Raw genomic sequence first — 56,318 nt, 5'->3', positions numbered from 1 at the left:
AGCTGGTCGCCAAGGCAGTCAACGCCGCCACCACGGCGCCGATGCCGGCGAGGATTCCGAAGTGGTGGGTGTGCTTGGTCGGCGTGGCCGCGAGCACCACGAAGCACAGCGCGGCGACCGCGAGCACCCGGCGGCTCGGACCGAGCGCCGCACCCCGGATCCGGCCGCGGCGCAGCAGCAGCATCCCGCAGGCCAACACGCACAGGACCACCAGCAGCACCGGGAACCGCCGCGTCAGCGAACCGTCCGGCCACGGCCCGAACAGCTTGTCGTAGCGGACGAGCTCCTGGTACCAGGACTCGTTCGGCCCGAACTTGGTCTTCAGCGCCACCGAGTCCAGCACGGACTGCAGCGTCTGGTCGAAGAACACCCAGACCAGGATCACCAGGCCCGACGCCGCGATCGGCGCCAGCAGCGGCAGCGCCCCGCGTTCGCGCATGCGCTGCCAGAGCAGCTGCAGCAGCGGTTTGGCGGCCACCACGAACGGCAGCACCGCGACCATGCCGTGCGGGTTCGCGCCCACGCCCAGCGCCGCAGCCACCAGCCCCAGCGCGGCCGGCGTCAGCCGCCGGGCCGCCACCGCGCGCTCGACCGCGCACAGCGCGAGCAGGAAGAACGCCACGACGACCGGTTCGGGGCGCAGACCGTTGTTGTACGGCAGCCAGAAGGCCAGGAACACCGCCGCCGCGGCCCAGCCCGCGGATTCGCTGCGCCGGACCTGCTGCCCCAGCCGCGGCAGCACCCCGCGGCTGAGCAGCAGCCAGCTGAGCACGCCGAAGAACAGCGCGGGCAGCCGCACCCACGGCGTGGCGGGCGAGACCTGCACCCACAGCGCGTACAGCTCGTAGAACCAGCCGAACGGCGACTCGGGATTGCCGAACCACCGGAAGTAGTTGGTGACGTACCCGGCGTCCCCGGCGGCCCGCAGCATGGTCAGGATGTAGCCGTCGTCGGCGGTCATCGCGCCGATCAGCCACCACACGCCGAGCGCACCGATGACCACGACGTCGCGGAACTTCAGCCGCCACCAGCCCGGTCGGAGCAGCCGCGGCGCCCGGCGGACCTCGAGCTTGCTCAGCGCCAGCACGGAACCGGCGAAGGCGACCACGGCCACCGTCATCGCCGCGACCTTCAGCGGGGTGGGTGTGCTGGCGAACCGGTTGTCCACCCGGGCCTGGAACGACAGGCCGCGCACGTCGTCGACCGCCGCGTCCAGCTGGGAGAAGATCCCGGTCAGCTGCGGGCGCCGGTCGCCGTCGACGGAGGCCAGCACCGCGCCGCCGATCTCGGCCCGGGTTCCGGTCTCGTCCGCGCGCAGCGCGATCGCGCAGTCGCCGGCGGGTAACGCGGTCGAGCCGATCTGCTGCCCCCGCGACCACAGCGCGACTTTGCCGTCGTCGACCTGCAGGCTCAAGCCGGTCACACCGCCGTACTCCGAGGACGGCGGGTTGGTGGCGACCAGCACGGCGGGGCCGTTGCTGCGCGCGTCCAGGCTGCGCGCGGACGCGCACGGAACGTCAGCGGTGATCCACAGCGGCGCGTGGGTGACCAGCGGCGCGGACACCGGGGCGGTGCCCTGCGCGGTCGGCCACTTCAAGGTCGTGATGTCGTGGTCGACCGGCAGGAGCGGAACCGCGAGCGCCGCCAGCGCCGAGAGCAGGCCGAGCACCACGGCCCAGCGCCGAGCAGCCTTCGAAGCGGGATCGCGTCGCGTGATCTCCCCCGACCGCTGAGCCACGCGATCGCCACCTCATCCTTGCCGACAACAGCCAATCCCACTGAGCTTAGAGGCCCTTTCGAAGCCCAGCGGACCCGCATGCCGCCCAGTCCCCCGGCTCCCCTCCGATGAGAACAGCCCGAACGTGGCGCGCAGCACCCGTTCCGACGCAAATTCAATGGAAATCAGACGTCCGATTTCCATTGAATTTGCGGCAGCAGTCCCGGAACGTCGGAATTGTCCGCAACTGCGGGTGCGCGCTGGGCTTTCCGGGTGAGAACCACCGATCGGTGGGGCTCGCGTCACTAGCGTCGGTGACATGACCTTCACCTTGATCAAGGGCGCCTTCCGGATCGCGGGCAGCTCACCCGACGGCGACTCGATCCGCTTCTACCCCGCCGACCCGAAGACGTTCCGCAAGGCCGGGCTGTCCGTGCGGCTGAACTCCCGCGGCGGCGTCCAGCTGCGATTAGAGGGCATCGACGCGCTGGAAACCCACTACCGGCCGCAGGCGCGCGGTGCCGAGCTCTGGCACCAGCCGAGCAAGCTCGCCAACGCAGCCGGTGAGGCACTGCTGGACCACCTCGGCTTCACCAGCGTCGAACGCGACGAGAACGGCCGGGTCACCGCCAGCACGCCGGAGGAGGTGCCCGGTCACGTCCTGACCCGGTTCGCGGACAAGTACGGCCGCGCCGTCGCGTTCGCCTTCCCAGGTCAGCGGCCCGGACGCTCCACCGACGGCGCCGACGTCCGCCTCGAACCCGACGGCCTGGTCAACTCGGCCAACCACGCGCTGCTCGCAGCCGGCCTGGTGTACCCGACGTTCTACTCGAAGCTCTTCCCCGATCTGCGCCAGGCGATGGCCGAGGTCGCGGTCGCGGCGCGCGAAGCCCGCACCGGCCTGTGGGCCGAAGACGTCACCCTCGAAGGCGTGCGGGTGCGCTCCCGCGAGCAGCTGCGCGACGAGGTGGTGCTGCTGCCGAAGCTGTTCCGCCGGCTGGCCGACTACCTCGAGCTGGAGGAGTCCGGCGGGGTGTCGCTGGGCGGTTTCGCGCACTACCTCGACACCCGGGACGACCGCCTGTTCACCGTGCCCGACGGGCACGCCACCGAGCTGGAGACCCTGGTCGAGGTCCGCAGGCAGACTCTGCGCCTGACCGTCGAACCGGAGCGCATCGTGTTCGTCGAGGCCTGACCTGCCCGAACCACCCGCCGCCGTGATGAGATGGGCCGGTCGAAGGTGCGTGGGGGTGCGATGAGCGACGATGCGGCTGCGCCGACGGTGGCGTCCCGGCTGTTCCGGATCCTGGAGACGTTCTCCCCGGAACGCCCGTCGCTGACGCTGTCGGAGATCAGCCGCCACAGCGGCCTGGCGCTGACCACCACGCACCGCCTGGTCGGCGAGCTCACCGGCTGGCGCGCGCTGGAACGCGCCGACGACGGCCGCTACCGGATCGGGCTGCGGATCTACGAGCTGGCGGCGCTGACCCCTCGCGGCACGCTCCTGCGCGAGGTCGCGATGCCCTTCCTCGGCGACCTCTACGAGGCCACCCACCAGAACGTCCAGCTCGGCGTCCGCGACGGCGACGAGGTGGTCTACGTCGAACGCATCTCAGGTCGTGAGGCAGTGCCGGTGGTGTCGCGGCCAGGTGGCCGGCTCCCGCTGCACGCCACCGGCGTCGGCCTGGTGCTGCTCGCGCACGCGGACCGCGAACTGCAGGAGGCGGTGCTCGACGCGCCGCTGAAGCGGTTCACCGAACGCACCATCGCCGATGCCCGGCAGCTGCGCAGCGTCCTCGCCGACGTCCGGCGGCAGGGCTTCGCGATCAGCGACCGCCAGATCGAGCTGTCGACGCTGTCGGTGGCCGCCCCGGTGCACGACGACTCGGACGCCGTCGTCGCAGCGCTGTCCATCGTCGTCCCCGCAGATCAAACGGACCCGATGACCCTGGTCCCGGCGGTCCGCGCCGCGGCCCGAGGCCTCTCCAGAACCCTCGGCTCCCCCAACGCCCAGGCCCTCCCGCCCACGGCGCACCTCGAACGCCGCAACCTCCCCTGATCCCCGGCCCGCAGCCTGGTACAGCACCACAGTTTCCATTGAAACTGTGAATCCCACCCACGGCGGATCACAGTTTCAATGGAAACTGCGGTTCTCGGCGCGAGATCCGGCCTTCCGGTGAACGGAAAGGGGCATTCCGCTTCGCCCGGCCCGCACCGATCGTGGACCGTGAGGCTGAGGTGGCGGTCACATCGGGGTGCACCGCCCGCAGCAGGTCCGAGGGAGGAATCGGTCGATGCAGATCCAGGTCGGGATCGTCGGAGCGGGGCCCGCGGGGCTCATGCTCTCGCACCTGCTGCACCAGCGCGGCGTGGAGTCGGTCGTGCTCGACACCCGGACCCGCGAGGAGATCGAGGGCACCATCCGGGCCGGTGTGCTGGAGCAGAGCTCGGTGGACCTGATGGTCGACACCGGGGTCGGCGCGCGCGTCAAGGAGCTCGGCATGGTGCACCACGGCATCGAGCTGCGCTTCGGCGGCAAGGGGCACCGGATCGACTTCGCCGACCTGACCGGCGGCCGCGGGGTGACCATCTACCCGCAGCACGAGGTGCTCAAGGACCTGATCGCCCAACGCCTGGCCGACGGCGGCGACATCCGCTTCGGCGTCTCGGACGTGCAGGTCGAGGACGTCACCGGTGACCGGCCCAGGATCCGGTTCACCCAGGACGGCACCGAGCATGAGCTCGACTGCGAGCTGGTGGCGGGCTGCGACGGTTCGCGGACCTCGACCCGCTTCCTGATCCCGGCGCCGAACCCCCGGCAGGACCACTTCCGCCAGTACCCGTTCGCCTGGTTCGGCATCCTGGCCGAGGCGCCGCCGTCCTCCGAGGAGCTGGTCTACGCCCACCACCGCAACGGGTTCGCGCTGATGAGCACCCGTTCGGCGACGGTCCAGCGGCACTACCTGCAGGTGGATCCCAACGACACCGTCGAGGACTGGTCCGACGACCGGATCTGGTCGGAGCTGCACACCCGGGTGGCGGGCGCGGACGTCAAGGAAGGCCCGATCTTCTCCAAATCGGTCCTGCACTTCCGCAGCTTCGTGTGCGAGCCGATGCAGCACGGCCGCCTGTTCCTGGCCGGCGACGCCGCGCACACCGTGCCGCCGACCGGCGCGAAGGGCATGAACCTCGCGATCGCCGACGTGCACGTGCTTTCCCGCGCGATGGCCGAGTTCTTCGCCAACAGCGACCGCACCGCGCTCGACGCCTACACCGCGACCGCCCTGCCCCGGATCTGGCGCGCGCAGCACTTCTCCTGGTGGATGACCTCGATGCTGCACCGCATGCCCGAGGCGACCGGTTTCGACCTGAACCGCCAGCTCGCCGAGCTGGACACGGTCACCCGCTCCCGCGCGGGCCGGACCCTCCTCGCCGAGAACTACGTCGGCACGCCGTTCGAGTAAACAACTCGGCCCTGAAGGACCGAGCTTTGAGACGGCTCAGTCCTGCTGGGCCGGGCTTGCGCTCCCGTCGCCACCGGGTGTGGCGGTGCGGGTCGCATCGCCCGCTTATGCGGGTTGGGGCATGTTTACGAATACCCACGCCGAGCGTGCGCGGTCACGCACGTTGACCCCGGCGACGACGTCGGCTGGTCCAGCGAGACCGCACCGACGACAACAGAAATCGTCCCGAGTGGGCCTGTTGGCCCGCTCAGTGTGACCACACAGCGGACAGTGCTGCGAGGTGTAGGCCGCGTCCACCGACAGCACCGGCACACCTACACGCTGCGCTTTGTAGGCGATGAACGTCCCGAGCTGGGCAAACGGCCAGGAGGATTGTGCGGCCCGCTGGTCGCGTCGAACCGTGACCCGCTCACGAATACCACCCAGCTCCTCCAGGGCGATACCGCGCTCGGTGCGTTGGGCGACGGCCACAACATCCTTAGCGATCGCGTGGTTGATGTGCTTAGCGTGCCGCGCTTCTTTCTTGGCACGCTTCTTGAGCAGGCGGACAGCGGAGCGGGTGCGCTTGGCCTGGATCTCGGCCTTCTTGCGTGCCTGCCAACGCCGATACCGGCTCAGGCGGCGCCCCGAGTAGTGGGTTGCGTCCGACGTGGTGGCCAGGTTGTTGATGCCCCGATCGACCCCGATCCAGTCCACCGGCTCAAACTGCGGTTTCTCGGGAACGTCGCAGGTGGCGATCAGGAACCACTTACCGTCCCGCAACACCAGATCCGACTCGCCCTGGCGGTGCTCGACCAGGGTTTTCAGATCCTGCGGTGAGGCCGTGAACTGCACGTTCTTCATGCGGCCGTGCATGGTCCAGATACTCACGGTGCGGGCATCGTAGTTCCACGACAAACACCGATCATCAAAGGTGTGCGCCGCATCAGGCCGGAACTCGACCGGCTTCGACTCGGCCTTAACCCGTCGCTTCGAGCCCGGCCTACCCAGGTTCCCGTGACGGATATTGCTGTGCAGGGTGGTGTAGGCGTCCACGACACGCTTGATGACGTGCTGCGCTGCCTGCGCACCCAAGCCGCACCCCTTGAGGTCGGCATAACACGCTGACCGCAGTCGCTTCACGTCACCGTGAAGGCCGTGTGCTTCGAACCCTGCCCGCGACACGTCGTTCACGGCCTGATTGACCGCGTGCAGGGTCGCCTCCAGTGCCGACGCCTGTTCCGGCGCCGGTAGAAGCTTCACCTGCACAACGATCTTCGCACCGCGCACCATAGCAGTGGTCTATGCCACCTCGATGGGAGCCAAATCCCGATATTCGCAGAGGTCGCAGCGTTGTCTACACGCCGCATGCTCATTTGGTCTTCACCCCTAAGTACCGGAGGGGTCCGTTCACCAGCGACATCCGTACCCGGTGTGAAGAGATCATGCGCGAAGTCTGCGCGGACTTCGACGTGGAGCTACGCGAGTTCAACGGCGAAACCGACCACGTCCACCTACTCGTGCACTACCCGCCGCAAGTAGCCCTCTCACGCCTGGTCAACAGCCTCAAAGGTGTCTCTTCCCGTCGTCTGCGCCGCGAATTCCCCGAACGCATCCGCAAATACCTCTGGGGAAGCCACTTCTGGTCTCCGTCTTACTTCGCAGGGTCCTGCGGCGGGGCGCCACTAGAGACAGTCAAGCAGTACATCACCAACCAGAAACGTCCAGGTTGGAGCGGTGCCGGTGGCGGAGCCCCGGAGTTGATCGATTCGCGTCCCGTTGATCGGAGTTGCGGGCATACTCTGATCTCCGGGATCCACGCTGCCGGGCGTGGCCGAGTCTGCGACGGGGTGGCCATGACGTTCCGGTACTACCTGTACGTCAGCGACAGCAAGGTGGACATGCTGCTGTCGCAGATCGACCCGAGGTTCGCCGCCAAGCGCAGCACCGAGGTCGGCGTGAACCTGCAGATGGTCTCGGCGAAGCGCAGCACCGCGCCGACCGACGACCGCTTCCTCCGGCTGGAGCGGGTCGTGCGCTACCTGCAGGACCACGGCGATGTCGGCACGGTCGACGAACCGGGCCAGTTCTTCGGCGGTCTGCTGCCGATGCGGTGGACGTCGATGCCTGGTGCGGCGGATCCGTCGCTGGTGTTCCTGGGCGGCTGCGACGGCCGGAACGTGGTGGGGCTCGGCGGATCCGCCCGGCACCTGCTGGGTTCGGTCCCGGGGGTGGACGACGCCCGCCCCTCGTCGTCGTTGCTGCCGGCCATCCTCGACCAGCTGGGCACGGCGTCCGAGCTGGAGGACGAGCTGGTCCTGGACTCGGTCGGCGACGATCTCGACCGTACCGACCACTCGGCGCTCGCCGCCGTGCACCGGGCGGTCCGCGAGCTCCGGACGCCCGCCCAGAACGTCGAGTTCATCGCCAAGCGGCTGCTGCACGGCACCGGTCCCGGCGGGGACGAGTCCGTGGTGCTCGGCTCACCGATCTACGTGGCCCAGGTCGACTAGCCGCCAGCACGTCCGACGGAGGTCGGCATGGATGCGCCGCAGGAGCACGCGGGGACACCGTCCGAGTGGCGGGTCGGTGACGTGATCGACGGCCTCTACGAGGTCGCGGAGGTGATCGGGCGCGGCGGCATGGGTGTGGTCCACCGGGCGCGGCACCTGGTGTGGGACGTCGACCTGGCGGTGAAGTGCCCGCGGCCGGCCCTGTTCCGGACCGAAGCCGCCCGCGAGCTGTTCATCACCGAGGCCGAGACGTGGGTGGCGCTGGGGTTGCACCCGCACGTGTGCGGCTGCCACTACGTCCGGACGCTCGGCGGTGTCCCCCGGGTGTTCGCCGAGTACGTCCCGGGCGGCAGCCTTCGCGAGTGGATCGACGACGGGCGGCTGTACCGGGGCGATGAGCGAGCGGTGCTGGCGCGGGTGATCGACACGGCCGTCCAGATGGCGTGGGGCATCGAGCACGCGCACAGCCGGCACCTGGTGCACCAGGACGTCAAGCCGGACAACGTGCTCTTGGACGGCTCCGGCACCGCGAAGATCACCGATTTCGGGCTGGCGCTGGCGCGCGAGGAGCTGGCCGCGCTCGATCCGGACGCCCCGCCCGGAACCAGCGTCCCGCTGCCGGGCGGTGGTGGCGGAACGCTGCGGTACGCCTCGCCCGAGCAGGTGGCGAACCGTCCGCTGGGGCGGCGCACCGATGTCTTCAGCTTCGCGGTGTCGGTGCTGGAGATGTTCACCGGTGGGCCTGCCTGGGACAGCGGCCCGGACGCGGGTGCGGCGCTGGACGGCTGCCGGACCGGTCACGCCGGTGGGCTGCCCGCCATGCCGTCCGCGCTGGCCGACCTGCTGGCGAGGTGCCTGCACCAGGATCCCGCCCGGCGGCCGGGTTCGATGGCCGAGGTCGCCGCCGCACTGGCCGACGTCTACCGAGCCGTGCTGGGCGAACCGCATCCTCGCCAGGTTCCCGCGGCAGCCGACCTGCGGGCCGACGAGTACAACAACCGAGCACTGTCCCTTGTGGACCTCGGTCGGCCGGGCGAAGCCGAGGAGGCGCTGCGGAAGGCGTTGGCCGCAGATCCGCAGAACGTGCCAGCCCGCTACAACGCGCGACTCGCGCAGTGGCGGGCCGGTGCCATCACCGACGGGGAACTCGTCACCGAGCTGGAAGCGCTCCGGGTGGACAGGGGCGACGCCCGGGAGGCCAGCTACCTGCTCGCCCAGGTGCACATGGAGCGGGGCGATCTCGTTTCGGCTCGCGCGCTCCTGGCGGACGTGGCGCGGGAATGGGGTGACGAGCCGGACGTCCAGGCGGCGCTGCGCGCGATCCGGTCCGGTGAGATCACCGATGCCCGGTGCGTCGACGAGTGGCACCTCCCGTGGCCCTCGTACCCGGAGCACGAGCTGGGCAGCCGAGGTGAGCCCGCCACGGCGGAACCAGCCGCGTTGGAGAGCTCGCGGGCGGCCGTCCTCTCCGCGCCTCCCGGCGCCAGCATCGCGCGCGTTCCCGCGTCGTTCCACGACGACGCCGCGATCGCGCTCACCCCCGACGGACAGCTGGCGCTGACCGGTACCTGGGACGGCAAGGTGCGGTTGTGGGACGTGGGCGCCGAGCGCTGCGTGGTGGTCCTCAACGGTCACAGCGAGCCGATCCAGTCCGTCGACCTCACCCCGGACGGGAGGTTCGCGGCTTCCGCGGACCGGGAGGGGACCGTCTGCTTCTGGGACCTCGCCGACGACCGCGCTTCGAGCCGGTGCGCGGTCGCCGGAGCGGACGTGGAGCGCTCCGGCATGCAACTGGCCCGGGTGAGCCTGAGCCAGGACGGGTCCGTCGCGTGCTGGCCCGGTTCGGACGGCGGATTCCGGTTCCTGGACACCGTCCGCGGGGAGCAGCGGTGGGTCGAGGCACCGGATTTCGGGCACGCGCGGCTGGTCCGGCTGAGTCCGCAGCGGCGCTGGCTGCTGGCCGGCGGCAGCAGCGGCGACGGGCCGACCAGCCTCTCGGAGTCGGTCGGCGTCTGGGACCTGGACACCGGCCGCCGCCACCACGTCCTGGCCGGGCACACGTCGTACGTCACCGCCATCTGCGTCACCGCCGACGAGCGCTTCGCGGCCACCGGGAGCCACGACCGGACCATCCGGATCTGGGATCTGGCCGACGGCAGCTGCGTCCGCGTCCTGACCGGGCACACGGCCGACGCCCTGTCGCTCAGCGCCGGTGCGAAGTCCCTGCTCTCCGGGGACGCCTTCGACGGCACCGTCCGGTTCTGGGACATCAGCACCGGCCGATGCTTGCGGACCTTCCAAGGCCACCGCAACAGGACGGCTGCCGTCACCCTGGACCCCGACGGCCGGTTCGGGTTCTCCGCTGGTCAGGACAGAGCAGTCCGCCGATGGCGGTTGCCCGCGAGCTACGACGCCGCGCCGAGCCTGACCCGCCCGCGCCCGGAGACCGAGCTGAGCAGGCTGGGCGCACGGGTGGACTCGCTGGTCGCCGAGGCGGAGCAGGCGATGTCGGACGGCAGCGTGCAGTCAGCGCTCGACCTGCTCACCCGGGCCAGGACGACGCCCGGCTACGAGCGGGAGCCGAAGGTCCTGTCCGCGTGGTGGGCGCTGAGCCGCCACGCCCGGAAGACCGGGCTGCGCGCAGCATGGTCGGCCCGGGTCCTCCGCGGGCACAGCGACCACGTGGGCGCCGTCGACGTGTCCGACGACGGGCGCCTCGCCGTATCGAGCAGCGGGGACGGCACGGTGCGGGTGTGGTCGGTCGACACGGGCGCCTGCACCCACGTGCTCGAAGGCCACGAGCACATGGTCGAGTCGGTCTGCTTGAGCCCCGATGGCCGGCAGGTCCTGTCCGGCAGCAGGGACGGCACGGTCCGCCTGTGGTCCCTCGAAACCGGTGAGTGCCAACGGGTTCTGGGCGCACCGACCGGGCGCGGTGAATCCGCCCCGGTCCGGTTCAGCGCCGACGGACGGCAGGCCGTGGTCGGCCATTGCGACGGCAGGGTCCGGATCTGGGACCTGGCCGGAGGTGAGCCTCGACCGCTGTTGCCGCACCGCGTCTACGACATCGCCTTGGCCCGGGACGGCCGTCTCGCCGCGTTGGCCAGGGGCAGCATGGTGCAGCTCTGGGACCTGGAGCGCGCTGCGCCCGCTCACTCCCTGCGCGGCGAGTTCCTGAGCACGATGCGAGCGGTGTGCCTCAGCGCGGACGGACGCCTCGCGCTGACCGGCGAAGCCGAGGGAATCCGGTTGTGGGACACCACGTCCGGAGAGGTCGTCCGGTCGTTCAGCACGGGCGACCCGCTGGGTGCGGGCCGGGATCGCAACACCTTCCTCCAGATGACCGCGCAGGGCGATTTCGCGGTCTCCGGTGGGTACTGGACACCACCTGTCGTCTGGGACGTCACCTCCGGGCGTCGCCTGCGTTCCCTGGACGGTCACGGCGAAGGCATCGGCTGCCTGGCGATGACGCCCGACGGCCGCTTCCTGCTCACCGGCAGCACGTCCGGGGAGGTCCGGGTCTGGGAACTCGACTGGGAACTGGCGGCCGACCGGTCGTGAGCGCGAGGACCGGCGTTCGCGCTCACGACCCGCACGGCCTCAGAACGGGTACTGCTGGATCGGGCCCTGGATCGTGACCCACTGGGTTTCGGTGAAGGCCTCGAGGTTCGCCTCCGCTCCCCCGACGCGGCCGCCGTTGCCGGAGGCCTTCACCCCGCCGAACGGGATGTGCGCGTGGTCGCCGACGGTCTGGTCGTTGACGTGCACCAGACCGCTCGGGATCTGCTTGGCGATCTCCCACGCCTGCATGGCGTCCCCGCCGAGCACGCTCAGCGACAGCCCGTACTCGGTGTCGCGGGCGATCGAGATCGCCTCCTGCACCGTGCTGAACCGCAGGACCGGCGCGACCGGGCCGAAGATCTCCTGGCTGAACGCGGGTGTATCGGGTTTGACGTGGTCGAGCACGGTCGGCCGGTAGAACAGCCCGTCGTACTCACCACCGGCGACCAGTTCCGCGCCGGCGGCCACGCTCTCGGTGACCAACCGGTGGATCCCGTCGCGCTGCTTGGCGTCGATGATCGGCCCCAGCGCCACCTCCGCGGTGTTCGGGTCCCCGACCGGCAGGGTGCGCGCCTTCTCCGCCAGCGCCGCGACGTATTCGTCCGCAATGGACTCGTGCACCAGGTGCCGCCCGGCGGCCATGCAGATCTGCCCCTGGTGCAGGAAGGAGCCCCACGCGCCGGCCGACGCGGCAGCGGCGATGTCGGCGTCGGGCAGCACGATGATCGCGTTGTTGCCGCCCAGCTCCAGGTGCGCGCGCTTGAGGTGCGCGGCAGCGGCCTCCCCGACCTTGCGACCGGCCGCGGTGGATCCGGTGAAGGCGATGACCCGGGTGTGCTCGTCGGCCACCAGCGCCGCTCCCGCGTCGGCCCCTCCCGGCAGCACCTGGAACACGCCCTCCGGCACCCCGGCAGCTTCGAAGATCGCCGCCAGTGCGAGGCCACCGCACACCGCGGTTCGCGTGTCGGGCTTGAGCACCACCGAGTTGCCCAGCGCCAACGCCGGTGCCACGGCGCGGATCGACAGGATCAGCGGGAAGTTGAACGGCGCGATCACCCCGACGACCCCGGCCGCGACCCGCCGGCTGAAGCTGAGCCGGCCGTCCGCCGACGGCAGCAGCGATCCCGCCGGGTGCGAGGTCAGCCCGGCGGCTTCGAAGCACTCGTTGGCCGCGGTCCGCACCTCGATGTCGGCCTTCGGCCGGATCGAACCGCCCTCGCGGATCAGCCAGCTGCGGACCTCTTCGGCGTGATCGAGGAACAGCTGCCCGGCCCGCCGCAGCACGGCCGCCCGCTCCTCGAACGGCTTGTCCTCCCAATCCCGCTGCGCCGCAGCCGCTTTCGAGCAGGCCGCGGCGATGTCGGCCGGGGTGGCGCAGCCGACGTGCCCGAGCTGCTGCCCGGTCGCGGGCTCGACCACCTCGGTCGGCGTGCCGCCGGCCGAGGTCCAACGCCCGGTGAACACCTGCTTGGACCAGCGTTCGGCGTCGAGGATCGTCATGCATCGACCTTTCTTCAGGGTTGTGCGGAGGTCCGCTGCGGTTCGGGGAGGCGGAACTCCTTCTTGGCCACGATCGCGACGGCGATCGCACCGATCACGCCGGGCACCGCGACGGCGATGAAGTTCTGCTGGAACGGTAGCTCCAGCGCCAGCAGCGCGCCGCCGAGCGCGGGTCCGCCGATGGCGCCGATGCGGCCGATCCCGGCCGCCCAGCCGACGCCGGTCGAGCGCACCGCTGCCGGGTAGTACTCCACCGCGAACGCGTGGATGATCGCCAGCACGCCGACGGTCGCCGCCCCTGCGATGAACAGCAAGGTGTTGAGCACCAACGAGTTCGGGTTGAACGACAGCCCGATCAGCGACAGCGAGGCGAGCGCGAAGTACAGCACCAGGGTGCCGCGGTAGGTCCAGCGGTCGGCCACCCAACCGCCGACGATCGCGCCCACCATGCCGCCCAGGTTCAGCACCACCAGGTTCCACAGCGCCGAGCCCAGGGGGTAGCCCGCGGTCTGCATCAGCTTCGGCAGCCAGGTGTTGAGCCCGTAGCTGAGCAGCATGCACATCGCGAAGAACACCCAGATCAGCACGTTGTTGAGCGCGTTCCCACCGGTGAACAGCTGCCGGAGCCCGACATCGGCCTGCCCGGAGCGGCGGTCCAGCGACACCTCGTCGAGGTCGTCGCGCTCCGGGGCGATCCGGCGCAGCACCACCAGCAACCGCTCCCGGTCACCGCGGGCGGCCAGGTAGTCCGGTGATTCCGGCAGGTGGCGAAGCAGGAACGGCACCAGCAGCAGCGGCAGGCCCGCCACGTAGAACACGCCGCGCCAGGTCCACACCGGTTCGATGTAGATGGCGAACACCGCCGCACCGATGCCGCCCACCGAGTAGAACGACGACACCAGCGTGACGAACAGGGCCTTCGCCCGGCGCGGTGCGATCTCCCCGGCCAGCGCGGTGAAGTTGGGCACCAGCGCGCCCAGCGCCACCCCGACGACGAACCGCAGCACCCCCAGCACCTCCGGGCCGGTGGCGAACGCGCAGCCGAACGAGGCGATGCTGGCGATGGTCACGCAGGTGATCATCAGCGGCCGCCGCCCGTGGCGGTCGGCCAGCGGCGAGATGAACAGCCCGCCGACGAGCATGCCGACCAGCGCGACGGACCCGAGCGTCCCGGCGGCGACCGGGTCCATGTGCCACTCGTCCATCAGCTGGGAGATGACGGTGCCGTAGCTGACCATGTCGTAGCCGTCGACGATCATCAGCAGCGAGCACAGGGTCAGGGCTTTGAGGTGGAAGCCGTTGAGCCGGGCAGCGCCGACCACGGCCCCCGCGGTGTGCTGGGGCAACTGGGTTCCTCCGGTTCCACTTCGTCGGGGAGGGCCGGTCAGGGTTCGGTGAGCTCGGTTTCCGCTTCGATCAGCACCGGCTTGCCCGCGCCGAGCGCGCTCTTCAGCGCAGCGGTGAACTCCGCACCGGTGCGCACCGACGTCGCGTCGACGCCGTACCCCCTGGCGATCTGCGCGAAGTCGATGCCGGGCACGTCCATGCCGGGCACCTCACCGGCGTCGAGGACCTTGGAGAACCAGCGCAACGCGCCGTAGGTGCCGTTCTTCAGGATGATGACGATCACCGGGATGCGGTACCGCGCAGCGGTCCACAGCGCGGTGATCCCGTAGTTGGCCGATCCGTCGCCGATGAGCCCGATCACCTGGCGCTCGTCGTGCGCCAGCTGCGCCCCGACGGCGGCGGGCAGCCCGAAGCCGAGCCCACCGGAGGCCGGGAAGAAGTAGCTGCCCTGCGTGGAGAGGTCCATCTGCGCCCAGAAAGCACCGGTGGTCGCGGTGGATTCCTTGACGTAGACGGCATCTTCCGGGGCGTGCTCGCGCAGCAGCGCGAACAGCTCCTCCGGGTGCAGTCGCTCGCCGGCGGTCCGCGCGGCCGGCCGTTCCGGCAGCGGCGGCAGCTCGGGCCGGAGGCCGGGGGTGACCGCACCGGCGAGCCGGGACAGCGCGTCCTTGACGTCGCCGACCAGCGCCTCCCCCATCGGTGCGCGCGCGGCTTCGCCGGGATCGCTGGTCAGCTGCACCAGCCGGGCACCTGCGGGCAGGTACTCGCCGGGCACGAACTGGTGGTAGCGGAACACCGGTGCTCCGACCACCAGGATCAGGTCGTGCTCGCGCAGCGCGTCGGTGATGCCCTGGACCGCGGCGGGCAGCACGCCGCGGAAGCTGCGGTGCCGGGTCGGGAACGGGCAGCGCGACGCGGAGGGCGCGATCCACACCGGCGCACCCAACCGGTCGGCCAGGCGCACGGCGTCGTCGTTGGCGTGTTCGGCGTCGACCTCTGGGCCCAGCACCAGCACCGGATGCTGCGCGCCGTCCAGCGCCTCGGCCAGCTCGGCCAGCTGCGCTTCGCTCAGCGCCCCCGCGCTGGCGGTCTTGCGCTCGAGCAGGTGCTGCGCCCCTTCCGGTGCTTCCTGCGCCCAGTCGTCGTAGGGCACCGAGACGTACACCGGTCCCTTGGCGGGCAGGTTCGCGATGTGGATGGCGTGGCTGATCGAGCGCGGCACGTCCTGCGCGCAGGACGGCTCGCAACTCCACTTGACCAGCGGTTTCGGCAGCTCCGCGGCGTCGACGTTGGCGAGCATGACCTCCTGGCCGATGGTCGAGCGCACCTGCTGCCCGGCGGTGATGATCAGCGGGCTGTGCGAGTAGACCGAGTTGGTCAGCGCCCCGAGCGCGTTGCCCGTTCCGGCCGCCGCGTGCAGGTTGACCAGCGCGGAGCTGCCGCGGGCCAGCGCGTAGCCGTCGGCCATCGCCAGCACCGCGCCCTCGTGCAGGCCCAGCACGTAGCGGAAGTCCTCCGGCATCCCGGCCAGGAACGGCAGCTCGTTGGAGCCCGGGTTGCCGAAGATCGTCGTCAAGTCGTGCGATCGCAGCAGGTCGTAGGTCACGTCGCGCACGTCGGCCATGGATGTTCGCTCCCCGTGTCGGTGATGTCCGCCACCATAGGGAGCGCAGCGCTCATAGGCCTAATGAATGTTGTTGATCCAGATATGGCCCAGATCTATTCTCGCTGCGTGGTCGACGTGGACCTGAACCTGATGAAGACGTTCGTGCTCCTTTACGAGACGCGCAGCGTCACCAAGACGGCCGAGGCGCTGTTCATCACGCAGCCGTCGGTGAGCCACGCGCTGCGGCGGCTGCGCCGCCAGTTCAACGACGAGCTGTTCGCCCGCTCCCCCGACGGACTCGCCCCGACCGAGATCGCCGAGCGCATGTACCCGCGGTTGCAGCAGGCGCTGGAGGTCATCGAGGACACGGTGTCGGGCGCGGGCCGGTTCGACCCGGCGACCTCGGAGCGCACGTTCCGGATCTGCGCGACCGACCTCGGCGAGATCAGCCTGCTGCCGCCGGTCCTGGCCCGCCTCGAGCGGAACGCACCGAACTGCGCGGTCGAGGTGCTGCCGCTCGACATGACCGCCGCCCCGCAGCACCTGCGCCAAGGTCGCGCCGACGCCGTGATCTGCACGCCCCGCATCGACGCCCCGGACCTGCGGCGCGACGCCCTCTTCCAAGAGCACTACGTCGGTCTGCGCGCCCGGGCGCACCCGCGCATCGGCGAGCGCCCGACGTTCGAGGACTACCTGCGGGAGCGGCACATCGTGGTCGACCCGGCGGCCGGGCACGTCGACGCCGACGTGGAGCTCACCCGCCTCGGGCACCGGCGCGCGGTCGCCGCCCGGGTACCGCACTTCACCGCGCTGCCCGAACTGCTGGCGCGGACGAACTACCTCTCGGCGGTGCCCGGCGGAGTGGCCGAGCTGTTCACCCGCTCATCGCAGGTGGCGACCTTCCAGCTGCCGTTCGACGTTCCGACGGTGGAGGTCTCGCTCTACACCTACCGGCGAGCGCTGCCCGCGCCCGGCACCGACTGGCTCCGCGAGCTCATCCGGCGCACCCTCCGGCGAGCGGAACCGTCCACTTGAGACGGAAAGGGGATCAGGCGGCGACCTGGTCGAGCTCGGCGCTGGTCGAGTGGCGGCGCACGTCGAACAAGTAGCCGACCCAGAAACCGACGACACCGGCACCGACGACGGCCAGCGTTCCAACAGCACGCACCATGGGAGTTCCCCTTCTCCGCGGCGCCGGATCACCAAACCCCGGCCTAACAGGTTCACCCCGATGCTCAACCCGCCGGATGGCAGCGCCGTTGCCAAGACGATAACGCCCGGTGAAACGGCCGACCACACCGCCCCGCACAAGACCGAACACGCAACGCAACCGTCCACAGAGGACTACCGCGCGGTAGGGCGACGCCAGTTCACCGGACGTCAGCGCAGTTCGACCCGACCGCCGCGGCCTTCGATTTCGGCGCGCAGCGCCGGGGCATCCGAACGAGTGAGGTCCAAGTGCGCACCAACGGCGCGCAGGTCCGCTCGAACGGTTTCCGGATCCGGGTGCTCGGCGCGCAGCGACAGCAACCGGACCTCCGGCAGCCCCGACTCCGCCGGGTGCGGCGCACTGCCCCAGTCGATCAGGAACGGCACGAGTCCGTCGCGCGGCCTCGGTTCGCGCTTGGCCAGTCGCCACTCCAGCAGCTCCCCGCTCGGCGTCCGCCGGGACATCGACTCCGCATCACCCGGGTCGTACCCGGCGGCGCGCGCATCGGCCACCGCGCGGTCCAGGTCGGTGGTGGTGATCGCCCAGGTCACCAGGCTCGGGACGGTCAGCGCGGCCAGGCCGAACACGGTCGGTGGGCGCGTCGCCTCGGGGGCCGGGCCGATGACCTCCAGGTAGGCCCGGCCGCCGAGACCGACGAGGTAGTTCTGCGTGCCGTTGGCCGGGTGGCGACCGCCCGGCACCGGGGCGACGCCGAGCAGGTCCGCGACCGCCCGCACCCCGGCGAGCAGGTCCGGCACCCCGTACACCAGGTGGTCCAGCCGCGACTCGACGTTCGTCATCCGCACCTCCGAAGACCCGGTTCCCGATCCCACCACCCGGCGCCGGGAAGATCAACGCCTCCGGGATCGGCCCGGCGAACCCGGGCACCACCTACGCTGCCACGCATGGGTACCCCTGACGACCTCGCCGCACCGCCCATCCCCGCCGACACCGCGGACCTGACCACCGGCCCACCGCTGCACGACGCGTGCCGGCCGCTGCGCGCCCTGGTCGGTGTGTGGCGCGGCGGCGGCGAGGTCGACTACCCGACGATCGACGGGCCGTACCGGTTCGGCCAGCAGCTCACGATCTCCCACGACGGGCGGCCGTTCCTGCGGCACGAAGCGCGCGCCTGGCTGCTCGACGCCGACGGCGCGGTGCTCCGCCCGGCCGCGTGGGAGACGGGGTGGTGGCGCCCGCAGCCCGACGGGAGTCTCGAGCTGCTGCTGTCGCACTGCACCGGGATCCAGGAGCTCTTCTACGGCGAAGCGGCGGACCGGAGCTGGGAGCTGGCCACCGACTCCGTCGTCCGGACCAGGACGGCCAAGGACGTCCAGGCCGCGCAGCGCAGCTACGCGCTCAGCGAGGACGACGTGCTCGACTACGCCGAGCACCGCGCGATGGTCGGCGTGGCCATGACCCCGCACGTGGCCGCGCGCCTGCGCCGCGTCCGCTAGCAGCAGCGAGCGAGCACACCCGGACGGTCGTTCGCATCGATAATAAAGACAGCTATGCTGAACACATGAGCCGCGACGACCCCGCCACCGAGAACACCGCCGGGGTCGCCAACGCAGCCGCCGAAGTGCGCACCGGCGTGATGCGGCTGGCGCGACGGCTGCGTTCCGAGCGCGACCCCGGCGAGCTCACCCTCGGCCGGATGGCGGTGCTCGGCCGCTTGGAGCGCGACGGGCCCGCCACCACCAGCGGGCTGGCCGTCGCCGAACGGGTCACGCCCCAGTCGATGGCCCGCATGGTGCAACACCTCATCTCCGCCGGCCTGGCCGAACGCGCACCCGACCCGGACGACCGCCGCGCCGCGATCATCCGCATCACCGACACCGGCCGCGAGCGGGTGCAGCAGGACCGGGACCGGCGCGAGGCGTGGCTGGCCCAGGCGATGACCGAACTCAGCGATGTGGAACAGGACCTGCTGGTGCTGGCGGCCCGGCTGCTGGACCGGCTGGCCGACTCCTGACCGCTCGCCGCAGGAGTACCGACGATGACGCGAACGCACGAAACCTCACCGGAGAAGGACAGCAACGCTGAACGAAGCGCTGCGGAATACCCGGCGCGCGAACTGCCCGGCAAGTTCGTCACGCCGATCGCCTTCGGCACCATCCTGCAGCCCCTGAACTCCTCGATGATCGCGGTCGCGCTGGTCAGCATCCGCGACGTGTTCGACGCGGGCACCTCGGTGACCTGGCTGGTCTCCGCGCTCTACCTGGCCACGGCGGTGGCCGCTCCCGCGATGGGGCGCATCGCCGACGTCCTCGGCCCCCGCCGCACCAGCCTCGCCGGGCTGCTGCTGGTCGGCATCACCTCGGCGATCGCCCCGTTCGCGCCGAACATCGCGACGCTGGTGGTCTGCCGCATCCTCATCGGCATCGGCACCGCGGCCCAGTACCCGTGCGGGGTCGCGATGATCCGCCGCGCCGCGGACCAGCTGCGCGCCCGCCCGAACAACGCGCTCGCCGCGATCGCGGTCTGCTCGCAGGTCACGGCAGCGCTGGGCCCCACCCTCGGCGGTCTGCTGGTCGGCGTGTTCGGCTGGTCCGGCGTCTTCTGGGTCAACGTGCCCCTGACGCTGATCGGCGCCCTGGTGATCATCTGGCGCGGACCGGCGGACCCACCGGCGCGGCGCGGCCGCGGACGTCTCACCGCGCTGCGGCAGATCGACCCGATCGGCATCGTCCTGTTCGCGGCGGCGATCACCGCGTTGATGTTCTGGCTGCTCTCGCTGGCCGACGTCCCCCAGTGGTGGTGGTTGGCGGTCGCGGTGCCCGCTACCGCTCTCGCCGCGTGGTGGTGCCTGCGCGTTCGCGACCCGTTCCTGGACGTGCGACTGCTGGGCAAGCGCGCGCTGTCGTTCACCTACGTGCGCACGATCGTCACCTACACGGCGTTCTACTGCGTCTTCTACGGCCTCCCCCAGTGGCTGGAGGAAACCCGGGACCTCGGCCCGGTCGGCGCCGGCCTGGTGGTCCTCCCGATCTCCGCGGTCGGCGTGGTCTCGACGCTCCTGGCGAACCGGCTGCAGCGACGCCGCAGCCCACGCGCAGCGCTGATCGCCGGCACCGCCGCGCTGTGCGTCGGAGGCCTGCTGCTGAGCGTTCCGCGAGCCGATTCCCCGATCCTGCTGCTGCTCCTGATCGCGGCGGTCCTCGGCGTCCCGAACGGCTTCAACAACATCGGCAACCAGCAGGCGATGTACGCGGTGACCCCGGCGGAGCGGATGGGAGCGGCCTCCGGCCTCTACCGCACTTCCCAGTACGTCGGGGCGAACCTGGCAGCAGCGCTCCTCGCGCTCGTGATCGGCGACCACGCCGACGACATCGGCCTGCACCACATGGGCCTGTCCATCGCAGCCCTGGCGGCAATCCTGCTCGCAACGTCCCTGTTCGCAGCCCACCGCGAACGCCGCCGAACAAGGTCTTGATCTTTTGCTTGTATGCGCCGCAGGTGCATAGCCCACCCTCGCAGCCGCACCGCCCCGCACATCAGCCACCGGGGCCGGTAACGCGAGAAAGCCCCGCACCGGAGTGCGGGGCTTTCATCGACTTGCGGTCAAGCTGGCCCGTGCCGTGGTAGCGGAACGAGCTGGCTCACCGTTCTCAGACCGTGCGGACGTCCGCGGCCTGCGGGCCCTTCGGGCCCTGGCTGACCTCGTAGGTGACCTTCTGGTCCTCTTCGAGGGTGCGGAAGCCGCGCGAGTCAATGGCCGAGTAGTGGACGAACACGTCCGGGCCACCGTCGTCCGGAGCGATGAAGCCGAAGCCCTTCTCCGAGTTGAACCACTTCACGGTTCCCTGTGCCATGCTCTTCTCTCCTTCTGGGAGCCGGTACTACATCAGGCAGTCACACTGCGTGACCACCTGGGTCGCGGATCTCGAACGGCGACTACTCCAGCTACAACCAGATAGCAGCACGCCCGCATCACCATCCTGCGAGTGTGCGCGAACACGACCCCAGAAAAATACGACCAGTGCCGACACTACACGGTTCATCAAGATCGCGCCCCTGCCATTTCCACCAGCGTGTCGCAGCCGACAACCCACCCCTCCCGTCGGCGACCTCGGGTTTCCCGACCCCTTCGAGCCGGATCCGGTCGCGTCGACCGCCTACCGGGTGAACCGCGGGTGTTCAGCTCTTGGCGAAACGGGGGCGGTGATCATTCGAAGCGGGACGGATCGCCCGCGCCGTAGCGGACGACCTCGGGTTCCGGGCCCGAGAAGTCGACGACCGTGGTCGGCTCGGTGCCGCAGTCGCCGGAGTCGATCACCGCGTCCAGCACGTGGTCCAGCTCGTCCTTGATCTGCCAGCCCTGGGTCATCGGCTCCTCCTCCCCCGGGAGCAGCAGCGTGCTGGACAGCATCGGCTCCCCGAGCTCGGCCAGCAGCGACTGGACCACCACGTGGTTCGGGATGCGGACGCCGACGGTCTTCTTCTTCGGGTGCAGCAGCCGGCGCGGCACCTCCTTGGTTGCGGGCAGGATGAAGGTGTAGCTGCCCGGTGTGGAGGCCTTGATGGCGCGGAACACCGCGTTGTTGATGATCACGAACTGGCCCAGCTGGGCGAAGTTCTGGCACACCAAGGTGAAGTGGTGCCGATCGTCGAGGTGCCGGATGGAGCGGATCCGCTCCATGCCCTCCTTGTTCCCCAGCTGCGCCCCGAGGGCGAAGCAGGAGTCCGTCGGATAGGCGATCAACCCGTCCTCGCGCAGGATGTCGACCACCTGCCCGATGGAGCGCTTCTGCGGGTTGTCCGGGTGCACGTCGAAGTACTTCGCCATGCCCCGAGCTTAAAGCCTGCCTCCGCGCCCACCCCGCATTGCGGTGCGGGTGGCGGAACCCCGCTGCGGGCGCGTGCCCGTTAAATCGCTGGCGGGACCAGCGGCGTTGGTCCTACCGTCCTCCGCACGACCGCCCGGCGAAGAGGTCGCTGCGGGCACTCCTTCCGAAAGTTGTCCCGGTTGATCCACGCCACCGACCACCTGCCGAAGCACCGCACCCCTTGGCTGGGCACCGCGGTCGGCGCGCTCTTCGTCGCGACTTCGGGGGTGTTCGTCAGCTTGTCGGGCACCTCTCCGGGCACCGCTTCGGTCTACCGGTGCGCCCTCGCGCTGCCTTTCCTGGCCCTGCTGGCGTTTCGGGAGCGCCGCGGGGAAACCCCGCCGTCGCAGCGGAGACCAGGTCTGGCCCTGGCCGCCGGGACGTTGTTCAGCGTCGACATGCTGCTCTGGACGCAAGCCATCGCCGAGGTCGGCGCGGGCTTGAGCGCGGTCATCGTCAACCTGCAGGTCGTTCTCGTTCCCGCCCTGGCGTGGCTGGTGGATCGCGAGCCGGTGACGCGGCGCTACCTCCTCGCGATGCCCGTCGTGCTGCTCGGAGTCGTCTTGACCTCGGGCCTGCTGGACGGCGGTGGCACAGGCGCGGATCCGGTGGCAGGGACGATCCACGCGGCGCTCGCCGCGCTCTGCTACTCGGGATTCCTGTTCCTGCTGCGCCGTTCGGGACGTCGTGGTCAGACCGTGCGGTCCTACCTGGCCATGATGGCTTCGGCCGCGTTGGTGTCAGCAGTGCTGGGAGCGGTGTGGACCGGCGTCGACCTGTTCCCCGGCTGGGCTGCGGTCGGCTGGCTGCTGCTGGTCGCGGTGTGCGGACAGGTCCTGGGCTGGTTGCTGGTGGCCGTGTGCCTCCCGCACCTGTCCAGCCAGGTCGGCGCAGTCCTGCTCCTGCTCACCCCGGTCGGTGCGCTCGTCCTCGGCGCCGTGGTGCTCGCCGAACGTCCGACACCGCTCCAACTCGTCGGCTGCGCGCTGATCCTGGGCGGCGTCCTGGTCGTCGCCGGGGTTCGCGCCGTCAGGAGCAGGTCGCGAGCATTTCCTTGAGCGCCTGCTTCTCCGCTTCGGTCACGGTCAGGCCGTAGCCGTTCTTGACCGTCACCCACTTCGTCGCGTAGTCGCACCAGGCCTTCTCCGTCGGCTTCCACGTCGACGGGTCCTGGTCGCCCTTGCTGCGGTTGGAGCTGGAGTCGACCGCGACCAGCTGCGGCAGGTCCATGTCGTTGGCGAACTGCTCGCGCCGCGCGTCGTCCCACTTGTTCGCACCGCTGCGCCAGGCGTTGGCCAGCGGGACCATGTGGTCGATGTCGATGTCCGAGGGCTTGGTCAGCTTGTCGCCGGTGTACACCGAGGTCCAGCTGCCGGAGACCGCTTCGCAGGAGTTGTTGGTCTGCACCTTCTCGCCGTCGCGGACCAGCACCGCTTCCCGGGTGTTGCAGTTCTTCCCGGCTTCCGGCTTCGACGTCCAGTGCTTGAAGCGCTCGCGCGAGTAGCCGTCCATCGATCCAGCCGGGGCGACCTTCAGCTGCTCGAGCTGGTCGGCGGCCGCGCCGGTGGGCTGGCTGCTGCCGCGCGCGTCGAGTAAGCCGGACTCGAACACCACCCACATCAGGGCGAGCAGCACGGCCGCCACGACCGACGTCCACGCCGATTTCTTCGCAACAGCCCCGCTCATGGCCTTCTCCCGGTTCGACGACAGCGCTCCCGACATTCGATCATCCGGGGTAGCCGGGGTTCACTCCGCCACGCGGGGAATGTGGCCAAGCGCACGGGGGTTTAGCCGCTCCCCCGCGGGACGTAGCGGGGCACGTAGCGCATCAGCAGACCGGCACCGAGCAGGCCGAGCACTCCCATGCCCGCTCCGGCCAGGCCGACGCCCAGCAGCGCGGTCAGGCCGGAGATGGTGACCGGGCCGACCGCTTGCCCGAAATCGGCGGTGAAGCGCCAGGCTCCGAGGAACGGCGCCGGGCCCGGCTGCGGCGCCAGGTCGGCGCCGAGGGTCATCAGGATTCCGGAGCTGGTCCCGTTCGCCAGCGCCAACAGCACTGCGACAGCGGCGAAAGTGGGCACATCGGTCACGACGAACAGCAGGAGGTGGCCCACCGCCAGGCCGACCATCGACGGCACCGCCGCCCAGATCCGGCCGAAGCGGTCCATGATCTGGCCGGAGCTGTAGGACAGCGCGAAGTCGACCCCGCCGGCGATGCCGATGATCAGGGCGGTCGTCGACGGCGGAAGCTCGGAGGCCACGGCCACCAACGGCAGCACGACCATCCGCGATGCGCGCAGTCCGCCGATCAGGGCCGCGCAGGTTCCCATCCGCACCAGCACGCCGCGGTGCTCCACCAGCGTGGTGACCAGACCTTGGTGCGACTGCTCGACGCCGTCCTTCTCCGCGGAGCCGAGGTCCTTCGTGCACAGCAGCAGGATGATCGCGGCCGCGGCGAATCCGATGTGCAGCAGGAAGACCGCGCGCTTGTCCGGGGTCGCCAGCAGCACGAGCGCCGAGAGGAACGGGCCGATGAAGTACCCCGCCCGGAACAGCCCGCCGAGCACGCTCAACGCCCTCGCCCGGTAGCGCAGCGGGACGGTGGTGGTGATGAACGCGTGCCTGGCCAGCGCGAAGACCGCCGTGGCCAGGCCGACGACGAACACGCAGGCGCCCAGCATCCACGGATCCGTGGAGAAGTAGCAGCCGAGCAGGCCCAGCACCGAGACGATCGCGGCACCGATCATCGCGGTGCGCTCGCCGAGCCGGTGCACGAGCACTCCGCTGGGCACGTCGCCGATCAGCTCGCCGACCATCAGCATCGCCGCGATCAGCCCGAGCACCCCGAGGTTCGCGCCCTGGTCGGCGGCGACCAGGGGGATCATCGGGATGATGGCGCCCTCGCCGATGGCGAAGAGCAGGGTCGGCCCGAATGCCGCGAGCGCAACGGTTCTCAGTTCGAAGGGGCGGTCGTCGACCTGCACTTGCCGTTCACTCCTCGCCGCGCGAGCCCGAGTTCCGAACCTTCCCAGCTTGGCAGAGTTTCCGGCGCTGCCAGCGAGAGATCCGTCACGTGCGCCCGGATTTCACCCGTTGCGCGAGGAGAGTTGCCGGCTTCGGTCAGATCTGGAGCAGGTCGGCGAGGCGAGCGCGGTTCTCGTCCGGGGTGCCCAGCAGGAGTTGCGAGGTCTTGGCGCGCTTGTAGTAGAGGTGCGCGTCGTGCTCCCAGGTGTAGCCGATGCCGCCGTGGAGCTGGACGGTGTCGGCCGCTGCTTGGAAGTTGGCGGGTGAGACCAGGACCTGCACCAGCGCTGCGGCGAGCGGGAGCTCTTCGGGGTCGGAGTCCGCCGTCCACGCCGCGTAGCGCACCGCCGCACCGGCCTGTTCGAGTGCGCTGTACATGTCGGCCAGCCGGTGCTTGACGCCTTGGTAGGAACCGATGGTGCGGCCGAACTGCACCCGGACCTTGGCGTACTCGGCGGTCATCTCCAACACCCGCGCCATGCCGCCGAGCTGCTCGGCGGACAGCGCCACGGCCGCGAGGTCCCGCACCCGGGCGCGCACCGCATCCGGGTCCGACGACGCCAGGAGTTCGGCCGGTGCGGCGGTGAAGTCGAGGTTCGTCAGGCGCCGCGTCGGATCCAGCGTGCGCAGCGGCGTTTTCGCGATGTGCTCGGCCCGCGCGCGGAACCACGCGGTGCCCTGCCCGGTCTTGGCCTGCACCAGCACGACATCCGCGATGTCACCGGACACCACGCGCTGCGCGCGCCCGTCCAGCACCCACCCGCCATCGCGAGGCGTCGCCGTCGGGACCGACTCCTGGTCCCAAGCCACCGCCGCGATCAGCTCACCGGACACCATCGCGGGCAGCAGTTCCGCGCGGGCGGCCTCGTCGTCCACCGCGAGCAGCACGTCGGTGGCCAGCACCGCGGAGGCCAGGAACGGCACTGGTGCCAGCGCTGCGCCCAGCTCTTCCAGCACCACTGCCCGCTCCACGTGACCAGCACCGGAACCGCCGTGCTCCTCCGGTACCACGAGCCCGGTCAGCCCCAGCTCCGTCGACAGCCGCCGCCACAGCTGGGCGTCGTGGCCGTCGCCTTCCGCCAGTTCCCGCACCCGCTGCGACGGTGCGTGCTCCGCGAGGAACTTCCGCACCGCGGACCGCAGTTCCTGCTGCTCCGGGTCCAGCACCAGCTGCATCGCACACTCCTCAGTGGACTTCAGGCGAACTCTTCTCGCAGTGCGGGGGGGGGTCACGGGGTCCGCTGGGTGCCGACCTTCAGCTCGCGGAACGGTACGTCGCGGTCGACCTGGGGCTCCTTCGGCAGACCGAGGATCCGCTCCCCGATGATGTTGCGCTGCACCTGGTTGGACCCGCCGGCGATGCTCATCGCCGGGGTGCCGTTGATGGCGATCGCCATCTCCTCGGCCGCCGAATCGCCGTCCTCCCACGAGGTCAGCGCCGATCCGGCGATGAGCCCGGCGGTGTCCACGGCACGCCACAGCAGCTCGGCACCGGCGAGCTTGGCGACCGATCCGCGAGCCCCGGGCGACGAGCCCGCCGCGGCCTCCTGCCGGAGCTTGGTGTTGAACAGCGCCAAAGCCCGTTCGTGCGCGTACATCTCGGCGAGCCGATCGCGCACCACCGGGTCGTCCGCGCGGTTCTGCCGCCGGGCGAGTTCGACCAGGTTGTCGTAGGCCAGCGGGTCGCTGCCGCGCCGGACCGATCCGCCGATGGAGATCCGCTCGTGGCCGAGCATGGTGAGCGCGGCCAGCCAGCCGCCACCGACCTCGCCGATCACCGCGTCGGCCGGGATGCGCACGTCGTCGAAGTAGACCTCGTTGAACGGAGCGCGTCCGGTCATGTCCCGCAGCGGCCGGACCGTCACGCCCGGACTGCGCATGTCCACGATGAACATGGTGATACCGCGGTGCTTCGGCACGTCCGGATCGGTGCGGGCGAGCAGCGCGCCGAAGTCGGAGAACTGCGCCCCGGAGGTCCACACCTTCTGGCCGTTGATCACCCAGGAGTCGTCGTCGCGGACCGCGCGGGTCTGCAGGCTGGCCACGTCCGAGCCGGCACCGGGCTCGGAGAACAGCTGGCACCAGATCTCGTCGCCGCGCAGCAGCGGCGGCAGGTAGCGGGTCTTCTGCTCGTGGCTGCCCAGGTCCAGCAGCGTCGGTCCGCACATGCCCATGCCGACCATGAACGGCGCGCTGGGCAGGTCGTAGTGCACCGCTTCTTCGTTGTAGGCCTGCTGTTCGGCGGTGCTGAGCCCGCGGCCGCCGTACTCGGTGGGCCAGGTGATGCCGATCAGCCCCGCGTCGTAGGCAGCGGCCTGGAACCGCTTCGCGGCCCGCAGCTGCTCGGCGGGTTCCAGCTCCGCGAGCGGTCCGGGTGCGTTGCGGGCCAGGAATTCCCGCGCACCGGCGCGGAACTCATCGACGCTCATGTGGTCTCCCTCCAGCCCGGCGGCGCGGCGGCAACCCGATCAGTCAACGCTGACTGTAACCGATCGGACGCGCCGCGAACACCCGTCGAATGCAGCAGCGGCCCGTGCTCCAGCGGAGTCCACTGTGGATGCTCCCGGTCGGCGGTACCCTGCTCGCGTGGACCAGACCCGGAACGACCAGCGGACCCGGCAGGAACGGGCAGCCGACAGCCGCACGCTGATCCTCGAAGCCGCCGTCGACTGCCTGGTCGAGCACGGCTACGCGGGCGCCTCCACGCTGGCCATCCAGGCCAAGGCCGGGGTCTCCCGGGGGCGGCTGCTGCACCACTTCCCGTCCCGCGACGAACTGCTGGTCGCGGCCGCGCAGCACCTGGCCCGGGACCGCCTGGTGCAGACCGAGCAGCGGGTCGCCGAACGGCTCGCGGACATGCCCGAAGGGCCCCGCCGCGTCGACCGCTGCATCGACCTGCTGTGGGAGACCTTCCACGAGCCGCACTTCTGGGCCGCGATGGAGCTGTGGACAGCCGCCCGGACCAATCCGGCGCTCAGCGCGGCCCTCCGCCCGGAGGAACGGCGGCTGCGCCGGGCGATCCGATCGGTGTCCGACCGGATCTGGGGCCCGGCGGTGTGCGACCACCCGGTGTACCCGCAGCTGCGCGAGATGCTGTTCACCAGCATGCGCGGCGCGGCACTGGCCTACGCCTTCGAAGACCGCTCCCCCACCAGGTCCGCACACCTGGACGTCTGGAAGTCCATCACCCGGCGGCTGCTGTTCGACGGCTGACCGGTCGCGGTTGACCACCGGTGTCCGGCCGACGCAGTATGAGGCGCGTCACGTCACCCTCACCGACGAGGTAGCGATGCCAGCATTCGCGCAGTCCGGCCGAGGCATGACCATCAGCGACCAGCTCGCCCGCCACGCCCGCAAGATCCCCGACGAGATCGCACTGCGCTTCGCAGGCACCGGACGCACCTACCGCGAACTGGACGAACGCGTCAGCCGGCTGGCCAACGCGCTGGCCGATCGCGGTGTCGAGCCGGGCGACCGGGTGGCGGTGCTCGGCCGCAACGGGCTGGAGGTCGTCGAGTCCTACCTCGCCGTGGCCCGGCTGGGCGCGATCTGCGTGCCGATCAACTTCCGGCTGGTCGCCGACGAGGTCGCCTACGCGTTGACCGACAGCGGAGCCCGCGCCGCGATCGTCGACGAGCTGTTCGCCGAAACCCTGGACAAGGCCTGGGAAACCGCGTCCGACGTGGACGTCCGGCTGGTCGTCGGGGACTCCGGCGACTACGAATCGGCGCTGGCCGCGGCCTCACCGGAGCACGTCGAGATCGCGGTGGACGAGCAGTCCCCGGCGTTCATCATGTACACCTCCGGGACCACCGGCCGCCCCAAGGGCGCCGTGCTGACCCACCACAACCTGCTGATGCACACGTTCAGCTCGATGGTGCACCACGGCATCACCGGCGAGGACCAGGTCTGGCTGGTCGGGGTGCCGCTGTTCCACATCGCCGGGGTGTCCGGGATGCTGCCCTACCTGCTGCAGGGCGGCCGGATCGTGCTCACCGCATCGGGCCGGTTCGACCCGGCGGAGATCGTCGAGCTGATGGCCCGGGAGCGGATCACCGCCTGCTTCCTGGTTCCCGCGCAGTGGCAGGCGATCTGCGACCTGCCCGATCTCGCCGACCACGACCTGTCCGCGCTGCGGCGGATCACCTGGGGCGCGGCGCCCGCATCGACCACGCTGCTGCGCTCGATGTTCGAGAAGTTCCCGGACACCGACATCACCACTGCGTTCGGGCAGACCGAGTGCTGCCCGGTGACCACCGTCCTGCGCGCCGAGGACGCGCTGCACAAGATCGGATCCGTGGGCACGCCGATGATCAACGTCGAGGTGCGGATCGTCGACGACGACATGAACGACGTGGCGCCCGGCGAGGTCGGCGAGATCGTCTACCGGGGGCCGACGGTGATGCGGGAGTACTGGGGCAAACCGGCCGAGACCGCCGAGGCGTTCCGCGGCGGCTGGTTCCACTCCGGCGACCTGGTGCGCCAGGACGAGGACGGCTACCTCTACGTGGTGGACCGCAAGAAGGACATGATCATCTCCGGTGGCGAGAACATCTACTGCGCCGAGGTGGAGGACGTCCTGGCAGCCCACCCCGGGATCGCCGAAGTCGCCCTGATCGGCGTCCCGGACGACCGCTGGGGCGAATCCCCGCTCGCGGTCATCAGCCCCCGCGACCCCGCCGATCCCCCGTCCCTCGAGGACATCTCGATCTGGTGCCGCGACCGGCTGGCCGGTTACAAGCGCCCCCGCCGGCTCGCCGTCGTCACCGAGCTGCCCCGCAACCCCAGCGGCAAGGTCCTCAAAACGCAACTGCGCACCGAACACGCAGCAGGCCAGCTCTCCATCGAGGAGTGAAGCGCTGACATGACCAACCCGTTCGACCTCAGCGGGCACGTCTCCGTCGTCACCGGCGGCAATTCCGGCATCGGCCTGGCGATGGCCGATGCGCTGGCCGCCGCCGGAGCGGCCGTGTGCATCTGGGGCACCAACGGCGAGCGCAACGACGCTGCCGCGCAGCGGTTGGCGCGGCACGGCGGTCAGGTGCTCGCGCTGCGCTGCGACGTCGGCGACGAGGACCAGGTCGACGAGGCGATGGCGCGCACCACCGCCGAGTTCGGCCGGCTGGACTCGTGCTTCGCCAACGCCGGGATCGGCGGCGCCGCAACCCGTTTCACCGAGACCGAGCTCAGCGAGTTCCGCCGGGTCACCCGGGTCAACCTGGACGGCGCGTTCCTCACCCTGCGCGCTGCCGCCCGCCGGCTCCTCGCGCAGGGCGAAGGCGGCAGCTTGGTCGGCACGTCGAGCCTCGCCGCCCAGCAGGGCCAGCCGCGCGGTCAGGCCTACGCGGCGTCGAAGGCCGCGCTGATCTCCATGATCAAGTCGATCGCGGTCGAGCTGGGCCGCCACGGCATCCGGGCCAACGCCGTGCTCCCGGGCTGGGTGAGCACCCCGCTGGCGGATCCGCTGCTGAACTCGGAGGCCTTCGAGCGCAAGGTCCTCCCCCGCGTTCCGGCGGGCCGCTGGGGTGCGCCGTCGGACTTCGGCGCGCTCGCGGTGTACCTGGCCAGCCCCGCCAGCGCGTTCCACACCGCGGATGCCATCACGGTCGACGGCGGCTACGTCTCCTTCTGACCTCGGACGAGGCCCGTGAGCACTTTCCGGCGCTATGGCACCAGGAAGTGCTCACGGGTCTTGCCGGGTCGCGACGATATGCAACTTGTTGCATTGCAACTTTGTGCATAGTAGGTTGCCCGTGAGCAGCGCACTTCGGGAGGCGAGTCATGGGCAGCGCGATTCGGACCAGGTTCACCGAGGAGTTCGGGGTCGAGCACCCCATCGTGCAAGGCGGGATGCAGTGGGTCGGGCGGGCCGAGCTCGTCGCCGCCGTCGCCAACGCCGGGGCGCTGGGCATGATCACCGCGTTGACCCAGCCCACGCCCGAGGACCTGGTCAAGGAGATCGCGCGCTGCCGCGAGCTGACCGACAAGCCCTTCGGCGTCAACATCACGATCCTGCCGACCATCACGCCGCCGCCCTACGCGGAGTACCGGCAGGCCATCATCGAGTCCGGCATCGAGATCGTGGAGACCGCGGGCGCCAACCCGGCCGAGCAGGTCGCCGCCTTCAAACCGGCCGGGGTGAAGGTCCTGCACAAGTGCACCAGCGTCCGGCACGCGCTCAAGGCGCAGAAGCTCGGCGTCGACGCGGTCAGCATCGACGGCTTCGAATGCGCCGGACATCCCGGCGAGGACGACGTTCCCGGGCTGGTCCTCATCCCCCGGGCCGCCGACGAGCTGAGCATCCCGATCATCGCCTCCGGCGGGTTCGCCGACGCCCGCGGCCTGGTCGCCGCGCTCGCGCTGGGCGCCGACGGCATCAACATGGGCACCCGGTTCATGTGCACCGCCGAGTCGCCGATCCACGACCAGGTCAAGAAGCAGATCGCCGAGGCCAGCGAGCTCGACACCGAGCTGATCTTCCGGCCGCTGCGCAACACCGCGCGCGTGGCCAGCAACTCCGTCAGCCGCGAAGTGGTGTCCCGGCTGGACGCCGGCGGCGCCTTCGAGGACGTGCGCGAGCTGGTCGCCGGGGCGCGCGGGCGGCAGGTCTACGAGCAGGGCGACACCGAGCTGGGCATCTGGAGCGTCGGCATGGTGCAGGGCCTGATCGACGACGTCCCCACCGTCGACGAGCTCGTGCAGCGGATCGTGGGCGAGGCGACCGAGCTGATCCGCGGCCGGCTCGGCAGCCTGCTCGCGTGATCCCGGAGTCCACTGCGGACTATCGTCGGCACCAGCAGTGCCACCTGAGCTGAGGAGTGCGCGGTGTCGTTGGAGTACGCGATCCTGGTGTCGTTGCAGGAACGCGCGGGATCCGGGTACGAGCTGGCCCGGCGGTTCGACAAGTCGATCGGGTACTTCTGGGGCGCCAGCCACCAGCAGATCTACCGGAGCCTGAAGCGGATGGTGGAACTCGGCTGGGTCTCCGCCGACGAGGTGGCGCAGGAGAAGCGGCCGGACAAGAAGGTCTACCGGGTCAGCGATTCCGGAACTGCCGAACTGGCCCGCTGGCTCGCCGAGCCGGCCGATCCGCCGACGGTGCGCAACGAGCTGTCGGTGAAGATCCGCGGCGCCTCCTACGGCGAGATCGAGCAGGTCCTGGCCGAGGTCCGCCGCCACCGCACCCTGCACGCCGAGCGCCGGGCGGTCTACCAGGCCATCGAGCAGCGCGACTTCCCGGACCGGACGCGGCTGTCCGGCCAGCCGCTGCACCAGTTCCTGGTGCTGAGCGGCGGAATCCGCACCGAGCAGTCGATGGTGGACTGGTGCGACGAGGTCATCGCCGCACTCGAGGCCGATGCCGGCAGCTAGTCTCTCGATCATCGAGCTGATCGACGAGCGAGGTGCACATGGGTTTCCAGAACCCGCAGGACGCCGAGGACTTCTTCACCGCCTACGACGCCGCGCTCGCGCAGTGGCCGATCCCGTTCGAAGCACGTGACCTCGCGTCCGCCTGGGGAACCACTCGCATCCACACCTGCGGCAACGCCGACGGAACACCCCTGGTGCTGCTGCCCGGTGGAGGTGCGACTTCGGCGATCTGGGCTGCCAACGTCGAAAGGCTCGGTGAGACGCACCGCATCCACGCCGTCGACCTGCTCGGAGAGGCCGGGCGCAGTGTCGCCGACGGCGAGCCGATCCGGGACATCGACGACCTGATGTCTTGGTTGGACGACGTGTTCGACCAGCTCGGCCTGGAATCCGCGGACCTGTGCGGGCATTCCTACGGCGCCTGGATCGCGCTGCACCACGCGGTTCGCTCGCCCCGCGTGCGCCGACTCGCCGTGCTGGACCCGACCGACTGCTTCACCGGGTGGAACCGGAAGTACCTGCTGCGCGCCGTGCCGATGCTGCTGCTCCCGAATCCCCGGCGAACGCGCAAGTTCCTGCGGTGGGAAACCGGTGGATCCGGGATCGACGCCACCCAGCTGGAGCTGCTGGCCCGCGCGGCGACCTTCCCGCGCTCGAAGGTGATCACCGGCCCGAAACCCGATCCCACCCGGTTGTCGGTGCCGACCCTGGTCCTGGCCGCGGGGAAGTCCAAGGCGCACGACGTCAAAGGCCTCGTCGCCGAGGCGCAGCGCACCGTTCCCGATGTCCGGACCGGGGTGCTGCCGGACGTCAGCCACCATTCGATTCCCGGCCACCGCGCCGAGGACCTCAACGACGTGCTGGCCGACTTCCTGCGCTGACCAAACGACGAGGGGGCACCCGCGAACACCGCCGCGGATGCCCCCTCGCTCCGGGTCACCAGATCTCGGACACCCACTCCGGGTGGTCGATGAACGGGTTCCGGTTGTGCTGGAACTGGTCGAAGATGACCTGGTTGCGGCGCTGCTCGCCGGCGTCCGGCGGGTCCTGCTCGTTCCACTGCTTGAGCACCGAGACCTTGCCGATGTTGGGCGCGCTGCCGTTGTCGACCTGGTCGTTGACCTCGAGGTCCGGGAAGCCGTCGCCGCCGTCGTAGCGGACCGACATGTAGAAGATCATCCGGGCGACGTCGCCCTTGACCTCGTCGCGCGGCTCCCAGGAGTCGCCGTCGGTGAAGTTGCCCGGCGCCTCGCCGACCTCTTCGCCGCCCATGTCGAAGTCCTTGTTGCCGCGCTCGGAGTTGACCGAGACGTCGGTCGCGCGCAGGTGGTGGACGTCGGTGCCGGGACCGGGCGAGGTGCCGAAGTCGCCGTGCGACTTGGCCCAGACGTGCTCGCGGTTCCAGTTGTCGGCGTCACCGCCGTTGGTGTCCTTGCCCTGCGATCGGCCGGTGTAGAGCAGGACGACGTTGTTCGGGTTGTTCGGGTCCTCGTCGGTGACCTTGATCGCGTCCCACACCTGGTCGTAGTCCAGGGTGGTGGTGCCGCTGCTGATGATCCCGTGCAGCGCGGTCTTGAGCTCCTGGCCGGTCTTGCCCTCGGCGTCCTGGTAGTAGTCGTCGGCGGTGGACGCGCCCGCCGACGGAACCGGGATCGCCACCAGGGCGACGCCTAATAACAGGGATAACGGCTTCCATCGGGTGGTTTTCATCGGTGTGGTCCTCTCCCCGTGTGCAACCGGGGGGAAGCGTGCCACACCAACGATCACCATTGGGTGAACCAATTGGGGGAGCTCAGTGTCGGACAGTGATCAAGTTCGCGAACGGCGGATTGCGCCGAATCCGCCGAAGGCCGCCCAAACTGGGAAAACGCGCCGCGATCACGTCGTCACGCGCGGTCTCGACGCGGCCACCAAACGTGAACAACGGGAATAGTCAGTGCCAGCAGAAGCGCCGGCGCCAGGAAGCCCAGCGCCGCGTCGTACCGGTAGATCCCGGTGAACACCGCTGGTGAGGCGGACATCCCGAGGAAGCGCAAGGCGGTGACCACCGAGATGACGCCACCGCCCCCGGAGGAACCGCCGACGAGCACCGTCGCGTGAATTCCCACCAGCACGAGCTGCGCGCAGATCCCGCTGACCGCCCACGCCACGACCACCGCGGGCAGCCAGGCGGCCAGCCCGATCGACCCGACCGCGAAGGCCGAGATCAGCAGGCCCGCGCCGACGATCGAGCGCGGCCCGAACCGGTCCACCGCCCCACCGGTCAACCGGGCCGTGATCGCCCCGGCGAAGCCGAAGCCGGTCAGGACCAGGCCCCGCGCCCCCGGGCTCAGCGAGAACGCGTCGTCGAGGCGGAACGAGACCAGGAACGGCAGACCGGCCAGCGATGCCCAGGACACGAACGCGACCCCGCCGACCAGCAGCACCGGCGAACGCCACGCGTCTCGCAGCCTCGCCGGCTCCCGCCGCTCGCCGTCGGGCTCGTCAGCGGGCAAGGGGCCGACCGCGAGCACCGCTGCGACCGCGGCCAGTCCGACGAAGGCCCACTGCCACGCCCCTTCCGCGGCCAGTCCGCCGACCAGCGGCGCCGTGGTCTGGCCGATCGCCTGCATCGCGCCGTAGGTGCCCAGCGCCCGGCCGAGCCGGTCCTTCGGCGTCACCGCGGCGAGCTTGGCCAGCAGCAGCGGGGTGGTGAAGGCGTTCGCGACGCCCTGCAGCGCCCGGCTGACCTGGAACGCCCAGAACCACGGCGCCACCACCGCGAGCAGCGCGGCCAGCACGTAGCCCACGTAGGCGAACCGGATGCTGCGCGCCAGCCCCCATCGCTCGCCGAGGCTGCCGGACACGAGCATGACGAGGGCGAACGGCAGCAGGTAGGCCGTCAACGACGTCGCCGCGGCACCTTCCGAGACCCCGAAGCTCCGGCCGAGCTCCGGAAGCATCGCGGACACGATGCCGCCGCCGAACGGTCCGAGCAGACCGCCGACGTACAGCGGGATCCGGGAGTTCACCGCCCGGTCTCCCCGGTGGGAGCCACAGACCTAGACCTTTCGCCGAGCGAACTATCCACCGGCAGTGGATCACACCCCACCGGCGAAGTCGAGCCGGTCCCGCCGCACGTCACAGCCCCTTCGCCGAGCCTCGGCGGCCCGCGTCGGGGCTCACGTGCGCGCGCATGCCCTGCACGCCGAACAGGATCAGGAGCTCGACCGCACCGCCGTCGGCGCTGCCCAGCCAATGCGGCGAGGACGTGTCGAACTCGGCCGCCTCGCCGGGCGGCAGCGTCAGGTCCCGCTCCCCCAGCACGAGCCGCAGGCGTCCGTTCAGCACGTACAACCACTCGAAACCGTCGTGGGTCTGCGGCGTCGGCTCGAGCGGTTCGGGCCGGGCGGGAATGATCATCTTGAACGCCTGCACCCCGCCCGGCCGCCGGGACAGCGGGATGAAGGTCATCCCGAACCGGTGGATCGGCTTGAGGTGGATGCGGGGATCCCCGGTGCGCGGGGCGCCGACCAGGTCGTCCAGCGGCACGTCGTAGGTGCGGGACAGCGGCAGCAGCAACTCGAGGGTCGCCCGGCGCTGCCCGCTCTCCAACCGGGACAGGGTGCTCTCCGACACGCCGGTCCTCGCCGCGAGCTCGGCGAGGGTGATACCGCGGTCGCGGCGCAGCGCGCGGAGTCGCGGTCCCACCGAGTCGAGCACGTCGTCGTCCGTTTTCCGCCCCACGCGGCCATCTTGCCGGAACAGCAAGATCTCGTGCCAGGCGGTGGCGAGCCCGGCAAGACTGAGCGCCTGCCGAGCGAAGGAGTCTTGATGAGCACCACCGATGCGGTCGCGTTCTGGGACGAGGTCCACGCGGCCCGGACACCGGCCACCGACCCCAAGCCGAACGCCCGCCTCACCGAAGTCGTCGCGGACCTCCCGCCAGGCGACGCGCTGGACCTCGGGTGCGGCGATGGCGGTGACGCGCTGTGGCTGGCCAGGCGGGGATGGCGCGTCACCGCCGTCGACATCTCCGCAGTGGCCGTCGAGCGTCTCGCCGACCTCGCCCGCTCAACCGGCTTGGCCGAACGCATCAGCCCCGCGCGCCACGACTTGCAGGAGTCCTTCCCGCGAGGTCGGTTCGACCTGATCTGCGCCCACTACCTGCAAACCCCCGCGCCCCTGGACCGCGCGAGCGTCCTTCGCTCTGCCGCGCACGCCCTGCGCCTGCACGGGCGGCTGCTGGTCGTCGACCACGGTTCGACCGCACCGTGGTCGTGGAACCAGGACCCCGACGTCCGGTACCCGAGCGCGCAGGAGGTCGCCGAAGGCATCGACCTGGATCTGACGACGTGGGTGATCGAGCGGGCTGAGGCAGCTCGCCGGATCGCGACCGGCCCAGGCGGGCGCACCGCCGAGGTCGTCGACCACGTCCTGCTCATCCGTCGCACCGCCTGATCGGAGGATCGCCTTGCCCCGCACCGATTCCCCACCGCCCCGGACTGGCAACAGCGAGGTCGAGGTCCTGCGCGGGTTCCTCGACTACCTCCGGTCCTCGATCGCCGCGAAGGTCGACAGTGCGCCCGAACCGCAGGTGCGGACGGCCGGTGTGCCCTCGGGCACGAACCTGCTCGGCCTGCTCAACCACCTCACGTCCGTCGAGCGCGCGATGTTCCTCGGGGACCGCGTCGCCGACTGGCAGGCGACGTTCCGGGCCGCACCGGAGGACAGCGCAGCGGATGTCGTCGCCCGCTACCGGGAGGCCGTCGACTGTGCGAACGAGGTCCTCGACGGGTGCTCGGACCTCGGCGCACCGGTGCCCCGCCCTCGATCGGACCGTCCGGCTCCCAGCATCCGGTGGGCCCTGAGCCACATGATCGAGGAGACCGGCCGTCACGCGGGTCACGCGGACATCCTCCGCGAGCTGATCGACGGCACGACCGGGCGCTGACATCCCCACCGCCCGAGCACCAGATTAGTCCACTTAGGACCATCCAGCGGCGATCCGCCTGATGCTCAGCCGACGCGGTGGTCGGCGGCCAGGTCCCGAGCGCGGGACAGCAAGTCCTCCGGCAGCGGGGAGGGTTCCAGGCCGTAGCGGTCGTCGTAGGTGGCGATCACCTCGGCTTCCAGCGCGTCCAGCTCCAGCCCCGGGGATTCGTCGACGACGGATCCGACGGAGTCGTCGTCGAAGGGCAGGTCCAGCAGCCGGTAGACCTCGGTGAGCAGCGGCCGCAGCACCTCGGTGTCATCGACGATCACCACCGCGCTGAACAGCCAAGCACTGCGCACCAACCGCTGCGCCGTGCCGACCAGCTTCACCCGCCCCCGCGCGTTGACGCTGTGCGCCCCGGGGCAGTACTCGCCGGGCACGGCACCGATCTGCGCTTCGACGCCGTGCTTGCGCAGCACGTCGGCCCACAGCTCGGCGTACCCGGTGAACCGCTCCTCCATCCCGGACAGGTAGCCGGGGTCCGGGCCGACGTGGTCGACCACCAGGGAGCGCTCGGTGTAGGCCACCGCCCGCCCGCCGGGCGCCCGAACGACCGGGGTGAACCCGGCGTCGCGCACCGCCCGGACGGCATCCCGGAAGCCGGGCAGCAAGGTGTCCCGGCGCCCGAACGCCACCACGCGCCCGCTGGGCCGGTAGATCCGCACGCCGGCGCCGGCATCGCCTTCGCTGACCTGGCGCAGCATCGCGTGCGCGACCGCGACCTCCAAGGCCTGATCCGCATTCGCTCCGAGCGCACCGCGATAAAGCTCCACGGCGACGATCCTAATCGGTCGCACTCACGACCAACCCCTGCGCCAAATGTCCACTATGAGCGTTCCGACCCTCGCGTTGACCGACTGAACAGCCCTGACTTATCGTTCCACATACAGAACGAAGCTCGTTGAACAGGACAAGCATGACGACCAGCCACCTCCCAGCCCGCAGCCAGGAGGTCGCCCGCGCACTGGCGGCCGCAGGTGTCCGAGGCGAGGTCCGCGAACTGGCGGACTCGACCCGCACCGCCGCAGAAGCCGCGGCAGCGCTCGGCTGCGACATCGGCGCGATCGCCAACAGCCTGGTCTTCATCTCCGACGACGAACCGGTGCTAGTCCTCACCAGCGGCCGCCACCGAGTGGACACCGCAGCCCTCGCCGAGCGCTGGGGCCGCGGCAAGCTCCACCGAGCCACCCCGGACCAGGTCCGAGCAGCCACCGGCCAGGTCATCGGCGGAGTGGCCCCGGTAGGCCACCCGACCCCGCTGCCCACCGTGGTCGACGCAGCCCTGTCCGACTACCCGCAGATCTGGGCAGCAGCAGGAACACCCCGAACGGTCTTCCCCACCACAGCAGCAGAACTCCGCCACATCACCAACGCCACCGAACTCCCCGTCACCCCCTGACCCCAACCGCAGACGCGGAGTCATGAGCGGCAAGCGGCCAACCAACCAAATCGCCGCAGCGCTCGACCGAACCGCTCCACCTCCCCCGCGAGCCGTCCCAGCCGGTCTGGATCGACCACCCCACCAGGAATTCGACCCGCTTCATCCACCAGCTCCCGCTGCAGGACACGCATCGCAGAGGCCATCTGGTCAGGAGTGTCGATTCGAGCGGGGATGAGCCCCTGCCCCACATCGAACGCGGAATCCGGCGATTCCCAGAAGGCGAAGCGCACGAAGCAGTCCGTGCACTCGGTTGCCGCATACGGCAATCCCATCGCCATCACTCGCGGCGCAGAGCAGTCCTCGACCTCCTCGAGCCGGAACGTCCGCCAACACCAGGACCGAACCTGCGATCCGGTCTCATCACGACGGATGTGGGCGAACCTGGACCATTCGGGCACCATCCCGTCCCGGTACTGGAAGTACCGGACCTGCCAACCGGATTCCGCGCAAACGGGTGCTGTTGCCGCTTCTTCCTTGCACATCGCGACTTCTTCTCCCCAATGTTGGTAGTGCTACCAGACCTCAGACAGGAGTTAGCGTGTCTGGTAGCACGACAGCTCCACCACTCCTCGAATCGGGTGATCAATTGGCTTTCAGCTACTGATGGGATGTGTTTCATGGCTGCCACAGCAGGTACGCCACGGGCGCGGGCATTGTCGGCCGCGCTACGAGAAGCCCGGGTCTCCTCCGGAATCGGCGTTCGCGAACTGGGTCGACTACTCGAGTACACCCACGTGGAGATCTCGAACTGGGAGACCGGAAAGCGCGTTCCGAAGATCGAGACCGTCGCGGCCATCCTCGCAACGCTGCGCGTCACGGCAGCGGAACGTGATCGAATCCTCGACCTAGCCCGCAACGTGCACGAACCGAACTGGCTCACAGTCGGGCTGAACGGCATTCCGCAGCAGCTCGCCGGAGCAGTCGAGTGCGAACGAGCCGCATCTGCGATAGCCGAATGGGCACCGATGCTGGTGCCGGGCCTGCTCCAAACGCTGGATTACAACCGATCGATGAAGAAGGCCAGCGGCCTCTCCGAAGCCGATACGGAACTCCGGGTGATGTTGAGCGCGAGCAGACGCGAGGTCATCGTGCGCAGAAACGCCCCGGTCAGCTTCAACGCCTTCATCGGTGAGGCAGCGCTGTTCGAGCCCATCGGATCGGCTGACGTCATGGTCGAGCAACTCGACCAACTCGCCGAGCTCGCAGGCCGGAGCAATGTAGCTGTGCGTGTCGTACCGCTTCGCGCGGGCTGGCACCCAGGGCTCCTAGGGCCGTTCGTCCTGTACGAGTTCGACGACATCACGCCGGTCGTTCACTTCGAGCACTACAGCTCTGGTGCCTTCATCCCGACCGAGCACGACGTCAACGAGTACCGCAGCGCAATCCAGCAGATCGAGAGCTTGGCCTTGGACAAGGAGGAATCCGTCGAGTTCATCATGAAGGCGAAGGCGAAGTGGGAGAGTTGAAGAGTGATCAGGTATTCCTGGCAGAAGTCCAGCTACACCGGCCCGAACGGGAACTGCGTTGAGCTGTCCCGTCCACGTGGTTGGGTCCGCGATTCCAAGGACCCCGACGGCCCGTGGATCCAGATCGACGCCGCTGCGCTCATCCGGGCGGTCAAGGACGGCCGGTTCGATCGGTGAAGAGAAAGCGGCCCCGAGGACCGGTCCTCTGGGCCGACCGGTTCTCAGAGCGAGGTCGGGATGGTGGGGTGGCGTTCGAAGACGATCGTTCCCCGGACGATCATTTCCTTGTAGAGGGCCGCTTTTCGGCCGGTGAGGACCGATTCCTTCGGGGTGTCGTCGGCGTGGGTGAACTGGACGAGGGCGTCCTTGCGGCCGAGGCTGATGCACTGGTTGAGGTAGCGGAAACGCAGCCGGCGGGGTTCGCGTCCGGCGAGGCGGGCGGCGAGCGCGCGGACCGCGTGCTGGGTCGAGGGCAGGCCCGTTGCGCAGGCCATGCGGAGTTCCTGGCCGGTGCGCATGCGGCCCGCCGCTGCGTCACCGATCGCCGTCACCTCCGGGTGGGAGACCGAGCGGAACTCTCCGTCCACGATCACCCGACCGCTGTCGTCGACCGCGAAACCCGCCCGCTCCGCCAGGTCCGGCACCCGGAACCCCGCCGTCCACACCACGGTGTCGGCGGCGACGTGCGCGCCGTCGGCCAGCAGCAGTCCGTCCGCGCGCACCTCCGACGCGCTCGCGTTCTCGCGGATCTCGACGCCCAGGCGGGCGAAGGTGCGCCGCAGGTGGTCCTTCCCCAGTTCGGAAAGCCCGGCGCCGAGTTCGCCCCTGGTGAGCAGCCGAACCTTCAGCGCCGGGTGCGTCTCGGCCAGCTCCGCCGCGGCTTCGATGCCGGTCAGCCCGCCACCGACGACGGCGACGACCTCGCTGTCCGCCAGGCGCTGCTTCAGGCTCAGGGCATCGTCGCTGGTGGCGACGCTGAAGGCGTGCTCGGCGACACCGGGGACCGAGGTCGTGTCCGCAGCACTGCCGACGGCGTAGATCAGGCGGTCGTAGCTGACCTCGCGGGACGTGCCCGCCAGCCGCAGGGTCCGGGCCGAAGCGTCGATGTCGGTCACCCGGTCGACGATCAGCTCCACCCCGGTGCCCTCGACCAGGTCCGCCAGCGGCAGGTCGCGCAGGTGCTGCCCCGCCGCGAGCTGGTGCAGGCGGACGCGCTCGACGAACCGGTCCCCCGCGTTGATCAGCGTTACCCGGGCACCGGTCCACCGCGCTGCCAGCTTGGCAGCGGCCAGTCCGGTGTAGCCCGCTCCGACGACCACGATCTGCTGCGCCATGGCCCCGTCCTCTCCGTTCGATGCCTCGTGGTCGTTGAACGGAACAGCCCGCCGAACTGTGACAGCATGTGTCCCACGTCACCGATCGAGCCGGGGTGGGAGTGGTGGCCGAGGAGCGCCTGGCGAAGTACCGGGAGATGCGGGACTTCACCCGCACCGCCGAGCCTCGCGGTGCCACGACGACCGCCGGCGCTGGGAACCGGTTCGTCGTGCAGCGCCACCGGGCCCGGCGCCGCCACTACGACCTGCGGCTGGAGCTGGACGGGGTGCTGGTCAGCTGGGCGGTGCCCAAGGGGCCGACGCTGGATCCCTCGGTCCGGCGGATGGCCGTGCACGTCGAGGACCACCCGCTGGAGTACGCCGACTTCGAGGGCACCATCCCGGCCGGCGAGTACGGCGGCGGGGACGTCATCGTCTGGGACCGCGGCACCTGGACGCCCGGGGAGGACGATCCGGCCGCCGCGATCGAGGCCGGAACGCTGCACTTCGACCTGCGCGGCGAGAAGCTCGTGGGCCGGTTCGTGCTGGTGCGGCGCGGTGAGACGCAGTGGCTGCTGCTGCACAAGAAGGACGAGCACGCCCAGGCGGGCTGGGATCCGGAGGAGCATCCGCGGTCGGTGAAGTCCGGGCGCACCAACGAAGAGGTCGCCGCCGCACCGGAGGCGATGTGGCGCGGCGATCTCCCACCCGCCCAGGCCGAGATCCACCTCGGAGGCTGGAAAGCGCCCAGCGAAGCCGAAATCGCCGCGCTGGACGAGCTCGGCGCCAAAGGCCGATGGCGGGTGGCCGGCCGTGAGCTCGCACTGACCAATCTGGACAAGGTGCTCTTCCCCGGTCGGGCCGGCGAAGCGGCGGTGACCAAACGCGATCTGATCCGCTACTACGCGCAGATCGCCCCGGTGATGCTGCCCTACCTCGACGGGCGGCCGCTGAACTCGCACCGGTTCCCCAACGGCGTCACCGAACCCGGCTTCTGGCACAAGGAGGTGCCCGGCCACGCCCCGGACTGGTTGCAGCGCTGGCGCTATCCCGACGCCGACCCGGGCGACACCCAGTGGTACCTGATCCCGGACAGCGTCGCCGCGCTGGCCTGGCTCGCCAACTACGCGGCGCTGGAGCTGCACGCCTGGACCTCGCGCGCCGCCGACGTGCAGCACCCGACGTGGGCGCTGTTCGACATCGATCCGGGCAGCCGGACCACCTTCGAGGAAGTGCTGGTGCTGGCCCGGTTGCACCGCACCGCGATGGAGCACCTCGGGGTGGTGGCGCGGCCGAAGGTCACCGGCCAGCGCGGCATCCAGATCTGGGTCCCGGTGGAACCGCGCTACACCTACGCCGAGACCCGCGCCTGGGTGCAGCAGGTGTCGCGGGCGGTCGGCAACACCGTTCCGGAGCTGGTCAGCTGGGCGTGGACGAAGTCCGAGCGGCGCGGGCTGGCCCGCCTGGACTACACCCAGAACGTCATCAACAAGACCCTCGTCGCCCCCTACAGCGCGCGACCGCGGCCGGGCGCCCCGGTGTCGGTCCCGCTGGAATGGGACGAGCTCGACGACCCGGACCTGGCCCCGGACCGCTGGACCATCCGAACGGTGCTGGACCGCGTGGCCCGGGTCGGCGACCCGTTCGCCCCGCTGCTCGAAGTGCAGCAGCAGCTCCCACCGGTTTGACTCAGCGGCTCGCCGCGGTTTCCAGGGCTGCTGGCTCGGGCAGCGTCCGGGCGAGCAGCCAGGCCAGCACCGGGAACACCAGCAAGGACCCCAGCGCCGTTTGCAGGTCGGTCCACTCCGCGATCAGGCCGAGCAACGGCGTGGCGACGCCACCCACGCTCACCGCCACACCGAGCGTCACCCCGCTGGCGGTGCCGATGCGGTTGGGCAGGTAGTCCTGTCCGAGCGTGACGTGCAACGAGAACGGGATGTAGAGCAGCACCGCGACGAGCGCGACGAAGACGTGGACCAGGGCGCCCGGTGCGTAGACCACGCCGACCAGCGCGGGGATCGTCGCCGCGTACGCGATCCGCATCGTCCGGATTCGACCCCAGGAGGTGGCGAGCTTGCCGCCGAGCAGGGTGCCGACCGCTCCCCCGGCGAAGAGCACGAACAACGCCACCTCTCCGGTGAACTCGCCGCCACCGACCCGTTGTTGCGCCCACAGCGCGACGAAAGCGCTCAGTCCGATGTAGACGATGGAGCGGAAGACGATGACGGCGGTCAGGCGCAGGAACACCGGCCAGTCGTCGACGCCCTGCTTGGACGCGGACGTCGCGGGACCGACCGCGGTGATCGAGCGGAGCGCGATCACCGTTACCGATCCGCCCAGCAGCGCGGGAACGAACAGCCACGGAGTGGCGCCCAACCCTCCTGCGGACAGGATCGGTGCGACGACGATCGGCGCCAGCGCGAAACCGATGTTGCCGCCGAGCGAGAACCAGCTCATCGCCAGGTGGCTACCACCCGAAGCCGCGCGCGCCAGCCGAGCCGCCTCCGGGTGGTAGGCCGCCACCCCGAGCCCGGACAACGCGACCGCGAGCCAGGTCAGCGGGTAGGAGTCGCCAACACCGCTCAACGCCACGCCGAGCCCTGCGGTCGTCATGCTCACCGGAACCAGCCACGGCATCCGGAACCGGTCGGTGAGCGCACCGAAAAGCGGCTGCACCACCGACGACAGCAACGTCGCGGCCAGCACGATCCCGGACACCGCGACGTAGCCGTAGTGGCGTTCGAACACCAGGAACGGGATCACCGCAGGTACCGCGCCCTGGTAGATGTCCACACCGGCGTGGCCGACCGCGAGCAGGCCGACGGGCCGGTTCACCTTCTGCATCACGCAGGAGATCTTCGAACGAGCAGCGGCTGTCCCGCTTCCGATAAACTGCCACCTCGTGTCGAAAATCCGCCACACCCCGCGAGCCGCCACCACGCTGGTCCGCCTGCCGCCCGGTTCCGGGGTGGATGCGCACGTGCACGACGACCACCAGATCGTCTACGCCGGACGCGGCGTCCTCCAGATCACGACCGAAGCCGGCACCTGGATCGCACCGGGCACCCGGGCGCTGTGGATCCCGGCGGGGGTCGTGCACGAGCACCGCGCCTACGGCGAAACCGATCTGCACACCGTAGGCGTGCCCACGACCGAAAATCCTTCCCTGCCGGTGGCACCGGCCGTGCTGGCGGTCAGCCCGCTGCTGCGGGAGCTGATCCTGGCCTGCACCCGCAACGAGTTCGCCGACGACGCCGAACGGCTGCGGCTGCACTCCGTCCTGCTCGACCAGCTGCGCCGCACCTCCCAGCAGCCGATTCGCCTGCCCACCCCGAAGGATCCGCGCCTGGCGGAGGTCTGCGCGCTCCTCGACGAGGATCCCGCCGACCAGCGGACACTGACTTCGCTGGGGGCGCAGGTCGGGGCGAGCGAACGCACGCTGAGCCGCCTGTTCCGGGCCGAGATGCGGATGACGTTCCCGCAGTGGCGCACGCAGCTGCGGCTGTGCCACGCGCTTCGCCTGCTCGCCGAAGGCGAAGCGGTCACGTCAGTGGCGCACCGGACGGGTTGGTCCTCGGCCAGCGCGTTCATCGAGGTGTTCCGCCGGACGTTCGGGCACACCCCGGGAAAGCCGCCCACCGGTAGCATCGACCCGCCGGACGTCGGCCAGTAGTCGGCTCCCGTTCGGGAAAAACGGGAATATGCTTGGGAAAATCGCGTTCCGCTTCCAGCATCGGACATTCTTGACCCCGGGCAAATCGTGCACTTATGGTCCAGACCACGGCTCGGTGAAGAGTCGATGAACCAGCGGTCGTCGGAATGCCCCCTCTCCCCTTCCTCGGCCATGTTCCACCAGCGCCGCCACCAGGACGTCCGGCGTTCCTGGACGCGGTCTCCCCCAAGGAGCTGACATGAACAAGAAGCCGAAGCTCGCCGCCGCCGCTGTCGGTGCCGCGATCGCGCCGTTCCTGGTGGCGATCCCGACCAGCACCGCCAGCGCGCACGGCTACATCGACACCCCGCCCAGCCGCCAGGCGCAGTGCGCCGCGGGCACCGTCCCGTGCGGGCCGATCAAGTACGAGCCGCAGAGCGTCGAGGGCCCCAAGGGCCTGACCAGCTGCAGCGGTGGCAACGAGGCCTTCGCCGAGCTCGACGACGACAGCAAGGGCTGGACGGCCACCCCGGTCGGCAACTCGGTGACGTTCAACTGGACGCTCACCGCGGCGCACGCCACCAGCACCTGGGAGTACTTCATCGGCGGCAACCGCGTGGCGGTCTTCGACGAGGGCGGCAAGCAGCCGCCGAACCAGCTGTCGCACACCGTGGACCTCGGTGGCGTCAGCGGCCCGCAGAAGGTGCTGGCGGTGTGGAACGTCGCCGACACCGCGAACGCCTTCTACGCCTGCGTCGACCTCAACGTCGGCGGCGAGTGACCACCTCTGGTGACAAGGCGGGCCCGCACTCCTGCTCCGGGAGGCGGGCCCGCCGCCCGTCAGAGCCTGCTCGGTGAGCCGAACCGGGCGTCCACTCTGGACGCCACCAGCGCGGACACCTGATCCGGGGCAGGCAGACCGAGCTCGGCGATCAGGCCGAAATCCGTGCAGGACAGCGGTTCTGCGCTGTGCAGGGCCCACGGTTCGTGCTCGGCCGGGGTGTGCAGGGCGCGTCCTCTCCAGGTGGAGAACATCCGCCAGCGCGAGGTGTCGAACCGCTCGGCCTCTCCCGCCGCGATGCGCGGACCACGCCGCACCCGCAGTTCCAGCCCGACGTCGCCTCGCCGCACCTGGTAACCGAATTCGCTTCCGCGGTGGGTGAACTCCACCTGCGCGTACCGGTAAGGCAGCTCCACCGAACCGCGTGCGATCCGCACGAATGCCCGGTTGGACGCCTCCATGCTCAGGAACACCAGCCCTCGGCGGCCCCGCTCGTCCACGGCGTAGGTCCGGACGTTGAGCTCGTTGAAGTCGCGGAATGCGGGCGGCGTCGGCACTCCCAGCACCGAGCTGACCGTCATCCGCAGCCCGATCAGACCGATCCAGCCGGATCCGGCGAACAGGTCGGGCCGGGTGCCACGCGGCAGCATCGGCTGGAGCAGGGCGGGATCGCACGGCCAGTGGGCGAACACGACGTCGCGCCAGACCTGGTCGGTCAGGGAGCAGCGGACCCGGTGCGGGGCGGCGAGCGTCAGCGGTTCGGTCATGCGGTCACCCGCAGCAAAGTCGCGTAGAGCGTCAGACCTGGCCCGAAAGCCATTGCCACCACGTGGCTCCCGGCTCGCAGCCCGTCGGAGACCAGCTCTTCGAGCACCAGCAGCAGCGTCGCCGAGGAGCAGTTCCCGCGCTCTGCCAGCACGTTCCGCGATGGCTGCAACGCCGTCGCGGGCAAGCCCAACGTCGTCTCCACCGTGTCGAGGATACGTGGCCCGCCGGGGTGCACCGCCCAACCGTCGATGTCCGCCAGGCGCAGGCCGTTGCGGCCGATCAGGTCGCCGATCACCGCACCGAGGTGGCGGCCCAGCACGTCGGGAACACGCGGGGAAAGGCCCATCCGGAAGCCGAGATCGGTGATGTCCCAGGTCATGTGGTCGAGTCCGCTGGTGTCGGTGAACGCCTCGAGGTCGACCACGGCGAGCCCGGCAGCGCGCGGGTCCACGACCACTGCCACCGCCGCGTCGCCGAACAACGCGTGCGAGACGACCTGCTGCGGGTCGGCGGTGGGCGGCTGGATGTGCAGCGAGGTCAGCTCCAGGCACAGCAGGACAGCGGGCTGTCCGCGCGCGGCGACGAAATCCGCGACACCGCCGAGCGCGGGGAGGGCCGCGTAGCAACCCATGTGCCCGACGAACAGCCGTCGCAGGTCGGAGCGAAGCCCCAGCGACCCGGCGAGCTTGATGTCCAGGCCAGGGGTCCCGTAGCCGGTGCAGGACGCAACGGTGAGCAGCCGGACGTCCTGCGGATCCAGGCCCGCGTCGTCCAGCGCCGCACGCACCGCTTCGTGGCCCAGAGGTGGCGCGTGTTCGTCGAACCGGCGCATCCGCGCCGCCGTGGTCCATCCGGACAGGTCTTCCTCGACCGGGTTCACCACCGTGTGCCTGCGGCGCACGCCGACCGCGGAGAACAGCCGATGTGCCAGGGCGCTGCCGCCGAAGTGGGCCGCGAAGAAGCCGTCCCACAGTTCTCGCTGCTCGGCGGAGTGCGGCAGCGCCGAGCCGAATCCGACGATCGCCGGGATCACCACCGCGGCGCTTCGGTGTCGTGGTCGGGATCGCCGCCGAGCGCGGCAACGCCGAGCCAGTCGGCGCAGACATCCGAAGTCGCCGGTTGCAGCGCGCCGCAACGGGCGTCGCGGTAGATGCGTTCGAGCGGATGTCCGCGCCTGGTCGCGGAGGCGCCGGCGGCTTCCAGCACCGAGGACGCCACCTGCGCGGCGATGTCGCCCGCGACCAGCTTCGCCCGCCACACCCAGCGGTTGGTCTCCGGTTCCCCGGGCTGATGCGCTACTCGCCGCGCGGCCTCCTGCACGACGGTTTCGGCCGCGGCCACCGCCGCATCGGCCCGCCCCATCCGGCTGCGCACCGAGGGAAGCTCGTGCAGACCGCGTTCACGCAGGTGCGCGCTTCCGATACGCAGTGCGGAGCGAGCGACGCCGACGTACACCGCGGCGTAGGAGGCGACCAGCCACTGCGGCATCACCTGCGCGACCAGCAACGTCAGGCCTTCCAGGCCGCCCAGCAGCGCGTCCGGGCCGACGGCGACGTCGAAGTGCACGTCGTGGCTGCCGGTGGCGCGCATGCCCAGCGAATCCCAGGTCGGGTCGATCCTGATGCCGTCCCCGGCCGGCACCAGGAAGTACGACACCCGCGGCTCGGCGCCGTCGACGTCCTTCGCGGTGACCAGGTAGGCGTCGGCGTGCCCGGCACCCGAGACGAACGCCTTCCGGCCGGTGATGTGGAATCCGCCGTCACCCCGCCGGTAACCGGTGGTGGTGCGCGACAACCGCGATCCGGTGCCGCGTTCGCTCATCGCCACCGCGTACAGCGCGCCGTCGGCGGCCTCGGACAGCAGCCGGTCGCGCGCGTCGAAGCAGCTCTCCGGAGCGCCCAGTTGTTCGAGCAGGTCGTCGGGCGTGTGCGCGAGCGCGCCGGTGACCGAGGCGTGCATGTTGAAGATCAGCGCCGTGGCACCAGCTCCGGTGGCCAGTTCGGACGCCACGTCGGCGTAGTCGGCGAACGAAGCGCCGAGTCCGCCCAGCTCCTCGGGAACCATGAGCCCGAGCAGCCCCCGATCGCGCAGGTCGGCGAAGTCCTCGCTCGGGAAAGCGCCTTCGGTGTCGTAGTGCTCGGCGCGCGCGGCGATGCGCGGTACGAGGTCGCGCACCACTTCCCGCGCGGAGGCAGCTGACATCGACAACGGCGCTCACCCCTTCTTCCAGCCGATGGCCTGGAACAGCACGGAAGTCACCCGGATGGGCACCAGGCGAACCGCGGTCCGCCGTCCGAGCGACCACGCCAGGAGGTCCGGCAGAGACGGTCGCAGGCCCCGCAACGCCAGGTCGACGCCGTGCCGGGCAGCTTCCCCTGCCAGCACGTCGCGGTCGACCAGCAGCGCCGGATCGTGCACGCCGCGCGGCGCGACGGGCAAGCGCTCGGCGATGCCGATGGCCAGCACGCGGCACAGCGCGGTCGAAGCCAGCGTGTCCAGCACCAGCAGGCCGCCGGGTCGCAGGATCCGGCACGCTTCGGCGACCGCGGCGCGAAGGTCCGCGACGTGCTCCAGGATCTCCCCCGCCACAACGCAATCCGCGCACCCAGTGGGCAGCGGCACCTCCTGGACGTCCCCCATCACCGGCAGAACACCGTGCTCAGCGGCCTGCCGCAGTGCGCTCGGCGACCGGTCGACCCCGATGTGCCGATAGCCCTTGTCCGCCACGTGCGGCGCCAACAACCCGGCGCCGCACCCCAGATCGACCAGGACCGCGTCCGTCCGCGATGCGGTGGGCACGAGCGCCGCGCGGGCGGCGGCCAGCCAGTGCAGCATCGCGAACACACCCTGCGGCTGCCACCACTGATCCGCGCAGGTCTCGTAGAGCTGCGGATCGTTGCGCAGCGCGGTCCGCGTCCCGCTGCGTGCCATGCGCTCCAGGCTGGCACACTCGGCCAGGTGCGGCACTTCGCAACCGCCTCCGCGCTGCTCCGCGCCGCGCACCCGCTGCCAGCGCTGGCGGTCACCGCGATCACCGCCGGACTGGCCGCGGCGGTGGGCAGCAGACCGCTCGGCGTGCTGGGCGTGGTCGGCGCGGTGCTGTCCGGGCAGTTGTCCGTCGGATGGCTCAACGACCTGGTCGACGCCGATCGCGATGCACAGGTGGGGCGGTCCGGCAAACCGGTGGCCTCCGGTGCGGTTTCCCGTCGCGCGGTGCTGCTCGCCGTTGTCGTCTCCGCTCCCATCGCAGTGGTGTTGTCGCTTCCGTTCGGTGCCGCGGCGACCGCTGCGCACCTGGTGGCGTTGGGGTCGGCGTGGGCTTACGACCTGGGGGTGAAGTCGACGGCGTTCTCGGTGCTGCCCTACGCCGTCTCGTTCGGGCTCCTCCCTGCGTTCGTGACGTTGGGAATCGGGGCGGCACCGCCGGTGTGGTTGGTGCTCGCCGCGGCGTTGCTGGGTTCGGCAGCGCATTTCGTGAACGTGCTTCCCGACCTCGCCGACGACGCCGCCACCGGGGTGTGCGGCCTCCCCCACCGGCTCGGTGCGACGAAAAGCACTGCGGTTGCGGCAGTTCTGGTGTTCACCACTGCCGCACTGCTCGTGCTCGGGTCGGTCGGGTTCCCCGCCGGGCTGCTGGTGCTCGTGCTGGCCGTGGTGTTGCTCAGCGCCGGGCTCGTGCTGGGACGTCGTCCGGGATCGCGCGCTGCGTTCCACGCCGTCGTCCTGGTGGCCCTGCTCGACGTCGTGGTCCTGCTGGGCAGCGGGATCTCATAGCACTATCCACCTTGGACGGTGCCGACGAAGGTGGCGAAGGCGATGATGTTGTCCCGGTAGCTCCGCGCACTGCGGTCGAACGAGCCGCCGCAGGTGATCAGCCGGAGCTGGGGGTCGGTCGTGTCGCCGTAGACCTCGTCGCGCGGGAATCCGCTCTTCGGCTCCTGCGCCATGCGGTGCACGACGAACCGGGCGACCTGCCCGTCCTCACGGCCGATCCGGACCTCGTCACCAGGTCGCAACTCGTCCAACCGGGCGAAGATGCCGTCCTGGCCGTCGCCGTTGACGTGCCCCAGCACCACCGCGGGCCCGACCTCGCCGGGGGTGGGGCTGTAGCGGTACCACCCGGCTTGCATCGGTTCGTGCACCGACGGGGTTTCGACCGTCCGATCGGGGTTGAGCCCCATCGGGAGCAGCGAGGACCGCGCGCCGATCCGGGGGATCTCGATCCAGGTCGGCGGCGCGGGCGACAGCGCGGACGCGGCCTGCACCTGCTGGGCCGGAGCGGCGGTTCTGAGGTCCAGGGGCTGGTCGGCTGCAGAGCATCCGGACAGCGCGAAGGAGAGCGCGGCAACGATGCAGACCGGGGCGGCCGCGACCGCGCGGCCACCCCGGATCCCCACCCGCGCTCGGTGAGGCACGGTCATCCCAGGCGCCTCAGTTCGCGCCCGCACGACGGCGACGCAGCACCAGCGCGGTGCCGCCGCCCGCGACGGCGATCGCCGCTGCCCCACCGAGAGCAGCCGGGGCGAAGCCGGAATCCTCCGGGCCACCACCGGTTTCCGGCGCGCCGGTCGGCACCTGGGAGACCTGCCCGCGCTTCTCCGTCGCCTCCGGCTGCGGTTCCGCGGGGCGGCTCTGCTCCGGCGCCGGAGCGGCTTCCTTCGGCGGCTGGCCCGGCTTGTCCTGCTCCGGCTCCGCGGCGGGCTTGCTCTCCTCCACCGCGGCCGGCTTCGACTCGTCCGCCCAGCTGACCGTCGCGGCCAGCGGCAGCGCCGCGGTTCCGAGCAGTGCGGCAGCGGCGACCGTACGACCGAGCTTCATCTGATTGCGTCCTCTCCGTTGGTTTCGGTCCGGGGAGTCCCGGACGAGGACCAGCATGGTCAGGACTTTTCAAGATCCCGTCTGCACGATGTGAAGAACCTGTTCGGATTCCGCCGGGCCGAATGTGAAGATCCGGTTCAGATGCGCGCCTTCGGCTCCGAAGCGCGCTGGCGGCAGCGATAATGCGCCGTGTGAGCGCACACGTGCTGGTCGCCGAGGACGACCCGAAGCAGGCCGAGCTGATCCGGCGCTACCTGGAACGCGATGACCACCAGGTGGTGCTGGTCGCCGACGGCCGAGCGGCGATCGACGAAGCCCGGCGGCGCAAACCCGATCTCGTCGTGCTCGACGTGATGATGCCCAAGGTGGACGGTCTGGACGTGTGCCGCATCCTGCGCGCCGAATCGGACGTTCCGATCGTGCTCCTGACTGCGCGGACCACTGAGGACGACGTGCTGCTCGGCCTCGACCTCGGCGCCGACGACTACATCACCAAGCCCTACAGCCCCCGCCAGCTGGCCGCCCGCGTGCGCGCGATCCTGCGGCGGGTACGGCGCGTCCAGGACCGCGGCCTCCAGCCGTTGCGCGTCGGCGAGCTGGTCGTGGACCAGCAGCGCCACGAGGTGACGCTGCACGGCGACAAGCTCGACTGCACGCCCGCGGAATTCCAGATGCTGGCCGTGCTGGCCGCCGAACCCGGCCGCGCCTTCACCCGCGGCCAGCTGCTCAGCCAGGCGTTCGGCGTGGACAAGTTCATCACCGAGCGCACCGTGGACGTGCACGTGATGAACCTGCGCCGCAAGCTCGAACCGGATCCGCGCCGCCCGGTCCGGCTGCTCACCGTCTACGGCGTCGGCTACAAGCTGCAGGACTGCCCCGATGTCGCGTCGGCATAGCCTGCTGGCCCGGCTGCTGACGATGTCGGTGGTGGTGGCCGGGTGTTCGATCGGGGCGACCGCGTGGCTGGCCGCGCAGAGCACCAGCGGGGCGATCAACCAGGAGATCGGCGAGAGCCTGGCCACCGACGCCAAGATCTACGACGCGCTGCTCGGCTACGCCGCCGCCCACCCGCAGTGGACCGGCGTGCAGGACGTGGTGGCCGACCTGTCCGAGCGCACCGGTCGCCGCATCACCCTGACCACGGCGGCGCGCGCTCCGCTCGCCGATTCCGGGGATCCGCACGACACGCCGCTGCCGCAGACCCCGTCGGCCGTGGTCGATCCGCTCTCCGTCGACCCGGTGCTCAAGCCCGGCGCGTCGGATTCGGGCATCGATCCGCGCGCCGTGGGCCCGTACCAGCTGACCGCCGCCGAGCGGGGCGAACTGGCCGACGCCGCGCACCGGCAGGTCAGCTGCCTGCAGCGGATCGGCGCGGACGGCCGGATCGTCGAGCTGCCCAACGGGCGTTCGACGGTCGAGATCACCTCCGACGGGCAGCAGGGCGTGCTCAAGTCGGCGGTTCCGGAGCAGGAGCCGAACGCCGAACCCGCCGAAGCGGCACCGGAGAAGAGGCCGAACGCCGTGCCGGAGACGTCGTCCCGCGCTGCTGCTCCGGGCGATCTGTGCGCACCCCCGCCGCTCATCACCGAGACCGAGCGCAGGGCCAACACCGAGCTGTTGACCCTGGTCAACGCCTGCCTGGCCAGGCAGGGCGTGGTTCAGCTGCCCACCGAGGCCGCCGAAGCCACCTGGCCGAACGGCCTGCGCACCGCACCGGAGAACCAGCACTGCGTGGACGCCGGCCGCCGGGAGCAGCTCGGCGGCTACGTCTCACCGGCCGCTCAGCTGTTCATCACCAAACCGGGCGGGGACCAGGCGGCAACCGATCTGTCCACTGTGGGCGTCTCGCGGATCGCCTGGACGGCGCTGGCGGTGCTGGTGGTCACCGTCGGGTTGACCGCGATGGCCGCCAGCCGTCTGGTCCGCCCGATCGACGCGATCACCGCGGCGGCCCGGCGGATGGGCAGCGGCGACCGCTCCGCGCGGGTGCGGACCAGCGCGCGCGGCGAGATCGGCGAGCTGGCCGCAACGTTCAACGCGATGTCCGAGCAGATCGAACGAACCGAGCAGCAGCGCAAGACGATGGTCAGCGACATCGCGCACGAACTGCGCACCCCGCTGGTGAACGTGCGCGGCTGGCTGGAGGCGACGCAGGACGGAGTGGCCACTCTGGACGAGCCCCTGGTCGCCTCGCTGCTGGAGGAAACGCTGCTGCTGCAGCACCTCGTCGACGACCTGCAGGACCTCGCGCTCGCCGACGCCGGGAACCTGCACGTCCACCCCGAACCGGTGCACCTCGGCGCGCTCCTGGAGCAGGTCGCCGCCGCGCACCGCAGTCGCGCCGAAGCCGACGGCGTCGAGCTGACCGCGATCGTCGACGGCGATCCGGACCTGTCCGCCGACCCGACCCGGCTGCGCCAAGCGCTGGGCAACCTGGTGTCCAACGCGTTGCGCCACACCCCTGCCGGCGGCCGCGTCGAGGTGCGGGCCAGGCAGGTGGCCGACGAAGTGCTCATCGAGGTCGGCGACACCGGGATCGGCATCGACGCCGAGGCGCTGCCGCACGTCTTCGACCGCTTCTGGCGGGCGGAGAAGTCGCGCGGCCGGCGCGGCGGCGGCAGCGGTCTGGGGCTGGCCATCACGCACCACCTCGTCGACGCGCACGGCGGTCGCATCGAGGTCCGCAGCACCGTCGGGGTCGGCACGACGTTCACCATCCACCTTCCCGCTAATCAATCCACAGTGGACCGAGCCGATCGGGGCATCAATCCCTAGCCTGAACAGCGCATTCCGCTACCTCGTAGCACTTTTCGTCTACACCTGTACCAACTTTCCGCTGTCGCCGGGCCGAGCTCTCCCGCGTGCAATGGTCCACACCATTTCGCGACATTTCCCCCGAAAGGCGGCTCGCTCATGACCGAGGAAGAACGGCGGATCCGCCGGGCCACGTTCCTCAAAGCCGGCCTGGCCACCGCGATCACCCTGCCCGCGGTGGCCGGCGAGGTGGTCCGCGCACCCCGTGCCACCGCCGGACCGCTGACCCCCACCCCGACCTGCGACGACGGGGACGACCCGACTCCACCGCAGATCGAGGGCCCGTACTTCAAGCCGAACTCCCCCGAACGCGGCGACCTCCGCGAACCCGGCCTGCCCGGCACGCTGCTGAGCATCTCCGGCTTCGTCTACAGCCGCTCGTGCAGCCCGCTGCAGGCTGTGCTGCTGGACTTCTGGCAGGCCGACGACTACGGCGAGTACGACAACACCGGCTTCCGGTTGCGCGGCCACCAGTTCACCGACGCCCAGGGCCGCTACCAGCTGGACACCATCGTCCCCGGCCTCTACCCGGGCCGGACCCGCCACGTCCACGTCAAGGTCCAGGCGCCCAACCAGCCGGTCCTGACCACCCAGCTGTACTTCCCCGGCGAACCCGGCAACGACTCGGACGCCATCTTCGACCCGGCCCTGCTGATGGACGTCCAGGACGGACCCGACGGTCGGACCGCGACCTTCGACTTCGTCCTCGACCTACCCTGAGCACCTGGCGCCTGCTCGCCGGCTGAAACCCCGGGAAGGAGGAGGCTCCCCCGACCGACGTCGATCGGGGGAGCCTTCGAGTTCTGATCAGCAGCCGGGGGCGCAGAACTCGCCGTTGGTGGTGGAGCCCGCCGCCGGGAGCTCCGAGAGCTTGCGCTGCTGCGCACCGTCGGTGTGCTCGGCGATGAGCTCGACGATCAGCTTCGCGAACCTCGGGTCCGGGCCGGCCGTCGCCGCGCGGGCGAAGCCCATGCCCAGTTCCGCCGCCTTGTCCTTCGCCTCGTTGTCCAGGTCCCAGATGACCTCGAGGTGATCCGAGACGAAACCGATCGGGCTGACCACGGCCGCCTGAACGCCCTTGGCGTGCAGGTCCTCGAGGTGGTCGCAGATGTCGGGCTCCAGCCACGGCACCTGCGGCGGGCCGGACCGGGACTGCCACACCACGTCGTAGCCGTCCGCACCGACCGCCTCGGCCACCAGCCGCGCGGACTCGGCGACCTGGCGGGAGTACCACCGAGGTTGGCCGTCCGGGCCCTCCTGCTCGTCGGCCCGCAGCGGGATGGAGTGCGCGGTGAACACCAGTCGCGCCTGCTCGCGCTGAGCCGGGTCGAGCTCCTCGAACGCCCGGCGCACCGCGTCGGCGTTGGCCTCGATGAACAGCGGGTGGTCGAAGAACTGCCGCAGCTTCACCAGATCCGGGGCCCGCTCGCCGACCGCTTCCCGCGCCCGGACGATGTCCTCGTGGTACTGCTTGCACCCCGAGTAGCCGCCCCACGCCGAAGTGGCGAACACCAGCGCGTTGCGCACGCCGTCGTCGGCCATCTTCGCGACGGTGTCCTCGACCATCGGGTGCCAGTTGCGGTTGCCGAAGTACACCGGCAGATCACGGCCCTGCGCGGCCAGTTCGGCCTCGAGCGCGGCGATGATCTCCTTGTTGAGCCGGTTGATCGGCGACACCCCGCCGAAGTGGTGGTAGTGCTCGGCGACCTCGTCGAGGCGTTCCGGCGGGACTCCCCTGCCTCTGGTCACGTTCTCCAGGAACGGCCGGACCTCCTCCGGCCCCTCCGGTCCTCCGAACGACAGGAACAGCAACGCGTCAAAGCTCACCCGACCATGATGGCTGCGCCGAAAACCTCGCGCGCAGCCGGGTGCACCGGCTGCGCGCGAGACCACACCTCAGATGCCCAGTGCGTGCACTCCACCGTCGACCATGATCATCGAGCCGGTGGTCTTGGGCAGCCAGTCCGACAGCACCGCGCAAACCGACTTCGCCACCGGGGTCGGGTCGTTGACGTCCCAGCCCAGCGGGGCGCGGTCGCCCCAGCCCGCCTCGAGGTCGGCGAAACCGGGGATCGACTTGGCCGCCATGGTGCGCACCGGACCGGCCGAGACCAGGTTGACCCGGATTCCCTTCGGGCCCAGTTCGCGGGCGATCGAGCGGGCCTGGGC

Annotated in this window: 56 protein-coding genes and 1 pseudogene (1 of these 57 running past the window's edge); 29 read left to right on the top strand and 28 right to left on the bottom strand. The window is 70.5% G+C overall.

The genetic code is table 11. From position 1 onward, the window contains the following. Positions 1-1,738, bottom strand: partial view of an arabinosyltransferase domain-containing protein gene (locus OU415_RS20050; RefSeq protein WP_270950426.1) — the 5' portion only. The gene continues 1,430 nt to the left of window position 1, outside the view; the window shows 1,738 of its 3,168 coding nt (coding positions 1-1,738); its start codon is at positions 1,736-1,738; its stop codon lies off the left edge, out of view. Between the two features lie 298 nt (positions 1,739-2,036). Here OU415_RS20050 and OU415_RS20045 point away from each other — a divergent pair, with 298 nt between their 5' ends. The 3 genes from OU415_RS20045 (at position 2,037) to OU415_RS20035 (ending at position 5,181) form a co-directional block, all read left to right on the top strand. Beyond that, entirely contained in the window at positions 2,037-2,912 is an 876-nt protein-coding gene (locus tag OU415_RS20045) for a nuclease (RefSeq protein WP_270950424.1), read from the top strand. Positions 2,913-2,972: 60 nt separating this feature from the next. Continuing rightward, positions 2,973-3,776 (top strand): IclR family transcriptional regulator, encoded by an 804-nt coding sequence (locus tag OU415_RS20040; protein WP_270950422.1) that lies wholly within the window; start codon positions 2,973-2,975, stop codon positions 3,774-3,776. Between the two features lie 235 nt (positions 3,777-4,011). Then, positions 4,012-5,181: a 4-hydroxybenzoate 3-monooxygenase gene (locus tag OU415_RS20035; protein ID WP_270950419.1), complete on the top strand. Its 1,170-nt coding sequence runs from the start codon at positions 4,012-4,014 to the stop codon at positions 5,179-5,181. A gap of 105 nt (positions 5,182-5,286) precedes the next feature. Here OU415_RS20035 and OU415_RS20030 read toward each other — a convergent pair whose 3' ends face one another. Next, positions 5,287-6,453 carry an RNA-guided endonuclease InsQ/TnpB family protein gene (locus OU415_RS20030; protein WP_270950417.1) on the bottom strand — a complete coding sequence of 389 codons (1,167 nt, stop codon included), beginning with the start codon at positions 6,451-6,453 and terminating at the stop codon, positions 5,287-5,289. 11 nt (positions 6,454-6,464) lie between these two features. On the opposite strand from OU415_RS20030, the pseudogene tnpA reads away from it, so the two are divergent. The 3 genes and pseudogenes from tnpA to OU415_RS20015 form a co-directional block, all read left to right on the top strand. Next, positions 6,465-6,887, top strand: a pseudogene (gene tnpA, locus OU415_RS20025) (IS200/IS605 family transposase); the annotation flags it as partial. Positions 6,888-7,016: 129 nt separating this feature from the next. Then, positions 7,017-7,673, top strand: coding sequence for a DUF7019 family protein (locus tag OU415_RS20020; protein ID WP_270950444.1), 657 nt, complete (start codon positions 7,017-7,019; stop codon positions 7,671-7,673). A gap of 27 nt (positions 7,674-7,700) precedes the next feature. Next, entirely contained in the window at positions 7,701-11,234 is a 3,534-nt protein-coding gene (locus tag OU415_RS20015) for a protein kinase domain-containing protein (RefSeq protein WP_270950415.1), read from the top strand. Between the two features lie 39 nt (positions 11,235-11,273). Here OU415_RS20015 and OU415_RS20010 read toward each other — a convergent pair whose 3' ends face one another. Genes OU415_RS20010 through mdlC form a run of 3 tightly spaced genes read right to left on the bottom strand, consistent with a single transcriptional unit; the run spans position 11,274 to position 15,705 of the window. Continuing rightward, positions 11,274-12,734 (bottom strand): benzaldehyde dehydrogenase, encoded by a 1,461-nt coding sequence (locus OU415_RS20010; RefSeq protein ID WP_270950414.1) that lies wholly within the window; start codon positions 12,732-12,734, stop codon positions 11,274-11,276. Positions 12,735-12,748: 14 nt separating this feature from the next. After that, positions 12,749-14,080 (bottom strand): MFS transporter, encoded by a 1,332-nt coding sequence (locus tag OU415_RS20005; RefSeq protein ID WP_270950413.1) that lies wholly within the window; start codon positions 14,078-14,080, stop codon positions 12,749-12,751. A gap of 38 nt (positions 14,081-14,118) precedes the next feature. Further along, positions 14,119-15,705 carry a benzoylformate decarboxylase gene (gene mdlC, locus OU415_RS20000; protein ID WP_270950411.1) on the bottom strand — a complete coding sequence of 529 codons (1,587 nt, stop codon included), beginning with the start codon at positions 15,703-15,705 and terminating at the stop codon, positions 14,119-14,121. A 108-nt stretch (positions 15,706-15,813) separates the two neighbouring features. Between mdlC and OU415_RS19995 the strand changes: the two genes are divergently transcribed. Next, complete coding sequence (locus OU415_RS19995; RefSeq protein WP_270950408.1) at positions 15,814-16,722, top strand: LysR family transcriptional regulator; 909 nt, start codon at positions 15,814-15,816, stop codon at positions 16,720-16,722. Between the two features lie 13 nt (positions 16,723-16,735). Here the strand turns inward: OU415_RS19995 and OU415_RS19990 are convergent, their stop codons facing one another. After that, on the bottom strand, positions 16,736-16,858 hold the full coding sequence (locus OU415_RS19990; RefSeq protein ID WP_270950407.1) for a hypothetical protein: 123 nt from the start codon (positions 16,856-16,858) through the stop codon (positions 16,736-16,738). A gap of 209 nt (positions 16,859-17,067) precedes the next feature. Further along, positions 17,068-17,697, bottom strand: a complete 630-nt coding sequence (locus tag OU415_RS19985) for a VOC family protein (RefSeq protein ID WP_270950406.1) — start codon at positions 17,695-17,697, stop codon at positions 17,068-17,070. 105 nt (positions 17,698-17,802) lie between these two features. Between OU415_RS19985 and OU415_RS19980 the strand changes: the two genes are divergently transcribed. The 3 genes from OU415_RS19980 (at position 17,803) to OU415_RS19970 (ending at position 20,333) form a co-directional block, all read left to right on the top strand. Next, entirely contained in the window at positions 17,803-18,354 is a 552-nt protein-coding gene (locus OU415_RS19980) for an FABP family protein (protein WP_270950405.1), read from the top strand. 65 nt (positions 18,355-18,419) lie between these two features. After that, on the top strand, positions 18,420-18,872 hold the full coding sequence (locus tag OU415_RS19975; protein ID WP_270950403.1) for a MarR family winged helix-turn-helix transcriptional regulator: 453 nt from the start codon (positions 18,420-18,422) through the stop codon (positions 18,870-18,872). A gap of 24 nt (positions 18,873-18,896) precedes the next feature. Beyond that, positions 18,897-20,333 (top strand): MFS transporter, encoded by a 1,437-nt coding sequence (locus tag OU415_RS19970; protein WP_270950402.1) that lies wholly within the window; start codon positions 18,897-18,899, stop codon positions 20,331-20,333. 175 nt (positions 20,334-20,508) lie between these two features. On the opposite strand, the gene OU415_RS19965 is transcribed toward OU415_RS19970, so the two are convergent. Then, positions 20,509-20,712 carry a cold-shock protein gene (locus tag OU415_RS19965; RefSeq protein WP_270950401.1) on the bottom strand — a complete coding sequence of 68 codons (204 nt, stop codon included), beginning with the start codon at positions 20,710-20,712 and terminating at the stop codon, positions 20,509-20,511. A 353-nt stretch (positions 20,713-21,065) separates the two neighbouring features. Further along, on the bottom strand, positions 21,066-21,686 hold the full coding sequence (locus tag OU415_RS19960; RefSeq protein ID WP_270950400.1) for an L-threonylcarbamoyladenylate synthase: 621 nt from the start codon (positions 21,684-21,686) through the stop codon (positions 21,066-21,068). Positions 21,687-21,857: 171 nt separating this feature from the next. Between OU415_RS19960 and OU415_RS19955 the strand changes: the two genes are divergently transcribed. Then, positions 21,858-22,784: a DMT family transporter gene (locus OU415_RS19955; protein ID WP_270950399.1), complete on the top strand. Its 927-nt coding sequence runs from the start codon at positions 21,858-21,860 to the stop codon at positions 22,782-22,784. On the opposite strand, the gene OU415_RS19950 is transcribed toward OU415_RS19955, so the two are convergent. The 4 genes from OU415_RS19950 to OU415_RS19935 all read right to left on the bottom strand — a co-directional run bounded on the left by OU415_RS19950 (position 22,756) and on the right by OU415_RS19935 (position 27,179). After that, the gene (locus OU415_RS19950; protein WP_270950398.1) at positions 22,756-23,412 is read right to left on the bottom strand and encodes an HNH endonuclease family protein; all 657 of its coding nucleotides are present in this window, start codon (positions 23,410-23,412) and stop codon (positions 22,756-22,758) included. The two genes, OU415_RS19955 and OU415_RS19950, sit on opposite strands and share 29 nt — an antisense overlap. Before the next feature lie 101 nt (positions 23,413-23,513). Next, positions 23,514-24,710 carry an MFS transporter gene (locus OU415_RS19945; protein ID WP_270950397.1) on the bottom strand — a complete coding sequence of 399 codons (1,197 nt, stop codon included), beginning with the start codon at positions 24,708-24,710 and terminating at the stop codon, positions 23,514-23,516. Between the two features lie 136 nt (positions 24,711-24,846). Next, positions 24,847-25,926, bottom strand: a complete 1,080-nt coding sequence (locus OU415_RS19940; RefSeq protein ID WP_270950395.1) for an acyl-CoA dehydrogenase family protein — start codon at positions 25,924-25,926, stop codon at positions 24,847-24,849. Between the two features lie 53 nt (positions 25,927-25,979). Further along, a complete protein-coding gene (locus OU415_RS19935; protein WP_270950394.1) occupies positions 25,980-27,179 on the bottom strand; it encodes an acyl-CoA dehydrogenase family protein in 1,200 nt (399 codons plus the stop codon). Between the two features lie 157 nt (positions 27,180-27,336). Between OU415_RS19935 and OU415_RS19930 the strand changes: the two genes are divergently transcribed. The 6 genes from OU415_RS19930 to OU415_RS19905 all read left to right on the top strand — a co-directional run bounded on the left by OU415_RS19930 (position 27,337) and on the right by OU415_RS19905 (position 33,002). Next, the gene (locus OU415_RS19930; protein WP_270950393.1) at positions 27,337-27,963 is read left to right on the top strand and encodes a TetR/AcrR family transcriptional regulator; all 627 of its coding nucleotides are present in this window, start codon (positions 27,337-27,339) and stop codon (positions 27,961-27,963) included. Positions 27,964-28,039: 76 nt separating this feature from the next. Continuing rightward, positions 28,040-29,605: a long-chain-fatty-acid--CoA ligase gene (locus tag OU415_RS19925; RefSeq protein ID WP_270950392.1), complete on the top strand. Its 1,566-nt coding sequence runs from the start codon at positions 28,040-28,042 to the stop codon at positions 29,603-29,605. A gap of 9 nt (positions 29,606-29,614) precedes the next feature. Beyond that, positions 29,615-30,382 (top strand): SDR family NAD(P)-dependent oxidoreductase, encoded by a 768-nt coding sequence (locus OU415_RS19920; protein ID WP_270950391.1) that lies wholly within the window; start codon positions 29,615-29,617, stop codon positions 30,380-30,382. Between the two features lie 149 nt (positions 30,383-30,531). Continuing rightward, positions 30,532-31,512, top strand: coding sequence for an NAD(P)H-dependent flavin oxidoreductase (locus OU415_RS19915; RefSeq protein ID WP_270950390.1), 981 nt, complete (start codon positions 30,532-30,534; stop codon positions 31,510-31,512). A 63-nt stretch (positions 31,513-31,575) separates the two neighbouring features. Further along, a complete protein-coding gene (locus OU415_RS19910; RefSeq protein WP_270950389.1) occupies positions 31,576-32,121 on the top strand; it encodes a PadR family transcriptional regulator in 546 nt (181 codons plus the stop codon). A gap of 38 nt (positions 32,122-32,159) precedes the next feature. Then, complete coding sequence (locus OU415_RS19905; RefSeq protein WP_270950388.1) at positions 32,160-33,002, top strand: alpha/beta fold hydrolase; 843 nt, start codon at positions 32,160-32,162, stop codon at positions 33,000-33,002. Positions 33,003-33,057: 55 nt separating this feature from the next. On the opposite strand, the gene OU415_RS19900 is transcribed toward OU415_RS19905, so the two are convergent. From OU415_RS19900 to OU415_RS19890, 3 genes are all read right to left on the bottom strand, one after another. Next, complete coding sequence (locus OU415_RS19900) at positions 33,058-33,831, bottom strand: endonuclease I family protein (RefSeq protein WP_270950387.1); 774 nt, start codon at positions 33,829-33,831, stop codon at positions 33,058-33,060. Positions 33,832-34,007: 176 nt separating this feature from the next. Then, on the bottom strand, positions 34,008-35,132 hold the full coding sequence (locus OU415_RS19895; protein WP_270950386.1) for an MFS transporter: 1,125 nt from the start codon (positions 35,130-35,132) through the stop codon (positions 34,008-34,010). Between the two features lie 109 nt (positions 35,133-35,241). Then, positions 35,242-35,847 (bottom strand): helix-turn-helix domain-containing protein, encoded by a 606-nt coding sequence (locus OU415_RS19890; protein WP_270950385.1) that lies wholly within the window; start codon positions 35,845-35,847, stop codon positions 35,242-35,244. Between the two features lie 87 nt (positions 35,848-35,934). Here OU415_RS19890 and OU415_RS19885 point away from each other — a divergent pair, with 87 nt between their 5' ends. Both OU415_RS19885 and OU415_RS19880 read left to right on the top strand, forming a co-directional pair. Beyond that, positions 35,935-36,561: a class I SAM-dependent methyltransferase gene (locus OU415_RS19885; protein ID WP_270950384.1), complete on the top strand. Its 627-nt coding sequence runs from the start codon at positions 35,935-35,937 to the stop codon at positions 36,559-36,561. 13 nt (positions 36,562-36,574) lie between these two features. Then, complete coding sequence (locus tag OU415_RS19880; protein WP_270950383.1) at positions 36,575-37,054, top strand: DinB family protein; 480 nt, start codon at positions 36,575-36,577, stop codon at positions 37,052-37,054. A 65-nt stretch (positions 37,055-37,119) separates the two neighbouring features. On the opposite strand, the gene OU415_RS19875 is transcribed toward OU415_RS19880, so the two are convergent. After that, positions 37,120-37,869: a lipoate--protein ligase family protein gene (locus tag OU415_RS19875; protein ID WP_270950382.1), complete on the bottom strand. Its 750-nt coding sequence runs from the start codon at positions 37,867-37,869 to the stop codon at positions 37,120-37,122. Positions 37,870-38,012: 143 nt separating this feature from the next. On the opposite strand from OU415_RS19875, the gene OU415_RS19870 reads away from it, so the two are divergent. Further along, on the top strand, positions 38,013-38,495 hold the full coding sequence (locus OU415_RS19870) for a YbaK/EbsC family protein (protein ID WP_270950381.1): 483 nt from the start codon (positions 38,013-38,015) through the stop codon (positions 38,493-38,495). Positions 38,496-38,515: 20 nt separating this feature from the next. Here the strand turns inward: OU415_RS19870 and OU415_RS19865 are convergent, their stop codons facing one another. Next, positions 38,516-39,019: a hypothetical protein gene (locus OU415_RS19865; protein ID WP_270950380.1), complete on the bottom strand. Its 504-nt coding sequence runs from the start codon at positions 39,017-39,019 to the stop codon at positions 38,516-38,518. A gap of 135 nt (positions 39,020-39,154) precedes the next feature. Between OU415_RS19865 and OU415_RS19860 the strand changes: the two genes are divergently transcribed. Both OU415_RS19860 and OU415_RS19855 read left to right on the top strand, forming a co-directional pair. Further along, positions 39,155-40,003 (top strand): helix-turn-helix domain-containing protein, encoded by an 849-nt coding sequence (locus tag OU415_RS19860; protein WP_270950379.1) that lies wholly within the window; start codon positions 39,155-39,157, stop codon positions 40,001-40,003. A gap of 3 nt (positions 40,004-40,006) precedes the next feature. After that, positions 40,007-40,180, top strand: coding sequence for a DUF397 domain-containing protein (locus tag OU415_RS19855; protein ID WP_270950378.1), 174 nt, complete (start codon positions 40,007-40,009; stop codon positions 40,178-40,180). 44 nt (positions 40,181-40,224) lie between these two features. Here OU415_RS19855 and OU415_RS19850 read toward each other — a convergent pair whose 3' ends face one another. Beyond that, on the bottom strand, positions 40,225-41,337 hold the full coding sequence (locus OU415_RS19850; RefSeq protein WP_333778256.1) for an NAD(P)/FAD-dependent oxidoreductase: 1,113 nt from the start codon (positions 41,335-41,337) through the stop codon (positions 40,225-40,227). A gap of 104 nt (positions 41,338-41,441) precedes the next feature. Here OU415_RS19850 and ligD point away from each other — a divergent pair, with 104 nt between their 5' ends. Then, positions 41,442-43,004, top strand: coding sequence for a non-homologous end-joining DNA ligase (gene ligD / locus OU415_RS19845; RefSeq protein WP_270950377.1), 1,563 nt, complete (start codon positions 41,442-41,444; stop codon positions 43,002-43,004). A 1-nt stretch (position 43,005) separates the two neighbouring features. Here the strand turns inward: ligD and OU415_RS19840 are convergent, their stop codons facing one another. Continuing rightward, positions 43,006-44,160, bottom strand: coding sequence for an MFS transporter (locus OU415_RS19840; protein ID WP_270950443.1), 1,155 nt, complete (start codon positions 44,158-44,160; stop codon positions 43,006-43,008). 58 nt (positions 44,161-44,218) lie between these two features. Here OU415_RS19840 and OU415_RS19835 point away from each other — a divergent pair, with 58 nt between their 5' ends. Continuing rightward, positions 44,219-44,989 (top strand): AraC family transcriptional regulator, encoded by a 771-nt coding sequence (locus OU415_RS19835; RefSeq protein ID WP_270950376.1) that lies wholly within the window; start codon positions 44,219-44,221, stop codon positions 44,987-44,989. Between the two features lie 238 nt (positions 44,990-45,227). Beyond that, complete coding sequence (locus OU415_RS19830) at positions 45,228-45,749, top strand: lytic polysaccharide monooxygenase auxiliary activity family 9 protein (RefSeq protein WP_270950375.1); 522 nt, start codon at positions 45,228-45,230, stop codon at positions 45,747-45,749. A gap of 59 nt (positions 45,750-45,808) precedes the next feature. On the opposite strand, the gene OU415_RS19825 is transcribed toward OU415_RS19830, so the two are convergent. The 4 genes from OU415_RS19825 to OU415_RS19810 are packed head-to-tail and all read right to left on the bottom strand — an operon-like array spanning position 45,809 to position 49,448. After that, on the bottom strand, positions 45,809-46,516 hold the full coding sequence (locus tag OU415_RS19825; protein ID WP_270950374.1) for a YqjF family protein: 708 nt from the start codon (positions 46,514-46,516) through the stop codon (positions 45,809-45,811). Further along, positions 46,513-47,550 carry a type III polyketide synthase gene (locus OU415_RS19820; protein WP_270950373.1) on the bottom strand — a complete coding sequence of 346 codons (1,038 nt, stop codon included), beginning with the start codon at positions 47,548-47,550 and terminating at the stop codon, positions 46,513-46,515. Before OU415_RS19820 ends, OU415_RS19825 begins: the two co-directional genes overlap by 4 nt. After that, entirely contained in the window at positions 47,547-48,719 is a 1,173-nt protein-coding gene (locus OU415_RS19815) for an acyl-CoA dehydrogenase family protein (protein ID WP_270950442.1), read from the bottom strand. Before OU415_RS19815 ends, OU415_RS19820 begins: the two co-directional genes overlap by 4 nt. Positions 48,720-48,731: 12 nt before the next feature. Beyond that, complete coding sequence (locus OU415_RS19810; protein WP_270950372.1) at positions 48,732-49,448, bottom strand: class I SAM-dependent methyltransferase; 717 nt, start codon at positions 49,446-49,448, stop codon at positions 48,732-48,734. A 27-nt stretch (positions 49,449-49,475) separates the two neighbouring features. On the opposite strand from OU415_RS19810, the gene OU415_RS19805 reads away from it, so the two are divergent. Next, the gene (locus OU415_RS19805; RefSeq protein WP_270950371.1) at positions 49,476-50,291 is read left to right on the top strand and encodes a UbiA family prenyltransferase; all 816 of its coding nucleotides are present in this window, start codon (positions 49,476-49,478) and stop codon (positions 50,289-50,291) included. Between the two features lie 2 nt (positions 50,292-50,293). On the opposite strand, the gene OU415_RS19800 is transcribed toward OU415_RS19805, so the two are convergent. Both OU415_RS19800 and OU415_RS19795 read right to left on the bottom strand, forming a co-directional pair. Next, the gene (locus tag OU415_RS19800) at positions 50,294-50,938 is read right to left on the bottom strand and encodes a class F sortase (RefSeq protein ID WP_270950370.1); all 645 of its coding nucleotides are present in this window, start codon (positions 50,936-50,938) and stop codon (positions 50,294-50,296) included. A gap of 10 nt (positions 50,939-50,948) precedes the next feature. Beyond that, positions 50,949-51,335, bottom strand: coding sequence for a hypothetical protein (locus OU415_RS19795; RefSeq protein ID WP_270950369.1), 387 nt, complete (start codon positions 51,333-51,335; stop codon positions 50,949-50,951). 191 nt (positions 51,336-51,526) lie between these two features. Here OU415_RS19795 and OU415_RS19790 point away from each other — a divergent pair, with 191 nt between their 5' ends. From OU415_RS19790 to OU415_RS19780, 3 genes are all read left to right on the top strand, one after another. After that, positions 51,527-52,231, top strand: coding sequence for a response regulator transcription factor (locus tag OU415_RS19790; protein WP_270950368.1), 705 nt, complete (start codon positions 51,527-51,529; stop codon positions 52,229-52,231). Further along, positions 52,215-54,110, top strand: coding sequence for a sensor histidine kinase (locus tag OU415_RS19785; RefSeq protein WP_270950367.1), 1,896 nt, complete (start codon positions 52,215-52,217; stop codon positions 54,108-54,110). The genes OU415_RS19790 and OU415_RS19785 overlap by 17 nt, the downstream gene beginning before the upstream one ends. A gap of 138 nt (positions 54,111-54,248) precedes the next feature. Further along, on the top strand, positions 54,249-54,869 hold the full coding sequence (locus OU415_RS19780) for a dioxygenase family protein (protein WP_270950366.1): 621 nt from the start codon (positions 54,249-54,251) through the stop codon (positions 54,867-54,869). 87 nt (positions 54,870-54,956) lie between these two features. Here the strand turns inward: OU415_RS19780 and OU415_RS19775 are convergent, their stop codons facing one another. Further along, positions 54,957-55,976 (bottom strand): ferrochelatase, encoded by a 1,020-nt coding sequence (locus OU415_RS19775; protein ID WP_270950365.1) that lies wholly within the window; start codon positions 55,974-55,976, stop codon positions 54,957-54,959. 69 nt (positions 55,977-56,045) lie between these two features. Then, a partial coding sequence (locus OU415_RS19770; RefSeq protein ID WP_270950364.1) for an SDR family oxidoreductase occupies positions 56,046-56,318 on the bottom strand: 273 nt, incomplete at its 5' end.

The organism is Saccharopolyspora oryzae (assembly GCF_027853915.1).
In the GTDB taxonomy this organism is placed as follows: Bacteria; Actinomycetota; Actinomycetes; order Mycobacteriales; family Pseudonocardiaceae; genus Saccharopolyspora; species Saccharopolyspora oryzae.
Note: the sequence above shows the minus strand (reverse complement) of the source record. Positions and strands in the feature narration are given on the sequence as shown.

Coding starts and splice junctions, on each gene's coding strand:
- OU415_RS19975 (WP_270950403.1), top strand. CDS start 18,420: ATGAGCCGCGACGACCCCGCCACCGAGAACACCGCCGGGGTCGCCAAC.
- OU415_RS19815 (WP_270950442.1), bottom strand. CDS start 48,719: ATGTCAGCTGCCTCCGCGCGGGAAGTGGTGCGCGACCTCGTACCGCGC.
- OU415_RS19865 (WP_270950380.1), bottom strand. CDS start 39,019: ATGTGCAAGGAAGAAGCGGCAACAGCACCCGTTTGCGCGGAATCCGGT.
- OU415_RS19970 (WP_270950402.1), top strand. CDS start 18,897: ATGACGCGAACGCACGAAACCTCACCGGAGAAGGACAGCAACGCTGAA.
- OU415_RS19965 (WP_270950401.1), bottom strand. CDS start 20,712: ATGGCACAGGGAACCGTGAAGTGGTTCAACTCGGAGAAGGGCTTCGGC.
- OU415_RS19905 (WP_270950388.1), top strand. CDS start 32,160: ATGGGTTTCCAGAACCCGCAGGACGCCGAGGACTTCTTCACCGCCTAC.
- OU415_RS20040 (WP_270950422.1), top strand. CDS start 2,973: ATGAGCGACGATGCGGCTGCGCCGACGGTGGCGTCCCGGCTGTTCCGG.
- OU415_RS19850 (WP_333778256.1), bottom strand. CDS start 41,337: ATGGCGCAGCAGATCGTGGTCGTCGGAGCGGGCTACACCGGACTGGCC.
- OU415_RS19915 (WP_270950390.1), top strand. CDS start 30,532: ATGGGCAGCGCGATTCGGACCAGGTTCACCGAGGAGTTCGGGGTCGAG.
- OU415_RS19885 (WP_270950384.1), top strand. CDS start 35,935: ATGAGCACCACCGATGCGGTCGCGTTCTGGGACGAGGTCCACGCGGCC.
- OU415_RS19810 (WP_270950372.1), bottom strand. CDS start 49,448: ATGGCACGCAGCGGGACGCGGACCGCGCTGCGCAACGATCCGCAGCTC.
- OU415_RS19950 (WP_270950398.1), bottom strand. CDS start 23,412: ATGAGCGGGGCTGTTGCGAAGAAATCGGCGTGGACGTCGGTCGTGGCG.
- OU415_RS19785 (WP_270950367.1), top strand. CDS start 52,215: ATGTCGCGTCGGCATAGCCTGCTGGCCCGGCTGCTGACGATGTCGGTG.
- OU415_RS19980 (WP_270950405.1), top strand. CDS start 17,803: ATGGGTACCCCTGACGACCTCGCCGCACCGCCCATCCCCGCCGACACC.
- OU415_RS20045 (WP_270950424.1), top strand. CDS start 2,037: ATGACCTTCACCTTGATCAAGGGCGCCTTCCGGATCGCGGGCAGCTCA.
- OU415_RS19840 (WP_270950443.1), bottom strand. CDS start 44,160: ATGCAGAAGGTGAACCGGCCCGTCGGCCTGCTCGCGGTCGGCCACGCC.
- OU415_RS19900 (WP_270950387.1), bottom strand. CDS start 33,831: ATGAAAACCACCCGATGGAAGCCGTTATCCCTGTTATTAGGCGTCGCC.
- mdlC (WP_270950411.1), bottom strand. CDS start 15,705: ATGGCCGACGTGCGCGACGTGACCTACGACCTGCTGCGATCGCACGAC.
- OU415_RS19870 (WP_270950381.1), top strand. CDS start 38,013: ATGACGACCAGCCACCTCCCAGCCCGCAGCCAGGAGGTCGCCCGCGCA.
- OU415_RS19800 (WP_270950370.1), bottom strand. CDS start 50,938: ATGACCGTGCCTCACCGAGCGCGGGTGGGGATCCGGGGTGGCCGCGCG.
- OU415_RS19985 (WP_270950406.1), bottom strand. CDS start 17,697: ATGACGAACGTCGAGTCGCGGCTGGACCACCTGGTGTACGGGGTGCCG.
- OU415_RS19920 (WP_270950391.1), top strand. CDS start 29,615: ATGACCAACCCGTTCGACCTCAGCGGGCACGTCTCCGTCGTCACCGGC.
- OU415_RS20030 (WP_270950417.1), bottom strand. CDS start 6,453: ATGGTGCGCGGTGCGAAGATCGTTGTGCAGGTGAAGCTTCTACCGGCG.
- OU415_RS20015 (WP_270950415.1), top strand. CDS start 7,701: ATGGATGCGCCGCAGGAGCACGCGGGGACACCGTCCGAGTGGCGGGTC.
- OU415_RS19935 (WP_270950394.1), bottom strand. CDS start 27,179: ATGAGCGTCGATGAGTTCCGCGCCGGTGCGCGGGAATTCCTGGCCCGC.
- OU415_RS19860 (WP_270950379.1), top strand. CDS start 39,155: ATGGCTGCCACAGCAGGTACGCCACGGGCGCGGGCATTGTCGGCCGCG.
- OU415_RS19940 (WP_270950395.1), bottom strand. CDS start 25,926: ATGCAGCTGGTGCTGGACCCGGAGCAGCAGGAACTGCGGTCCGCGGTG.
- OU415_RS19830 (WP_270950375.1), top strand. CDS start 45,228: ATGAACAAGAAGCCGAAGCTCGCCGCCGCCGCTGTCGGTGCCGCGATC.
- OU415_RS19795 (WP_270950369.1), bottom strand. CDS start 51,335: ATGAAGCTCGGTCGTACGGTCGCCGCTGCCGCACTGCTCGGAACCGCG.
- OU415_RS20035 (WP_270950419.1), top strand. CDS start 4,012: ATGCAGATCCAGGTCGGGATCGTCGGAGCGGGGCCCGCGGGGCTCATG.
- OU415_RS19825 (WP_270950374.1), bottom strand. CDS start 46,516: ATGACCGAACCGCTGACGCTCGCCGCCCCGCACCGGGTCCGCTGCTCC.
- OU415_RS19925 (WP_270950392.1), top strand. CDS start 28,040: ATGCCAGCATTCGCGCAGTCCGGCCGAGGCATGACCATCAGCGACCAG.
- OU415_RS19960 (WP_270950400.1), bottom strand. CDS start 21,686: ATGGCGAAGTACTTCGACGTGCACCCGGACAACCCGCAGAAGCGCTCC.
- OU415_RS19990 (WP_270950407.1), bottom strand. CDS start 16,858: ATGGTGCGTGCTGTTGGAACGCTGGCCGTCGTCGGTGCCGGTGTCGTC.
- OU415_RS19780 (WP_270950366.1), top strand. CDS start 54,249: ATGACCGAGGAAGAACGGCGGATCCGCCGGGCCACGTTCCTCAAAGCC.
- OU415_RS20010 (WP_270950414.1), bottom strand. CDS start 12,734: ATGACGATCCTCGACGCCGAACGCTGGTCCAAGCAGGTGTTCACCGGG.
- OU415_RS20020 (WP_270950444.1), top strand. CDS start 7,017: ATGACGTTCCGGTACTACCTGTACGTCAGCGACAGCAAGGTGGACATG.